Annotated in this window: 37 protein-coding genes; 25 read left to right on the plus strand and 12 right to left on the minus strand. The window is 52.4% G+C overall.

The genetic code is table 11. The features are described 5' to 3' along the window. Window positions 1-116 precede the first annotated feature (116 nt). Together ACO0K9_RS26600 and ACO0K9_RS26605 are read right to left on the minus strand one after the other, a co-directional pair. Window positions 117-257, minus strand: coding sequence for a hypothetical protein (locus tag ACO0K9_RS26600; protein ID WP_422990165.1), 141 nt, complete (start codon window positions 255-257; stop codon window positions 117-119). A 320-nt stretch (window positions 258-577) separates the two neighbouring features. Then, on the minus strand, window positions 578-1,255 hold the full coding sequence (locus ACO0K9_RS26605) for a TetR/AcrR family transcriptional regulator (RefSeq protein WP_422990166.1): 678 nt from the start codon (window positions 1,253-1,255) through the stop codon (window positions 578-580). A 112-nt stretch (window positions 1,256-1,367) separates the two neighbouring features. Between ACO0K9_RS26605 and ACO0K9_RS26610 the strand changes: the two genes are divergently transcribed. Next, window positions 1,368-1,793 (plus strand): DUF6130 family protein, encoded by a 426-nt coding sequence (locus ACO0K9_RS26610; RefSeq protein WP_422990168.1) that lies wholly within the window; start codon window positions 1,368-1,370, stop codon window positions 1,791-1,793. 138 nt (window positions 1,794-1,931) lie between these two features. On the opposite strand, the gene ACO0K9_RS26615 is transcribed toward ACO0K9_RS26610, so the two are convergent. The 4 genes from ACO0K9_RS26615 to ACO0K9_RS26630 form a co-directional block, all read right to left on the minus strand. Then, on the minus strand, window positions 1,932-2,621 hold the full coding sequence (locus ACO0K9_RS26615; protein WP_422990170.1) for a hypothetical protein: 690 nt from the start codon (window positions 2,619-2,621) through the stop codon (window positions 1,932-1,934). A gap of 84 nt (window positions 2,622-2,705) precedes the next feature. After that, window positions 2,706-4,817 (minus strand): alkaline phosphatase family protein, encoded by a 2,112-nt coding sequence (locus ACO0K9_RS26620; RefSeq protein WP_422990172.1) that lies wholly within the window; start codon window positions 4,815-4,817, stop codon window positions 2,706-2,708. 807 nt (window positions 4,818-5,624) lie between these two features. Further along, window positions 5,625-5,999 (minus strand): hypothetical protein, encoded by a 375-nt coding sequence (locus ACO0K9_RS26625; RefSeq protein ID WP_422990174.1) that lies wholly within the window; start codon window positions 5,997-5,999, stop codon window positions 5,625-5,627. Window positions 6,000-6,135: 136 nt separating this feature from the next. Next, window positions 6,136-6,441: a hypothetical protein gene (locus tag ACO0K9_RS26630; protein ID WP_422990176.1), complete on the minus strand. Its 306-nt coding sequence runs from the start codon at window positions 6,439-6,441 to the stop codon at window positions 6,136-6,138. A gap of 219 nt (window positions 6,442-6,660) precedes the next feature. Between ACO0K9_RS26630 and ACO0K9_RS26635 the strand changes: the two genes are divergently transcribed. Together ACO0K9_RS26635 and ACO0K9_RS26640 are read left to right on the plus strand one after the other, a co-directional pair. Beyond that, window positions 6,661-9,087, plus strand: coding sequence for a penicillin acylase family protein (locus ACO0K9_RS26635; RefSeq protein ID WP_422990178.1), 2,427 nt, complete (start codon window positions 6,661-6,663; stop codon window positions 9,085-9,087). Between the two features lie 274 nt (window positions 9,088-9,361). Further along, window positions 9,362-12,805, plus strand: coding sequence for a S8 family serine peptidase (locus ACO0K9_RS26640; protein ID WP_422990180.1), 3,444 nt, complete (start codon window positions 9,362-9,364; stop codon window positions 12,803-12,805). A 50-nt stretch (window positions 12,806-12,855) separates the two neighbouring features. Here the strand turns inward: ACO0K9_RS26640 and ACO0K9_RS26645 are convergent, their stop codons facing one another. Continuing rightward, the gene (locus ACO0K9_RS26645; protein ID WP_422990182.1) at window positions 12,856-13,968 is read right to left on the minus strand and encodes an AI-2E family transporter; all 1,113 of its coding nucleotides are present in this window, start codon (window positions 13,966-13,968) and stop codon (window positions 12,856-12,858) included. Further along, window positions 13,965-14,480: a cyclic nucleotide-binding domain-containing protein gene (locus tag ACO0K9_RS26650; protein ID WP_422990184.1), complete on the minus strand. Its 516-nt coding sequence runs from the start codon at window positions 14,478-14,480 to the stop codon at window positions 13,965-13,967. Before ACO0K9_RS26650 ends, ACO0K9_RS26645 begins: the two co-directional genes overlap by 4 nt. A 405-nt stretch (window positions 14,481-14,885) precedes the next feature. Here ACO0K9_RS26650 and ACO0K9_RS26655 point away from each other — a divergent pair, with 405 nt between their 5' ends. The 18 genes from ACO0K9_RS26655 to prmC all read left to right on the plus strand — a co-directional run bounded on the left by ACO0K9_RS26655 (window position 14,886) and on the right by prmC (window position 34,006). Then, window positions 14,886-16,097 carry an acyl-CoA dehydrogenase family protein gene (locus ACO0K9_RS26655; protein WP_422990186.1) on the plus strand — a complete coding sequence of 404 codons (1,212 nt, stop codon included), beginning with the start codon at window positions 14,886-14,888 and terminating at the stop codon, window positions 16,095-16,097. Beyond that, window positions 16,098-16,907, plus strand: a complete 810-nt coding sequence (locus ACO0K9_RS26660) for a methionine ABC transporter ATP-binding protein (protein ID WP_422990188.1) — start codon at window positions 16,098-16,100, stop codon at window positions 16,905-16,907. Further along, a complete protein-coding gene (locus ACO0K9_RS26665; RefSeq protein WP_422990190.1) occupies window positions 16,900-17,562 on the plus strand; it encodes a methionine ABC transporter permease in 663 nt (220 codons plus the stop codon). Before ACO0K9_RS26660 ends, ACO0K9_RS26665 begins: the two co-directional genes overlap by 8 nt. 27 nt (window positions 17,563-17,589) lie before the next feature. Continuing rightward, window positions 17,590-18,420, plus strand: a complete 831-nt coding sequence (locus ACO0K9_RS26670) for a MetQ/NlpA family ABC transporter substrate-binding protein (RefSeq protein WP_422990192.1) — start codon at window positions 17,590-17,592, stop codon at window positions 18,418-18,420. A gap of 16 nt (window positions 18,421-18,436) precedes the next feature. Next, a complete protein-coding gene (locus ACO0K9_RS26675) occupies window positions 18,437-19,825 on the plus strand; it encodes an LLM class flavin-dependent oxidoreductase (RefSeq protein ID WP_422990194.1) in 1,389 nt (462 codons plus the stop codon). Between the two features lie 49 nt (window positions 19,826-19,874). Beyond that, on the plus strand, window positions 19,875-20,861 hold the full coding sequence (locus ACO0K9_RS26680; RefSeq protein ID WP_422990196.1) for an aliphatic sulfonate ABC transporter substrate-binding protein: 987 nt from the start codon (window positions 19,875-19,877) through the stop codon (window positions 20,859-20,861). A gap of 27 nt (window positions 20,862-20,888) precedes the next feature. Continuing rightward, complete coding sequence (locus ACO0K9_RS26685; RefSeq protein WP_422990198.1) at window positions 20,889-21,737, plus strand: ABC transporter permease; 849 nt, start codon at window positions 20,889-20,891, stop codon at window positions 21,735-21,737. Between the two features lies 1 nt (window position 21,738). Next, a complete protein-coding gene (locus ACO0K9_RS26690) occupies window positions 21,739-22,473 on the plus strand; it encodes an ABC transporter ATP-binding protein (protein ID WP_422990200.1) in 735 nt (244 codons plus the stop codon). Window positions 22,474-22,721: 248 nt separating this feature from the next. Further along, complete coding sequence (minC, locus tag ACO0K9_RS26695; RefSeq protein ID WP_422990202.1) at window positions 22,722-23,501, plus strand: septum site-determining protein MinC; 780 nt, start codon at window positions 22,722-22,724, stop codon at window positions 23,499-23,501. A 69-nt stretch (window positions 23,502-23,570) separates the two neighbouring features. Continuing rightward, the gene (gene minD / locus ACO0K9_RS26700; RefSeq protein ID WP_422990204.1) at window positions 23,571-24,386 is read left to right on the plus strand and encodes a septum site-determining protein MinD; all 816 of its coding nucleotides are present in this window, start codon (window positions 23,571-23,573) and stop codon (window positions 24,384-24,386) included. A 2-nt stretch (window positions 24,387-24,388) separates the two neighbouring features. Next, a complete protein-coding gene (gene minE / locus ACO0K9_RS26705) occupies window positions 24,389-24,652 on the plus strand; it encodes a cell division topological specificity factor MinE (RefSeq protein WP_422990206.1) in 264 nt (87 codons plus the stop codon). Between the two features lie 256 nt (window positions 24,653-24,908). Continuing rightward, window positions 24,909-25,601, plus strand: a complete 693-nt coding sequence (locus tag ACO0K9_RS26710) for a response regulator transcription factor (RefSeq protein ID WP_422990208.1) — start codon at window positions 24,909-24,911, stop codon at window positions 25,599-25,601. A 55-nt stretch (window positions 25,602-25,656) separates the two neighbouring features. Then, the gene (locus tag ACO0K9_RS26715) at window positions 25,657-27,375 is read left to right on the plus strand and encodes a FecR domain-containing protein (protein WP_422990210.1); all 1,719 of its coding nucleotides are present in this window, start codon (window positions 25,657-25,659) and stop codon (window positions 27,373-27,375) included. Window positions 27,376-27,405: 30 nt separating this feature from the next. Next, on the plus strand, window positions 27,406-29,805 hold the full coding sequence (locus tag ACO0K9_RS26720; protein ID WP_422990212.1) for a CHASE2 domain-containing protein: 2,400 nt from the start codon (window positions 27,406-27,408) through the stop codon (window positions 29,803-29,805). Window positions 29,806-29,981: 176 nt separating this feature from the next. Further along, window positions 29,982-31,268 carry a glutamyl-tRNA reductase gene (hemA, locus tag ACO0K9_RS26725; RefSeq protein WP_422990214.1) on the plus strand — a complete coding sequence of 429 codons (1,287 nt, stop codon included), beginning with the start codon at window positions 29,982-29,984 and terminating at the stop codon, window positions 31,266-31,268. A 102-nt stretch (window positions 31,269-31,370) separates the two neighbouring features. After that, a complete protein-coding gene (prfA, locus tag ACO0K9_RS26730) occupies window positions 31,371-32,456 on the plus strand; it encodes a peptide chain release factor 1 (protein WP_422990216.1) in 1,086 nt (361 codons plus the stop codon). A gap of 195 nt (window positions 32,457-32,651) precedes the next feature. After that, a complete protein-coding gene (locus tag ACO0K9_RS26735) occupies window positions 32,652-33,158 on the plus strand; it encodes a disulfide bond formation protein B (RefSeq protein ID WP_422990218.1) in 507 nt (168 codons plus the stop codon). Next, a complete protein-coding gene (gene prmC, locus ACO0K9_RS26740; protein WP_422990220.1) occupies window positions 33,158-34,006 on the plus strand; it encodes a peptide chain release factor N(5)-glutamine methyltransferase in 849 nt (282 codons plus the stop codon). Before ACO0K9_RS26735 ends, prmC begins: the two co-directional genes overlap by 1 nt. A gap of 60 nt (window positions 34,007-34,066) precedes the next feature. On the opposite strand, the gene ACO0K9_RS26745 is transcribed toward prmC, so the two are convergent. The 4 genes from ACO0K9_RS26745 to ACO0K9_RS26760 all read right to left on the minus strand — a co-directional run bounded on the left by ACO0K9_RS26745 (window position 34,067) and on the right by ACO0K9_RS26760 (window position 37,394). Further along, on the minus strand, window positions 34,067-34,744 hold the full coding sequence (locus tag ACO0K9_RS26745; protein ID WP_422990222.1) for a phage tail protein: 678 nt from the start codon (window positions 34,742-34,744) through the stop codon (window positions 34,067-34,069). 352 nt (window positions 34,745-35,096) lie between these two features. After that, complete coding sequence (locus ACO0K9_RS26750) at window positions 35,097-36,143, minus strand: sulfotransferase (RefSeq protein WP_422990224.1); 1,047 nt, start codon at window positions 36,141-36,143, stop codon at window positions 35,097-35,099. Between the two features lie 20 nt (window positions 36,144-36,163). Next, on the minus strand, window positions 36,164-36,871 hold the full coding sequence (locus ACO0K9_RS26755; protein WP_422990226.1) for an aspartyl/asparaginyl beta-hydroxylase domain-containing protein: 708 nt from the start codon (window positions 36,869-36,871) through the stop codon (window positions 36,164-36,166). Further along, window positions 36,858-37,394, minus strand: a complete 537-nt coding sequence (locus ACO0K9_RS26760) for a GNAT family N-acetyltransferase (protein ID WP_422990228.1) — start codon at window positions 37,392-37,394, stop codon at window positions 36,858-36,860. The genes ACO0K9_RS26755 and ACO0K9_RS26760 overlap by 14 nt, the downstream gene beginning before the upstream one ends. Window positions 37,395-37,483: 89 nt before the next feature. Here ACO0K9_RS26760 and ACO0K9_RS26765 point away from each other — a divergent pair, with 89 nt between their 5' ends. The 4 genes from ACO0K9_RS26765 to ACO0K9_RS26780 all read left to right on the plus strand — a co-directional run. Then, window positions 37,484-37,813 carry a DUF6916 family protein gene (locus tag ACO0K9_RS26765; protein ID WP_422990230.1) on the plus strand — a complete coding sequence of 110 codons (330 nt, stop codon included), beginning with the start codon at window positions 37,484-37,486 and terminating at the stop codon, window positions 37,811-37,813. A 276-nt stretch (window positions 37,814-38,089) separates the two neighbouring features. Beyond that, on the plus strand, window positions 38,090-38,692 hold the full coding sequence (cysC, locus tag ACO0K9_RS26770) for an adenylyl-sulfate kinase (RefSeq protein WP_422990232.1): 603 nt from the start codon (window positions 38,090-38,092) through the stop codon (window positions 38,690-38,692). After that, window positions 38,689-39,534, plus strand: a complete 846-nt coding sequence (locus tag ACO0K9_RS26775) for a sulfotransferase (protein WP_422990234.1) — start codon at window positions 38,689-38,691, stop codon at window positions 39,532-39,534. The genes cysC and ACO0K9_RS26775 overlap by 4 nt, the downstream gene beginning before the upstream one ends. Window positions 39,535-39,684: 150 nt before the next feature. After that, window positions 39,685-44,851, plus strand: a 5,167-nt coding sequence (locus tag ACO0K9_RS26780; protein ID WP_422990236.1) for a DUF4347 domain-containing protein, incomplete at its 3' end; no start/stop codon positions are given.

Genomic DNA, 44,851 nt, shown 5'->3' on the forward strand with positions numbered 1-44,851 from the left:
TCGGTTCGTTGTTCATCCGTCAGATTAATTGGCTTGCCCTGATTCATCATTCGATCCACAGAAAGAATACGAATATGACAAACAAAACATTGGCTAGTTCAAACAATTCGCAAGCACTACACTAGTTGCACCTGGCCGGGCAACGGCGTGTCGTCCTGCACTTCGTTTTCATGATATTTGGCGTAGCCGAAGTCCCTGCCAAACTCGATTGAGTGGCCGGTCAGCCAGGGTGCCGTGTATTTACCGCTAGTGCTCATGCCACGGTCGCTTAACTTGAAATCAGCAGGGGCAACGCAGTAGTTGTGTTGCGATTGCACCGGCGATGAGTGCGCGCGGCGTTGTCATAGAATCAGGGACATGATCTTGTGTTCGCCCTGCTCCCGCGAGGGATGTAAACACTGGATAAGCCAAGCGCTACTGGCCGTGCAGTGTTATTTTTACGCCGGGATGATTGAAGCGTTGCGCGGTCATAAAGCTGTAAGCGGCGATGCAAAGAGCTGCGTGGTGATAAAAGCCGTTCTACAATTGACACGAGTGCCAGTCAAGAAAAATTACACCATTTGGCCCCCAAAAATCCTTACGCGCTCCCATCAGGTGCAACTGCCACCGAGATACTGACGATAAACAGGTCCAGGATTTTAATGCTTTCTTCCAGCGCGCCTTCTACCGGCAAACCCCAGCTTGGAAATTGGCCATCAATGTACATACGTGCCAAACCATAGACCAGGGCGCGTGCGGCAATTTGATACCGCTTGATATCGCCAGGGCGAAGCAAGCCCTGCGACGCAGCATCACACATCAGTTCATTCATCCTGACGCGAATTAAATCGTTGCTACCTCTCAACTTAGACCCTTCATAGTCAATCACGGAACGCGAAGATATGACTTGAAAATGTGTGGGGTTAGCAAATGACCACTGTAGAAAGCCGACACCAATAGCGCGGAATTGCATTAATGGATTCTCCTGAGCGGCGGCACGTAATGTGTGTCCTACGGAAGCACCGAGCCGTTCCTGAGCCTCTTCGGCAACTGCGGTGAGTAGTGCCGTGCGTGTAGCAAAGTGACGGAATGGCGCGGCAGGAGAAACACCGACCAGTTTTGCCACTTCGCGCACACTGACAGCTTCCAATCCCTTATCTTCGATCAATTGTACGCAAGCGTCTACGAGCGCTTTCCGTAGATCGCCATGATGATAGGCGCGGGCTGGTGCTTCTTTGCCAGCAGGCTTGCGTGAGTTGTTTTTGGTGGGCTGCATTGTTCATCCGTTACTTTTTTTAAAAATGTAATTGCTGCTTACATTCTAAGCCAGAATCGTTATAATCCATATGTAATCATCGATTACATTAACCAATCTTTTAAGGATACGTATGAAAATTCGAATGAATCCAGTCTGGTTTTACGTCGGTATCATATTTGCAATTTCCGGCGCAAATGCGGCTCTGGCTGCTGATCATACTGAGCATGTAGTGACAGAACAGACTTCCGCATCGGTTGACCTATCGGTAAGTAGCCCGATTGCCCCCTTGCTGGCGAAGGGTGTCGTGGTAATTCCTATCAAGTCGAATGATGTCAAAATCGCGCCGGTCTATGGTGAGGCTGCGGCACAAGTTGTCCCACGTTTGGGACACGTGCATGTCACCTTGGATGGCGCTTCCTGGCATTGGGTACATGCCGATGACGGACCAGTCGTTATACAAGGCTTATCCAGCGGGCGGCATCAACTTACGTTCGAATTAGCTGATGCTGCGCACCGGATTCTTACCAGTCGCAAGCTAGAGTTTGTTGTGCCCTGATGAAGACATGAAGCGGACGGTGACACTTGTCGCTGCCTGCTTCAGCCGCTAGCAGATGGCGACAGCCTCTGCTCAAACTATCCTCGCAAAGGGAAATAAAACGTATCGTAATGCGTTTCACTTATACTGCAGAAAAACTCAGTCTGCGTGGATATCTTCGTTGGCATTGTTGCGCACAAAGTGCTGGTCCTGGATGTCGAAATTCGACGCCGCAATTGCCTTGCTGCTGACGCTGGTCACGCGCCATTGCACGCGCGCTTCGCTGTCGGTGATCAGCAAAGGAAGGCGATATTTCTTACTCCAGCAGACTTTGCTTTCTGCGCCATTGCGTGTCAGGCTGTACCAGTTGCAACTGTCGATGGCTTTTTCTTCAGGCAAGGGCTTGCTCGCCGTGGTCAACTGGTATGCCGCAGTTGGCCTGCTGAGCGCATGCGACATGCTGAACCAGTCGGTGAAATGGCCAATACGGTAAAGGTTGGTACGATCAATGTCGGTGCGTATCTTGCGCTTGAGGTCCAGCACAACCATGCTCCATTCAACTTCCCTGGGCTGCTTGAAGATGAAAGTTTCAAGCGCATCGTCAGTACGGCGCTTGAGGCGCTGGTTACGGTCACGCCACACTTGCACCTCATGTTTGTCAGCGCCCAATTGATAACTGGCCTGGAATTGGACTTGTGCTGGTTCTGCCTTGTCATTAAAGACTTTGTCAAAGTCCAGACTGTTTGCCTGGTTGCTGGCAGCGATGCTGGTGGTGGCACATAGTGTGACGGCCACAAAAAAAATGATGCGTGCAATGCGAGGTATGGAATTAACTGCGATGAAATTCATATTACTTACTTGCCTGGAACGAATTGATCTGGGTAGGCAGCTAGTGCTCCCCCCAGATCATGTGAATCAAAATATCATGTCTGATCAGTTACGCACAGCTTGGGCATAATCGAAATAGCGATAAGTCTTGCCATCAACAGTCAGGTCCTTGACCACCAGGTTAATGGTGTAGCTGCCATTGCTGAGCGCCGCATCCACGGTAGCACCGCTAGGGTCCGTTGGCAGCTTGAACACCAGGCCAGTCGATGGCGCAGTTGGGTTCAACACCGCTGACTTGACCACAGGCGCACTGGTGGTCGCTGGCTTGAGCAAGGCTTCGTTCAGGACGCGACCATCTGCCTGCGGCATGGATTGACCGAGAAGGTAAGCGATGGTCGGTGCCACGTCCACATTGCCAGTCGGGTTACTGATAGTAACGCCACTGCGGAAAGCCGGGCCACTGGCGATCAATGTATTGTGTACATCGATGGGGCTGAAGCTGCCGTGCATGCCGCGGTTGCCGCCTGTGCTTTCAAATTCGATACCCGGCAAGCCATTCACCAGTTGCTGTGAATCCCAGGTAAAACTGACGACGATATCTGGCTGGCCTTTGCCCGAGCGGATGGCGTTTTCCAGGTTGATCATGGACATAGGCAAAGTACCTGGGATGGCACCGTAGCGGCTGTCAACAAAGATCGCGCCATATTCTTCACGTGACTGCAAGAAACGCACTGTGCTGGCAACTGTCGCTGCATCATGGTCTGGCAGATAGAGGTAGTCAGAACCGCCATTGGCAGCGACGACGATGCCGTTGGCTGGCAAACTGGCCGGTACTTTGAAGCTGGCCACTGGCGTTGGCAAGGTGGCGCTGATGGCCTGGTATTTGGTGTTGGCAGCACCGCACAGCGCGCCTGTGGCGTCAGTACCAACGTTTTGGACATTGGTGCCGTCCGCCTTGATGCCATACATGCCACTGGTGCTGCAACCAGCGCCGTCAAATGCCTTGAAGCCGGCAAAGGTCAGCAAGTCTGCTGTACGCACGTCGCCAGAGACAGAGAAACCGCCAACCGCGTCTTTGTCACCCAAAGTGGCATTAGTGATGCCGCTAGTCACCGATGTGCTGGCATTGATAGTGCGCAGCGGGTAAAGGCTGGTTGGGCCAGACACATTGCTGTGCGCATGGTCAGATACGATGATGATATTGGTGGTACTGTCCATGCCAGCCGCTTTCAGGGCAGCTTGCAATTCACCCAGGCGGCCATCTTGCGAAGCCAGTGCCTTGCGGTAATTGGCCGATCCGGGACCATATGCATGTTCAGTATTGTCTGGCGTGCGGAACCAGATCAACGACAGGTCAGGCAATTTTTTTGGCAAGATGAAATCTGTGTAGAGCTTCAACATGTATTTGTTGGCAGCATCTTCTGGCGGCCCCTGGGTGGTGTCGCTGGCATCCCTGACTTGCAGGCCATTCGGCAATGCAAATGTCAAAGCACCGGCACGTGCCGTTGGGTTGCCATTGCTGGCGGCAAGGGTCACGGCACCAGCAGGATAGGCAAATGGCGCGTTCAACGGCAACGCATAATTGGCCGCCTGCAGGTCGGTTGCCAGCGACTGCGGCAAGACTGTGTTTTCGTCGAGGAAAACGCCGCCACGACCCAAATCCTGGATGTAGGCTGCGCCCGATTTACCTATGGTTGCCGTTTTCAAACCGGCATCCTGTGCGGTTTTGAACAAGGTTTTTACCAGCAGCAACTGACCACCGTAATAATCATTAAGCGTGCTGAGGACGGCGTAATCTTCGGTGAATACCGGTGCGACGTAATCCTGGTTAGTGCCAGCAGCAGACTTGCCTACAGGGATAGGAGTAGTCGCATTGGCTTGCGGTGGTGTCCAGAAGGTGTTGCCGTAAAAGCCGCTGGTCTTGGGGAAAGAGCCGGTCGCAAACGAAGAACCATTCATCATCGTGAATGTTGGATACGTCGAATGATGGTCAGCGAAATTGACACCCTGTTGACGCAGGGCGTACAAGTTAGGGGTATCGGTCGCATTGACAGCATCGGGGCGCAAGCCATCCCATACCATGACGATGGTACGTGTCTGGACTGGCGTTGTCGTAACAACTTGGGGTTGCGTAGTCGCGACGGAGCTGGAGCCCCCGCAAGCAGACAAACCGGCAAGTGCCGCGCTTAAAGCGAGAACTAAGGCAGATTGGCGCATAATTAGTCAGTAAAGATGAAGTAAATAAACAACCGGCACTCAGGCTGGCCTCGTTAAAAATTCCTGTGGGAATAGCGGCAGCAACATAAGAATGGTCGACATTCAAGTTTTGCTGCTCGCCAAATGCGCCTATTGCAAATAACGCATGCAAACAGTGGCGAAATCCACTTCAGCACGGATGATAGTCAGGGGAAATGACAAGGCAATGACAGCATCTGGCTAGCGCAGGCAGGCTGAGCACATCGGTGATGCATGCTTGTCCTGGAATGAATGCCCTATAGAGGATAGTCCTGGTGCCAAAGATAAAGCATGCTCGGTTAAGAAAAACAGGACGTTTTTCGAGAATACATGCAAAAATTCAGTAGGACATCGCCATGCGTCCTGGCCTTAATGCCAGACGTGTACTGGTCGCCATCGAATTCAACTCCATTGACTGTTGCAAATGGCCGAATTTCAAATGTGCTGCGTCACGGAGTTACAGGCAAACTGACGCGCCTCAGACACAGGTGTGCCAGTGCCTGTGAACAGTGTCGTAGCAAGCCTTTAAAAGTGAAATGAAGTATTGGTTTGCGAAACCAATACTTCATTTACGTGTAAAGATCTGATCGAATTCCAAAAAAATCTTTAGAAAAACCCAACTCAAACAGAGTCAGCTAATAGGGTCTGTTGAGGTTTCGCATAGGCAACCACAAAAAGACACAGGCCATGGCGACAACAGTTTCATAATTACGTTTTAACTTGTCGAATGATAGCAAACTGTTTCCGAGTGCCCCGGGTGACTGCCACGTCCATCTATTCACCACCAAATCAAGCTGTAAATGTATGAATGACTTCAATGTCACCAACAATATTGTCATTCATCAATTCAAGCTCTTCGGCAGGAATCCACCATTCGGTGTGGATAGCACCGCCCACCGTCTGGATCTGGTAATTATCCATAAAAGTCTTTTTCACCTGGAAGCGTGTCACATAACCTGTGCCACTGGCTTCTACATTCCAGTCCCTTGCGATCTGTATCGCATAATCGACATTCGTCACGGGATAAAAAATAGGTTGTTCCGGCAAGCGAGGCGGCCATTTTTTGTAGCTGCTCTCACGCACAAGCGCCAGTTCATGCGGACCAGTGGGGCGGTAGAGTGTGATGGTTTCTATCGTTGTATTTTTCATTTTTTGAATGCGCATACCTGAATATCTTGTGTTGATTTTTGATGGTATTCTGGCGCTTGCATATCCCGTACAGTGGTAAAGGTAGGGTACTATAGGCAACTTATTTTTAAATTGCAACTAACTTAGTTATAATTTGAGAATAAGATGCGACCTACTGACGAAATATAACAATGCTGGTGAGAGATAACATGGGCAACTGCAACAGCAAGGCCCTCGCCGCTTCATTATCTCGCTCAACTTGCAGCAATTTCCCCAGCAATGATCGCGCCTGCTCATATTGCTCCATTTGCTCATGGCTGGCGGCTATATCGAACAAGGCGCCGGTGTGGCTGTCTTGAGTATCTTGGGTGCTCTCAATATAATGCAGGACGACTACCGCTCTTTGATTGATGCTTGACGATACGACCAGCGTGCTCAATGATACGCTTGCGCCATAAAATTTGCTGACCACCGTCATCCATGACAAAGCCAGCGAAAACTATAAGAACCTGTTTACGATCTGTAGCGAGCGAGCGTCAGCGGGGAGAAGAGCAGCGCAAAAAGCGGAATGTACTCTAAGTACATGAGCATTTTGAGCAGCGCATGAACCCCGCGTGGACTACGATTGCGCACGCGCAGTAAGATAGCAAACAGGTTCTAACGAGACAACTTGTATTTCATCTTCCCGGGAGAATCGATGAACAAGATTTTAAAACGCACTGCGGTCAGCCTGCTGGTGCTGATTGCCTTGGGTGGCACTGCCGCCTATCTTAAAGTACGCAGTTCAGGCCATCCGCAAATCGATGGCGAAATGAAGCTGGCTGGCTTGACAGCACCGGTCAAAGTTCTGCGTGATGAACTGGGTGTCCCGTATATTTTTGCTGCCAATACCCCTGACCTGTTGCGAGCGCAAGGTTTTGTCACGGCGCAAAACCGGCTCATGCAGATGGAATTATTCCGCGCCACCTGGCGTGGCGAACTGTCTGCCAGCCTGGGTGCAGAAGCCCTGCCCAGCGACATACGCATGCGCGTACTAGGCATACGCCGCAATGGCGAACGGCATGCCGAAAAACTGAGTCCGGAATCGAAAGCTTTCTTCCAGTATTACGTCGATGGTATCAACGCTTATATCAAGGCTTATCCGGATGAGCATCCGATAGAGCTGAAAGCCCTTGGCCTGGTGCCGCAGCCCTGGCAGGTGGCTGATCTGATCGCGCTGGTGCACTATGTGCATTACACCCATTCAACCAATTTCAAGGTCGAAGTCATCGCGCAAAAACTGATCGATCACCTGGGCATGCAACGCGCCCGTGAGATTTTTCCGCTCACCATCAATCCTGACTGGAAAAATCCTGCCCCCACTCCACCAACTAGTACTACTACGCCGCTGGCCCAGTCAGTGCAACTGAACCTGGCCTGGAAAGATTTGAACATCGCGCCAGAAACTCTGAACCATCAGGGGCTGGGGTCCAACAACTGGGCGGTCGGGCCTTCGCGTTCGCAATCCGGCAAGGCCATGGTTGCCAATGACCCGCATCTGGACAACCGCATCTTGCCTGGCACTTGGCACCCGATAGGTTTGTTCACGCCGGAGATACAGGCAGTGGGTGCAGCCCTGCCCGGCATGCCGGGGATTTTTGTAGGACGCAACAAGCATGTAGCATTTGGTGTGACCAATGCCTATGGTGATGTGCAGGACTTGTATGTAGAAACCATAGATCCTGCCGACAAAGACCATTATATGGATGGTGGGCGTAGCGTACCTTTCACTGTCATCAATGAAAGCATACGCATCAAGGACAAAAATGCGCCGGGTGGATTTACCGAGCAGGCTTTGAAAATACGCTTTACCAAACGCGGACCTGTCATTACTGATCACCCTGGCCTTGGCCCCAAGGGTGACAAATTGCTGGTCTTGCGCTCTACCGATGCCGAAGTTTTTGCGCCACAAATCGGTATTGAAGGTTTGCTGACTGCTGCCAATGCCAAGGACTTTGACAAGGAAGTGCAGAAGATAGACTTGATGATGTTCAATTTTGTGTTTGGTGATGATCAGGGTAACATTGCCCACAGGGCGACCGGCGCGGTACCGATACGTAGCGGGGCCGATGGCGGATTCCCACGCCTGCCACCAGCTGATGGCAGCGATGACTGGACCGCCTTCATTCCCAAAGACAAAATGCCCGGCATGTTCAACCCGGACCGCGCCTGGGTGGGCACGGCCAATCATGACACGCGTCCCGAAGGTTTTCCCTGGTATTACACCAACTATGTATCACCCAACTATCGCTATACTCGCATAGGACAAGTACTGGGTGCCACACAAAAAATGACAGTGGAAGACCACTGGAAGCTGATGCATGATGACCGCAATTTACAGTCGGATATACTGCGCCCTGCCCTGATCGCCGCACTGGAAAACGACCCGGCCAACAAAGACCTGGCTGTCATCCTGAAAAACTGGGATGGCAGGGACAATGCCGATCTGGCGGCACCACTGGTTTACCAGGCGCTGTATCGTGAAACCGTGATAGGCACTTTCACAGATGAACTGGGGGAAGAGCTGGCAAAAGACATGCTGTCCACCTGGTATTTCTGGCAGCAGCGTTTTGACGCCCTGCTGGCTACCCCTGATTCGATCTGGTTCGACGATGTGCGTACCCCCAACAAGCGCGAAACGCTGGCAGATGTGATACGTGCAGCGGCGCCACGTGCACGTACCAGCCTGGAAGCTCTGCAGGGCAAAGATACTGCCAGCTGGCGCTGGGGCAAGGCCCATACCGTGCGCTTCGTCAGCCCCTTGCGCCGCAACGGTGCCGGGCAGGAATTGCTGGGTGGTTTTACCGTAGAACGTTCAGGCAGCGGTGAAACCGTAAGCCGTGGGGTCTACGATTTCCAGAAACCCTATGAAGCGTTTTTTTTCGCCTCGATGCAGGTCATCGTTGATTTTGGGGACAGCGATAAAATTGAAGCCGCCCTCGCTGGCGGTGTCAGTGAAAGGCATTTCCAGCCACACCAAAATGACATGGCAAAACTATGGGCGAAAAACCAGCGCCGTCCATGGTGGTTTGCCGCCAAACAGGTGGAAGCGCATGCAAGCAATCGACAAACCCTGGTGCCATAATTGTTCATACACTGAAAAGAACGGGCAGCTTGCTGTGAGTTGTCCGTTTTATTTTCTGGCTTAATAAGCCCGAAGCATCGTTTCAACAAATCAAAGTGCATTCCATTCTGTTATTCATTTTCATGAATTGAGAACTGCAACATCTTTGATCATCAATCTGAAAAATTGGAACATCTTCGCTTAAAAGCGCAAAAAGATGTTACGAAAGTGTAACAGCCCAAGCGCAATCGGCTAAAATCAACTCCACTTTAAATTAGAGAAATCAGAGAATCGCATGCCTTGGTACGAACAGAATAAAGATGTCCCTGGTGGAGCAGACACATTTGGGTTCCTGGAAGCCAGTGGTATCGTCAATGGCAAAATCGATCCGGCGGTTGACACGGATTGGTACCGTATGGATATGCAAGCCGGTGTCCGCTACACGATTACACTCAATTCTCTTTCTACCGGTACCAACCTGAATCTGGTCTTGCGCGACAGTGCAGGGAAAATTCTGTACACGGCACTGGCAAATGGCGGCAGCAACAATTCCATCAGCTATACCCCAACTACCAGCGGCGCTTATTTCTGGGATGTTGAAGGTACCGGCACAGCCGGTTTTTATACCATGGCCGCAGCCAGCAATCTCGCTGACGACTATCCAGCACGTGCCAGCACCAGCAGTGTAATAAGCTTGGGCCAGACAAAGTTTGGAACGCTGGAAGGCTGGAGCGACGCTGACTGGCATACGGTGAACCTTCTGGCTGGCCATACCTATACGATATCCAACACCGGTGGCACTCTGTCTAATCCCTTTCTGGAAATCTATGCAAGGGAAGATGACGCATCACTGGCTTTCTCTTCCGGTGGCAGCCTGACTTTTACACCCACGGTCAGCGGCACCTACTATGTTGATATCAGCTCCAATTCGTTAAGAGGTACAGGCACCTATCAATTGCAGGTCAATGAACTGCAAACTACTCAAACGCCAACCATTCAAGTCGGCAATCAGTCTATCAACCGGAATAGCAGCGGCAACAGTGAAATGGTATTCACGCTGACCTTGTCGTATGCGGTGTCTACAGCAGTGACCGTGGTAGCCAAAACACTGGGTGAAACTGCGCAACCTGGTGTTGACTATACGCTGCTGAATCAAACGGTCACATTTCAACCCAATACCACCACTGCCACAGTAAAAGTTCCTATTTTGGGTAGTAGTAATCTGGTTCCCGGACTGGCATTTGAACTCAACTTGAGCAATGCAGTTGGCGCCACCATCAAAGCCAATTATTATGATCCCACTGGCACATTGCAAACGACACGACAGGCAGATGCCTGGGGTGTGATATTTGGTTCAGACTATGGGCCAAGCGGGTATTTGCCAAACGACCCTTACTTTCTGTACCAATGGTATTTGTTCACAACCAGGACAGAACTGACCTGGACTCACGCAACAGGCAAAGGCATCAAGGTTGCGATTTTTGATCAGGGCATCGATGCCAGCAACAGTGATTTGACCAGGAATGACAATGTTACCCTTGGTGTAAGCGCTTATAGTCTGGGATATGGTGGTTCACCTGTTCTCAGCACCGACAATCACGGCACGCTGGTAGCAGGTATCATCGGCGCAGCACGTGACAACAAAGGCATCGTTGGTGTCGCCTACGATGCGCAGTTAATACCTATCTATACGTCGTCTACCTATGGGCAGAAATATTTGACAGAAATCGTCAATGCCTTCACCTATGCGAAGTCGTTTGACATACTGAACAATTCCTGGGGTTACGGCAACCTGCTGGCGCAAAGCACCAACTGGGCGTTTCTCGACAATGCAAACGACCCCAGTTTTGCACCCGCCTTCAAAGCGCTGAAGGATCTGGCAACGGCTGGTCGCAACGGGCTCGGCACTATTGTCGTCCAGTCTGCCGGCAACTCATACAGCGTTGGTGATGACACCAACCTGCATAATTTCCAGAACAGCCGTTACATCATTACCGTTGGCTCAACCGATTACTTCGGCAGCGATTCAAATTTCAGCACCACTGGTGCATCGATACTGGTGTCCGCGCCGGGTGGTGCCGGTTACCGCGACTTCAACAGCATCATTACCACTGACCGTAGTGGTGCAGCCGGTGAAAATCCAAATGATCTTGCATTTTCTGACGGCACTTCATTTTCTGCGCCTATCGTGTCAGGCATTGTGGCATTGATGCTGGAGGTGAATCCCAATCTTGGCTATCGTGATGTGCAACAGATACTTGCCTATACCGCGCGCCAGACCGGTGATCCCAGTGCATGGATCAGCAACGGTGCAAAGGACTGGAATGGCGGCGGCCTGAGATTTGAATCGGTCACGCAATCATCCGGCTTTGGTCAGGTGGATGCACTGGGTGCGGTAAGATTGGCAGAAACCTGGAACACACCCGCACAAACTGTCGCCAACACGAAAGAAGTCATCGCGAGCCAGACTGTTAACCAAGCTATTCCGGACAACAACAGGACCGGCGTCAACAGCACGATAAGTGTTTCCAGCAACCTGACCGTAGAGCGGGTCGATGTCACCGTCAATATTACACATTCTTATATCGGTGATCTGGAAATCGTTCTGTACTCTCCAACAGGTACAGCCAGTTACCTAATGTACCGCCCGTCCAAAGGCAGCCTCAGTGCCTATGGATCAAGCCAGGACAATGTCCACTTCACCTTCGATACCGTGCTCGACATGGGAGAAGCCGCGAGTGGCGCCTGGACCTTGAATGTACGCGACCTGGCAGCCCAATCGGTAGGCACCTTTGATAGCTGGACCATAGACCTGATAGGCCATACCCCCAGCAATAATCACACCTTCGTTTATACCAATGCCTTCCCTGAGCTGGTGAAAGCCGATCCCACGCGCGGTGTACTGAGCGACCCGACCGGCGGTGTTGATACTATCAATGCCAGTGCCCTGAGCCTGGACAACAGGATTGATTTAAGTGGTGCCACGGTGTCCAATTTGAATGGCGGCTTGCTGACTATCGCCAAGGATACCTTCATCCAGAATGCTTACGGTGGCGGCGGTGACGACATACTGATCGCCAATGCCAAAGGCAGCCTGCTGTATGGCATGGATGGTTACGACACCTTGATGGGTGGCGCAGGCAACGATACGCTGGTTGGGGGAGCCGGGAATGACAGTATTGACGGCGGTGCCGGCTTTGATACGGCGCTGTACGGCAGCGCAAGATCCAATTACACCATTACCAAGAACGGTAACGGTTTTACTGTGAAAGATGCTAGCGGTTTGAATGGTACAGACAGTCTGATGAATGTCGAGCGACTGAATTTTTCCGATGCTGCCGTCGCACTCGATATCAATGGCATAGCAGGCCAGGCTTACCGTATCTATCAAGCGGCATTTGCCCGTAAGCCAGATCTTGCCGGTTTGGGGTACTGGATAGCTGACATGGACAAAGGCAGCAGCCTGACTTCAGTCGCGGCAGGCTTCTTCCAGTCGAAAGAATTCCAGGCATTGTATGGCGTCAATCCAGGCACGGACAAGCTGATTACCTTATTGTATGCGAATGTATTGCACAGGACACCAGATCAGGCTGGCCTCGATTATTGGCGCGCCGAACTCTCCAGCGGCCACATTACCGCGGCGGGTGTACTGGCAAGTTTTTCCGAAAGCCAGGAAAACCAGTTGCAAGTCATAGGTGCAATACAAAACGGTATCGATTACCTGACCTATCACGCTTAAGCCTAAGCCCAAGCCTTCACTCTTATGACTGGCAAAGGCACACAGGCCGCTCAGATCAGATCTGCGCTGGCCTGCGTCTGCCGGATTATTTTGGCGTGGCGATGGCGTGCCCGCAAACGCTTGTTGGTGACGACATGACCAACGGTCTCGCCTATCACCATGGCAACGCCCAGCAATGGCAAGACCAGCATCAGGCCCGGCACGCCTGCCAGCTCACCGCCGACAAAAATCATCAGCACCGAAATCAGCGGATGCATATGCAGGCTGCGCCCCAGCGTCAGTGGCATGAAGATGAAATCATCCAGCAAACGCACCATGACAAAGACGGCAATTGCGCCATAAGCCAGCAAGGGTACATCAGGCGCATCAGTGGCGGCCACCAGCACCACCATGATGCAGCCCATCACCGAGCCGACAAATGGCACCCAGGCCAGGATGGCCGATATCAGCGCCAGCAGCAATGGTGAAGACATGCCTATCATCCACAAACCCAGAGCGAGGATGACAGTGTCGATGACCGTCAGCTTCAGCAAACCCTGGAAATAACGACGTGCGGTCTGGTCGACTTCATACATCAGGTATAAAGTCTCTTCAAAAAAAGCATTCGGCACGGCGCGGGCCAGGAAATGCTTGAACTTGCGGCCATCGCGCAAAAAAAAGAAAGTCAGGAAAGGTGTCAGGAAAACAACTGGCAAAAAACTCGCCACAGACATCAGGATGTTCGCTGCATATTGCTGGGCAAAATTATCCGTATTGGCTGCCATCCAGGCATTCACGGTATCGCGGGCATGCGCCTTGCGCAAGATTGATAAATTAGCTTCCAGGGTCTGCATGGTGTTGCGCACAAACTGCAAGCCGCCATCCACATAATGCGTCAACAGTTCTTGCAATGAGCCCATGCGAGTGGCGAAAGTGGTCATCGCATAACCAAGCACCACCCCCATGATGATGAAAAACAATCCACCTACCAGCATGGCAGCCGTTTCACGCGGTATGCCAAACAGGGTAAGGCGCGACACTGCCGGTATCAGGATGTAGTACAGTATCATCGCCAGCAAAAAGGGGACCACCAGCCACAACACCTTCGGCAGTAGAAAAAGCAGCAGGCAGGTTGCCGTCAGCACACCCAGCCAGACTACGGGGCCAGATTCGCGTTGATTCACAGTGCCTCGATACGTGTTGAGTCTGCCATGGAATCGCGCAGGCGACGGCTGATCAAGCGTGCCAGTTCCAGCGATATCTTGTAACCGATCACGGCGTTGGTTTCCAGCAGTGAACTGAAGTCTGCCCGGAAAAACACGGCCACATCACAATTGTCGGCGGCGCGTGCCTGGGCACTGCGCGGTGAATTGTCCAGCAGGGCGACATCACCAAAGAAGTTACCAGCTGCCAATTCAGCAATCACATCGGTGATGACGGCATTGTCCTGCTCGCGGGTACGACAGATGTGTATCCTGCCAGACAGAAGGATATATAAAGCCTGCCCTTCCTCGCCTTCGTCAAAAATCACCTCATTGGCGAGGTAGTGACGGTCGTGCAGCATGCCATCGATAATCTTCAATTCACGCGGGCTAAGGGTAGAAAAGAGCGCCACACCTGACAAACGCCGCAGGCGATCAGATTGTTGCGATGGTTTTATCCAGCCAAGTGCCACTATGCCCCCGATGATGGTCAATGATGTGAATTTGCTGCCTGCTCAGGCGATAATTTGCCCCTAGGCTTGCCAGAAAGGCAGTATCTCGCAGGTTTACGCCCTGATTTGGCAATTTTTATAGCAGTTTTATGCAGATTATGCGGTAAGGCGGATTAATTTCCCATGAAAATTTGATTTTCCTGTCGCCTTAATCGAGGCAGCAAACTGACACGGCAGCGTACTAATACGGTTTGTCCTATGACAATGAAGCCATTCGCCGTCTGACTCCACCGGACTCCATCGCCGGTCTCATACGAATTTCAACTATCCAGATTCCATTTTCAACATAGGCCTTTAACACATAAGCTATCGCAGATTTGTTCGTGTACGTGCTGGGCAGGCAATGTAATACTGGTTTTCCACATTGTCTTCAACATCAGGTTCACCATGTCTTTTGCCTTGCACCGACAAGCCACGCCCACTTCATCCAGCGATCAGCACGACAGCGTGCTTGCCATCGCAACGGCGTTGGCCCATCGCCTGGCAAGCACTGCCGTGGAACGTGATCGCGTCGGCGGCCATGCCCAGCAGGAGCGCGAATGGATACGTGATTCCGGCTTACTGACTTTATCCATACCGCGTGAATTCGGCGGGCAAGGTGCAGACTGGCCGGCGGTCTTTCAGGTCATACGTGTGCTGGCAAAAGCTGATAGTGCGCTGGCCCATGTGTTTGCCTTTCATCACTTGCAGTTGGCCGGTATACAACTGTACGGCAATGCGCAGCAACAGCGCAGCCTGTTGAGCGCAACGGTGGAACAGCAACTGTTCTGGGGTAATGCGCTCAATCCGCTGGACCAAAGAACAACAGCAAAAAAGACTGAGGATGGCTATCTGTTAAATGGCATCAAGAGTTTTTCATCTGGCTCTGTCGGTGCTGACTGGCTGACGATTTCAGCCTGGGATGTCGCCACTGAAAGTGCATTGATCGCAGTGATACCCAGCAAACAGAAAGGTATTGCCATACAGGCTGACTGGGATGCCTTTGGTCAAAAACAAACTGACAGCGGCAATGTGCATTTTGATGATGTCTTGCTTCCAACCGAACTGATATTGCAGCCACCAGGGCAAAACCCCACTCCACAGGCAACATTGCGCTCGCAAGTTGCGCAGCTCATTATGGCGAATCTGTATCTGGGAATTGGCCTGGGGGCATTTGACAGTGCCCGCCAGTACACGCAAGAACAATCGAGAGCATGGTTTGCTGCCGCTGTCGATAAAGCGACTGAAGACCCTTTCATACAGCATCGCTATGGCGAATTATGGTTGCTGTTACGCCCGGCTGTGGTACTGGCAGATCAGGCGGCGTTTGCGCTGGAACAGGCTTTTCGCCAGGGGCCGCTAGTCACTGCCGAAACCCGAGGGGCACTGGCCATCTCGGTAGCGGAAGCAAAATGCCTGGCCCACCATGCCGGTATCGAGGTCAGTTCGCAAATGTTTGAATTGACAGGTGCCCGTTCGACTTCGGCACGTTACGGCTATGACCGTTACTGGCGTAATGTCAGGGTGCATACCCTGCATGACCCTATCGACTACAAATTGCGTGATCTTGGTCGCTTTGTACTGAATGGCAGTTTCCCTGAACCCACGGCCTATTCCTGAATGGTACCGATAGTGAACGCCCCCATCATACAAATCAAATCGGTCAGCAAGGCATTTCCACTGGCGGACGGTACACTTTTCCAGGCGGTCAAATCTGTCAGCCTGGACATTGCCCAGGATGATATCTACGGTTTGATAGGAAAAAGCGGTGCAGGGAAATCGACACTGCTGCGCCTGATCAATTTACTCGAACGCCCGGATAGCGGCGAAGTCATCGTCGCCAACCAGGAACTCACCAGACTAAGCAAGACCGAGCTAAGAATAGCCAGGCAAAACATAGGTATGATTTTCCAGCAATTCAACCTGTTGCAAAACGCCACTGTGTTTGAGAATGTTGCCTTCCCATTGAGGATACATACAAAGCAAAGCAAACAGGCAATTGCACTGCGTGTTGCCGAATGCCTGGACATCGTCGGCCTCGCCAACAAGGCAGACCGTTACCCGGCACAATTATCAGGCGGGCAAAAACAACGCGTGGCGATTGCCCGTGCGCTGGCCAGCAAACCCAATGTGGTCTTGTGCGATGAACCAACCTCTTCCCTGGATGCCGAAACCACCCGTGAAGTGCTGGATACCTTGCGCGATATCAATCAGCGCCTGGGCGTCAGCATCGTCATCGTCAGTCATGAGCTGTCAGTACTCAGTACCATCTGTAACAAGGTGGCCGTAATAGAAGATGGTGGAATTGCCGAGAGTTTTTCGCTGGCAGATACCGGCGTGTTGCGCAAAACGGCACTTGGTCGTGAACTGGCCTTTCATGGCCAGGAAGCGGGCAGCAATGCGCAGTGGAAGGAATTAAACCATGCTTGAAAACCTGATTTCACTGCTGCCTGAATTGGGCACGGCTATCTTGCAGACTTTCACCATGCTGGCCATAGGCCTGACTGCCGCAGTGGTGATAGGTGGCCCTTTGGGTATTCTTCTTTTTCTGGTAGCGGATGGGCAGTCACTACAAAACCGCCCACTGGCCGTCGTCTTGGGGTGGTTGGTGAATACTATACGCTCCTTCCCCTTCATCATTTTGCTGGTGGCACTGGTGCCGTTCACGCGCTTGCTGGTCGGTACATCGATTGGCCCGCTGGCAGCAGCCGTGCCCTTGTCGATTGCTGCCATCCCTTACTTCGCCCGTTTGGTGGAACAGAATTTTCGTGAAGTACCACGCGGCGTGATTGAAGCGGCGCATGCCATGGGCGCGTCAGAGCTACAAATCATTTTTCGCGTCTTGCTGGTGGAAGCGCGCAGTGGCCTGGTATTGGCACTGACCGTACTGGCGATCAGCTTCCTGTCGTATTCCGCAGTTGCCGGAGTGGTAGGCGGCGGTGGTATTGGTGACCTGGCGATTCGCTATGGCTATTACCGCTTCCAGACGGATGTCATGTTTATCACTGTGGCACTGCTGATTGCACTGGTGCAGCTCATACAATTTACCGGGAACCGCGTTGCACGTGCTCTCGACAAACGCTAATTATCTATTTACCAAAAGGACTTCATCATGTACCGTCGCCCATTGTTACTCAGCGCACTTGCTCTTGCACTCGCCACTTCCCTGGCCTCGACTGCCTTTGCCAAAGACCCGAAAGAACTGGTCATCAGTACCAGCGCAGGACCGTATGCGGATCAGGTAAAACTGGGTATCAAACCGATACTGGAAAAACAGGGTTACAAAGTCAAGGTGGTGGAATTCAATGATTATATCCAGCCTAACTTCGCCCTGGCGGAAGGCGCGCTGGATGCAAATGCCTTCCAGCACATCATCTACCTCAAGAAATTCTCGACCGACAATAAACTGGCATTGTCAGAACTGATCAAGGTACCGACTGCACCGATCGCCATCTACAGCAAGAAGCATAAATCATTGAATGAAGTCAAGGAAGGCAGCACGATCGCCCTGCCCAATGACCCAACCAACCAGGCACGGGCGCTGGTATTGCTGGATCAGTTGGGCTGGATCAAATTGCGGGCAAACATAGACCCGATACGTGCATCTGAAAAAGATGTGGCTGACAATCTGAAGAAGATCAAACTGATACCACTGGAAGCGGCGCAACTGCCACGCTCGCTGGAAGATACAGACTTTTCTTTTGTGAATGGCAATTTCGCACTGGCATCGGGCCTGAAACTGAATGATGCACTGGCACGCGAAAAAATCTCGGCCAACTATCAAAACCTGGTCGCCATACGTACCGAAGACAAAAGCAAACCTTGGGTAAAAGACCTGGAAGCCGCCTATCGCTCCAAAGAATTTCTGGAGGTGACCAACAAGCATTTCGCCGGGTTTTCCAAACCTGATTATCAGCAGGCGCTTGAAGTTGCGGCGAAATAAGTACGGCAATACGGCCATGACAAAAAAGCTGATACGTTTCAATGCCTTCCAGATGAACACGGTTGGGCATCAATCGCCCGGTATGTGGCGCCATCCCAGGGACAATAGTCATCAATATACCAGTGCCGAACACTGGACCGAACTGGCGCGCCTGCTGGAATATGGTTTGTTTGATGCAGTCTTCCTGGCGGATGTACTGGGTGTGTATGACGTGTACGCAGGCGATACCGATGCAGCATTGCGCCATGCCATACAGGTACCGCTGAACGACCCCTTGGCGCTGGTACCCATCATGGCCGCTGTCACCAAGCATCTGGGCTTTGGCGTGACCTGTGTATTGACCTATGAACACCCGTACACCTTTGCCCGCCGCATCTCTACCCTAGACCACCTGACGCAGGGGCGCATAGGCTGGAATATCGTGACGGGTTATCTGGACAGTGCTGCCAGAAATCTGGGCCTGCAACAGCAACTCAGCCATGATGAACGCTATGACCTGGCGGATGAATATATGGAAGTGGTCTACAAGTTGTGGGAAAAAAGTTGGGATGAGCAGGCCGTGGTACGCGATAAAGCGCGTGGCATATATACCGACCCGGCGCATGTGCATGCCATCCATCACCATGGCAAATACTATACGGTGCCCGGCATACATTTGTCTGAGCCTTCACCGCAAAGAACACCATTGCTGTTCCAGGCAGGCAATTCTGCACGCGGCACCGCCTTTGCTGCACAACATGCAGAATGCACCTTCGTCAGCGGGCCCAGCAAGCAAGTGGTCAAACGCTATGTCGATGATACCCGCGCTGCATTGAAGGCTGCGGGGCGGCAGGCTGACGATGTGTATATCTATGCGCAAGCCTTGATTATCACGGCAGAAAACAGCGCTGCTGCACACGCCAAATATCAGGATTACCGCCAATACATCGATATCGATGCGTCACTGGCCCTGCTGTCTGGCTGGACTGGCGTTGATTTTTCCAGACTGCCACTGGATGCAAGCATCGACTACATAGAATCTGAAGCGGGTCGCTCTGCGCTGGCTTCATTCAGTTCTGCCGATCCTGGCAAAAAATGGACCGTGCGCGAAGCCGCAGAATTTATCGCCCTCGGTGGTCGCGGACCAGTATTGGTAGGTGATGCAAAAGAAGTGGCAGATCAACTGGAAGCATGGCTGGATGAAACCGGCATCGATGGTTTCAACCTGACTTTCGCGCTGGCACATGAAACCATCAGGGATGTCGTGCACGTCATCGTGCCGGAACTGCAGCGACGCGGGCGTTATAAGACGCGTTACAGCAGCGGCACTTTGCGTCAGCAATTATTCCAGCGCGGGCCACGTCTGCCAGCAAATCACATAGGCAGAAATACACAGATCAATCCCCCGCTGGCTGATGCTGCCTAGCCTGGCATTGCATCACCACTAAAACACAACACGATCTTCGAGGAAAACCATGAAACGTCGCCATTTTTTACAACTGACATCTGTTGCGGCAACCGCCGGCATCACGGCCCTGCCATCTCTTGCCCGTGCCACATCCACACTCAAGGAATTGCGACTGGACTATGCCTACTATTCCCCCACCAGCCTGGTATTGCGCCGCTTTGGCTGGCTGGAAGAAGAATTCAAGGCTGATGGCACGAATATCAAATGGGTGCTGAGCGCTGGCAGTAATCGCGCCCTCGAATACTTGAATGCAAACAGCCTGGACATAGGGTCAACTGCCGGGCTAGCGGCCTTGCTGGCCAAGGCCAATGGCAACCCTATCAAGACGCCGTATATTTTTTCACGCCCTGAATGGACGGCACTGGTGGTACGCAAGGATTCTGCAATCCGCAGCCTGGCAGATTTGAAAGGAAAAAAAGTCGCGGCCACCAAGGGTACCGATCCGTATCTGTTTTTACTGCGTGCCCTGAAAACCGCAGGCCTGAAACGTACCGACATTGAACACGTCAGCCTGCAACATGCCGATGGTCGCGCTGCACTGGAACAAGGCAAGGTGGATGCCTGGGCTGGCCTCGACCCACACATGGCCGCCAGCGAACTGGAAGCCAATTCACGCCTGATTTATCGTAATGTCGCCTTCAATACCTATGGCTTTTTGAACGTGCGCGAAGACTTCCTGAATAATCACGGCGCAGAAGTGAGCCGTGTGCTGCGCGCTTACGAAAGAGCGCGCGCCTGGGTACGCAACAATCCTTCCGATGCAGCAAAAATTTTATCTGAAGAAGCCAAAGTCAGCTTACCCGTCGCCTTGCTGCAAATCAAATTGCGCAGCGATTTCAGCCATGCCCTGCCATCGGCTGAACATATACAGGCTTTGCAGGTGGCTGCACCGATCTTGCAGGACGAAGGCCTGGTGAAGCCGGGGGTTGATCTGAGCCGCACCATACGCGATCTGATTGATACGCGCTTTGCCCAAGATCTGATCTCGGCTTAAATTCACCAACACACTCGCAATTTAATCATGCCATCGCCCAGCGTCACTCTCATTGCGGATACACCTGCTGATACTGCTACCAGCAAACCACGAGCTGTCACGCCAGCCACATCGGCCACGCTAGGTTTTTTGTTGGGACTGATACTACCATTTGCTTTGATAGTGCTGGCAGAAGTCAGTGTCAGTCGTGGATGGATTGCCGCCAATCTATTGCCTGCTCCCAGTGAAATTTTCACGACCATCCTCCATCTGGGGCAACAAGGCTTGCTCACGCATATAGGCGTCAGTACGCTACGGGTGGCGATAGGTTTTGTTGCAGGTGCCGGTCTGGCGGTAGTGACTGGCTCACTGGTGGGTTTAAGTGCACGTATGGAAGCGCTGCTTGATCCCAGCTTTCAGGCCTTGCGCGCCATTCCCTCGCTGGCATGGGTGCCCCTGCTCTTGCTGTGGCTGGGGATTGATGAAGCGCCCAAACTGGTGCTGATAGGGATAGGCGCATTTTTCCCGGTGTACATGGGTGTGGTTTCGGGCATACGCGGGGTGGACCGGCGCCTGATAGAAGTGGGCAAGCTTTATCACTTGTCAACCGCCGCCATGATCAGACGCATACTGTTGCCAGCAGCCTTGCCAGCCATTATCACCGGCTTGCGCAATGGACTTAGCCTGGCCTGGATGTTCATGGTGGCGGCAGAACTGATTGCCGCCAGTCAGGGTCTGGGCTACCTGTTGACGGATGGCCGCGAAACCAGCCGGGCCGACATCGTACTGGCAGCCATCGCCATCCTCGCCGTGCTGGGCAAATGCAGCGACTGGCTGATGCAAAGGCTGGAATCGCATCTGCTGGCCTGGCGCGATACCTATCAGCCGGGGAAATAAGATGCAGCCGCTATTGAAAGTGCGCATTGACAAGAAAAGCTATGGTACGCGCACCGTACTGAAAAATCTTCAGCTTGGTGTCCGGCAGGGTGACATTGTCAGCCTGATCGGTGCCAGTGGTTGCGGCAAGAGTACGCTGCTATCCATCATTGCAGGTCTCGATACCAGTCATGATGGCTATGTGGAACTCGCAGGCAAGCGCAGCACAGGCGTCAACCCGGATATCGGCTTTATCTTTCAGGAGCCACGCTTGTTCCCGTGGCTGACGGTAGAACAAAATATTGCCTTTAACGCCAGCGACGTTGACCGGGCGCGCGCCAGCGTCGCCAGGCTATTGGCCGAAGTGGGCATGCATGGCTATGAACAGGCTCTGCCCAAGCAGTTATCGGGTGGCCAGGCACAACGCGTGGCAATTGCCCGCGGATTATTTTCCAGCCCCAAACTATTGCTGCTGGATGAGCCTTTTTCTGCCGTGGATGCGTTTACCCGCATGAAATTGCAGGATTTGCTGATCAATATCGCTCAGGAGCATGGCCTGACCATCTTGCTGGTTACCCATGACATCGATGAAGCCCTGTATCTGAGCGACCGCATCGTGTTGATGGACCAGGCTGCGGCAAGCCTGCACCAGGAATTTGAGGTAGTGCTGCAAAGGCCACGCGACCGTGCGGAAACGGCCACATCACAATTGAAAGTAGCTATTCTGGATAGCTTGCATGCAGCGCATGTATTCTAAAAAACATTGCCTGTAGCAATAAAATAGCAATAACACAAATGCGATCCGGCAAAAGTATTTTGCTGCTTTGCAAAGAAAAAGTGCATATTTTTGCAATCCTGCCCATCAATTGGTAGGATTAGTCTTTTACGAACGAATTTGCTGTTCGTTCCTGCATGTGAATGATGTCATGAATACATATTAATACTTTCAGGCAACAATACATGGCTTAATGCATTGACAGCTGTATTCACTTTTTCATGGACTTTATGCAAAACAGTACGACGCGCAAGCCAATTGAGATCAAGATTTCTACTGTTGTTGCTGTTGCAATTCTACTCAATGAATCGTCCTTCCCTGCCGTCGAAGCGGCATTGAAGGAAATGACTGCGGGTTCCCCCGATTTTTTTGATGATGAATTTGCCGTTATCGATGTCGAAGCCATCACCGACCAGGAACTGGACTGGAATGCGCTGATCCCCCTGTTCAAGACACATGGCCTGAACCCGGTCGCCGTCAGGCATGCGCGTGAAGAAGATCATGCCACCATTCGCGCCCATGGTTTGAGCATTGATGTCGTCAGCAAACCAAGGGCAGAACCAGAAATACAGGCCAGCCAGGCGCAGAGTCAGGCACCGGTGCCAGTGGTGCAAGTGGTGCCAGACGCAGCACCAGCTGTCGCCGAGCCGCAAGTCATCATCCGCAATATGCCAGCCATGGTGATTGATACCCCGGTCAGAGCCGGGCAGCGCATCTATGCACGCGGCGCCGACCTGATTATTACTGCTTCAGTCAACAACGGTGCCGAAGTAATTGCCGATGGCAGCATCCACATCTATGCGTCCTTGCGAGGGCGTGCCCTGGCGGGTGCCACCGGCAATACCGAAGCCAGGATTTTTGCCCTGACGATGGAGCCGGAACTGGTTTCCATTGCCGGCATTTACCGTACTTTTGAAAATGGTTTCCCTCCCTTGCAGGCACACCACCCGGCGCAAGTTAAGCTGAGTGGGGACAGTATTGAAGTATCATCAGTGAAATCAGCAGGCTAATCTGCAGGTTAAACTGGAGATTAGCAGCCTCAATTTCGAGTATGTTCGGATAGATTAAAGGAGTTTTTTGTGGCAAGAATCATCGTTGTAACATCCGGCAAGGGCGGCGTGGGCAAAACTACCTCCAGCGCGAGTTTTGCTTCTGGCCTGGCCATGCGTGGTCATAAAACAGCTGTGCTGGATTTTGACGTCGGCCTGCGTAATCTTGACCTGATCATGGGTTGTGAGCGTCGGGTTGTGTATGACCTGGTGAACGTCATCAGTGGCGAAGCAACGCTGAACCAGGCCCTGATCAAGGACAAACACTGCGATAACCTGTTCATCCTGCCCGCTTCGCAAACCCGTGACAAGGATGCGCTGACGGAAGAAGGTGTAGAACGCGTGCTCAATGAGCTGATCAAGATGGATTTTGAATTTATCGTCTGCGATTCGCCTGCCGGTATCGAGCGCGGTGCTGTCATGGCACTGACCTTTGCCGATGAAGCCATCGTGGTGACCAATCCCGAAGTCTCTTCGGTCAGGGATTCTGACCGCATCCTGGGCATCATCCAGGCTAAATCCAAACGTGCACAGGCAGGCGGCGAACCGGTCAAGGAACACCTGCTGATCACCCGTTATTCACCAAAACGGGTGGAAGCAGGCGAAATGCTGTCCCATACCGATGTGCAAGAAATCTTGCGTATCCCCCTGATTGGTGTTATTCCTGAATCCGAAGCCGTCCTGCACGCGTCTAATCAAGGTAATCCTGCCATTCATATGAAGGGCAGTGATGTTTCAGAGGCTTATGAAGACGTGGTTTCCCGCTTTTTAGGCACGGACGTCCCTTTACGTTTCATCAATTATGAAAAACCGGGCCTGCTGCAACGCATTTTCGGAGGCAAATAAATATGGCTCTGCTTTCTTTTTTATTTAATACCAAGCCCAAAACGGCCAATGTAGCGAAAGAACGCCTGCAAATCATCATTGCACGCGAACGCACAGGCCGCGATGGCTATGATTTCTTGCCAGCTTTGCGGGAAGAACTGATCGCTGTGATTTCGAAATACACCAAGGTCAAACCGGAAGACATCAAGGTGTCCCTGGACAAACAGGGCAATCTGGAAGTGCTGGACGTCAACGTGGTGTTACCAGAGCTGGAATTGCGTAGTTAAATGTCGGGCATTTGGCTTTATCCCCCGGCAACACGGTGGGGTAAGCTGGCCTTGCCCTGCGCCTGCACCTATTTGTATCGCCAATTTATTTCTCCCCGGCATGAAAATTCCAGGGAAAACGGCCTAATTTAGTGCAGACCCAACACCTGTAATCGTGAAATATTCACATTTCTTCACAATTACTTATTTTTTCACTTGCTTTCGATATAATGGAAGATATTCCACTTTATTTGCCGGCCATCAACGGTAACACTCCATGAGAATCGCTGTACTTGACGACGACAATAATTTGCTCGAACTGGTCTGCACCATTTTAAATGCTGCGGGGCACACAACCCATCCATTCCTGAGCGGGAAAGAGATGCTGCATCAGTTGCGTCGTGAAAGTTACGACATGCTGATCCTGGACTGGCAGGTACCAGACCTGAGTGGAACCGAGATTTTGCATTGGGTGCGAGAGAAGCTTTCGCCTACCCTGCCGGTACTGTTCATGACCAGCCGCTCCGGCGAAGACGATATCGTCGCCGGTCTGGCTGCGGGTGCCGACGATTACATGATCAAACCCATACGCCGCAGTGAAATGGTGGCACGGGTACAGGCACTGTTGCGCCGCGCCTACCCTACCCAGACGACATCAGAACATTTGCAATTTGGCATCTACAAGTTTGAAACCCGTGCAGGCCGTGTCAGCGTCAGTGATGTCCCCGTAGAAATGACGCAAAAAGAATTCGACCTGGCCCTGTTATTGTTCCGCAATCTTGGTCGCCCACTTTCTCGTGCTTACATACTGGAAGCAGTATGGTCGCGCGATGTCGATATCCCCTCACGTACGATGGATACCCATATTTCCCGGGTACGCAGCAAGCTGGAATTGCGTCCTGAAAACGGGTATCGCCTGGCACCGGTCTACAGCTACGGTTATCGCCTGGAACAAATGACACCAGAATAAACCTTCGGGCCAGTGACACGCCGGCCCGGAATGCATCACCCAACGAGGAGTCCGCATGAGACTAACCCGCCCCCTACTCGTGCGACAAATATCCGTATGTTTCGCTTTCAGCCTGGTCCTGGTCTTCCCCATGTTATCCATGGCAGCCCAGACAACAGGAGCCGGCGGCGAACCAGGCAGTTTTATCAGCACGCCACCAGACATGACCTATTTTGCAGTACAGGGCGATACCCTGTCTGCCATTGCCAAGCGCTATACCGATAAAACAAGAAACTGGACTATCCTCGGCAAACGCAACAAGATTGACAACGACAGAACCATACCCATAGGTACCGCTATCCTGATCCCGCTGGAACTGCTGCCTGAGGAAGACAGTGAAGCAAAAGTCATCGCCATGACTGGCATCCCCAGCTACAAAACCAAAGATGGCAGTAGCGGCAACCTGGCCCTGGGCACAGTCATCAAGGAAGGCACGCAAATCACCACCGACAAAAATGGCTTTCTGACTTTGTCACTGATTGATGAATCGCGTCTTTCCATTCCCTCAAACAGCCAGATCAGTCTGACCAAATTACGCAAGACCAAATACACCGGCAGCCCACGTACCGAAGTTAATTTATTGCTAGGCAAGCTTGAATCGCGTGTGACTTCCCTGGTCAGTAACAAGGGGCGCTTTGAAGTCCGCACCAATCTGGCGGTGGCGGGCGTGCGCGGCACCAATTTCCGCGTTGGTGTGAATGAAGACGGCATTGCCAATGAAGTCTTGTCCGGTGGCGTTGCAGTTGCCAATACCACGGGCACAACAGGCAAGAAACCGGATGAATTATTGCTGACTGCCGGTAAAGGCAACATCATCAGCAGCAGCGGTGTCGGCAAGGCTGTCGATCTGTTGCCCGCCCCTGTGATGAGCGAACTGTATGTGTTGCAGGAACGCCCTACCCTGCAATTCCAGGTAGAGACAAATCCCGATGCAACTGGCTACCGTGTACAGATTGCCAAAGATGCCGAGATTCTGAATGTATTGGCAGAAAATCGCTTCAAGGATAACCGTTTCAAGTTTGACGGTTTCGCGGACGCCAATTATTTTGTGCGTATCACGGCAATCGACAAAGCCGGTCTGGAAGGTTTCCCGCTGGTCAAGGCGGTGACGCTGAAAGCCCGGCCTGAGCCACCTTTTACCGTGCAGCCAAAGAATAAAGTCAGAGCCGAGCGCCTGGACTTTGCCTGGACAGAAGCCAGTGATGCCGTTGCCTATCATCTGCAGGTAGCCAAAGATGCTGAATTCAAAAACCTGCTGATCGAAAAAAATGAGATCAAGGAAGTACAGTTCAGCAGCGACCGGCCAGCCGATGGCAATTACTATTGGCGCATCGCCACCATCACCCAAAAAGAGGGCAAAGCTGATCATGGGCCTTTCAGCGACGTACAAAAGTTTGCGGTCTTGCCTGTCACCAGCCTGGCACCGCCGAGTGAAGGCAATGGCAACCAGTTATCGTTCAACTGGGCATCCGAGCCTGGGCAGAAGTTCCTGATACAGATCAGCACGGATGCCCAGTTCTCCAAGCTGTTCCTGTCCCGCGAACTTGACCAGGCAGAGCTGAAAATTGATCGCCCACAGGCCGGCACCTATTTCATCCGGGTCCGTTCAACCGATCCGGATGGGTATGTCGGCGCCTTCTCGGCAACCCAGAAGATCACCATACAGCAGCGCTGGACCAGCGGTGATGGTTCGCCCATCAACAGCGGTGGGGCGGCGGTTGGGACGAATTTTTAATTCCTTGTTGCAGCCCACTGATAGCGGCATATGACAAACGGCCAGTTCAAGGTAGAACGCATCGCCCTCAGAGAATGGCTGGTTCTCAGTGTGCTGATGCTGTTGCTGACTGCGGGCCTGCTGTTTTACAAGACACTGGAACGCGCCGACCTGGTGTTGTACGACAGACTGATGCAGATCAATACCCGGCCAGCCCGGGACGACATCATCATCGTCGGTATAGACAGTTACAGCCTGAGCGAATTGGGTAAATGGCCCTGGTCCAGATCAAGGCATGCAGAACTGATCAAGAAAATTGACGCCGCCCAGCCATTGGCCATAGGCATGGATTTTGTGTTTACCGAAGCCGAAGACAGTAATCCAGAGCAGACTGTCAATGGTGACCAGGCGTTTGCGAATGCCATCACCCAAAGCGATAAAGTGGTATTGCCGCTGATTTCAGAAAACGCCGGCAAGGGTTTGATGACCGTGCGTCCCATACCCATATTGGCCAGCGCCGCCCGCCAGTTAGCCCATATCAACCTGGAGCTGGATAAGGATGGGGTGGTACGCAGCATCTTCCTGCGCGAAGGCATGAATGGTGAATGGTGGCCGCATTTTGCCCTGGCACTGGCGGACCTGGGCAAGAATATCACCCCCGGTACCGAAACCAACCTGCCTGGCAACAGGCTCGCCGCCTCGCTGCGCAACACCCCGCCTGAGCCTGGCACCTGGCAGCGTGATTACCAGATGCATATCCCCTTTGCCGGTAGCAGCGGGCATTTCCGGACGGTGCCGTATGTGGCGGTACTCAGGGGTGAAGTGTTACCAGCCTTTTTCAAGAACAAGTATGTACTGGTAGGCCCGACCGCCAGTGCCATGGCCGATTCGTTCCCAACCCCGGTGTCTGGCAATGAGGGCATGATTTCGGGAGTAGAGATCAATGCCAATGTCCTCGCCGCCTTGCTGGATAAGCGCAGCATAGTGCCAGCCCCTCTGTTCTATGGCCTGATATTCAACCTGCTGGCGGTGGGTCTGGCGATGTCGGCCTATCAGTTACTGTCACCCAGAAAAGCCTTGCTGGCAACGGCAGCCATCGCTACTTTGGCCATGGCTGGCAGTTGGCTGGCGCTGCGCTACCTGGGTTACTGGGTAGCCCCCACCGCCACCCTGCTGGCCCTGATCATTGCCTACCCGCTATGGAGCTGGCGCCGGCTGGAAGCGGCAATTCGCTTTCTGGGTGAAGAATTCCGGGTACTGGATCAGGAACCACATTTGCTGCCAGAATTTGTCGATCAGGATGAAGTCCAGCCCGCACGCGCACTGACCGATACCCTGGAACAAAGCATCAACGCCATGCGCGAAGCGCTGGACAGGGTCAGGGATTTGCGTCAGTTCGTCAGTGACAGCCTGGTCAGCCTGCCAGATGCCACCCTGGTCACCACCACCGATGGCAATGTGCTGCTATCCAACCAGCCAGCCATCGATTATTTTGCCAGCATAGGCATGGCCAAGGTGAACGATGCACTGGTGCCTTACCTGTTTGCCAAGATGGCACCGCCCGAGCATGCGCAAGAAAGCAGCTTTAGCTGGTGGAACATCCTTGATATCCAGCACACCAAGGCCATGTCGCAAGGTATAGAAGTGCGCGACCCGCAGGACAAGGATATGCTGATCAAGAGCGCGCCCTGTTACAACGGTGACAAACAGTTGGTAGGATGGATCGTCAGCCTGATCGATATCACCAGCGTACGGGCGGCAGAACGCAGCCGTGACGAAACCCTGCACTTTATCTCGCATGACATGCGTGCGCCACAAGCATCTATCCTGGCCTTGCTGGAATTGCAAAAAGACAGTGCGACCGCCCTGCCCACTGAAGAATTTATGTCCAGGATAGAAAAGGCTTCGCGCTCGACGTTGGGGCTGGCTGACAATTTCGTCCAACTGGCGCGTGCAGAATCCCAGAACTACCGCTATGAAGAAGCCGATTTCCAGGACATCCTGCTGGTAGCGACTGAAGAAATGTGGTCTTTGGCCAAAAACAAGAATATCCGCATCACTACCCAGATACAGGAAGAAGAATTCCCGGTACTGGTAGATCGCTCGCTGATGACCCGGGTCCTGACCAATTTATTATCGAATGCCATCAAGTACAGTCCCAGGGATACCACCATCACCTGCTCGCTGACCAGTGAACAGCATCTGGCAGACGCCACCATTATCTGCTCCATCGCGGACCAGGGTTATGGCATTACCCGGGCCGACCAGAACAAGCTGTTCCAGCGCTTCCAGCGATTCAAAACCAATGAACAGCCTAAAAACGATGGCGTGGGTCTGGGCATGGTCTTCGTCAAGGCGGTACTTGACCGTCATCAGGCCCACATAGATTTCACCAGCACACCAAATGAAGGCACGACGTTTCATATCAGAATCCCGGCCGATCTGGATTGAAAGCAAAATCTACCGTGCCGATATAACATGGCAAATTCAACAATAAGTAGTGTGTTGTAAAAATGACATAATTTAACTGTTGTTAGTGTCCTTGATGCACATCAAATAGCCCTGCCCGGGAAAATGCCCTGCCGACGCGCTATAATGGAGGCTTATATCCTCCCTCAGCTTATTGCATGCAACTGTCTGCCGTTGGCCTCAACCACACGACCGCGCCGCTGTCCTTGCGCGAAAAGGTCGCCTTCTCTCCTGAGCAAGTTGCCCAGGCGGTGGTGGCTGCACGTGGCTGGTTTGCCCGGCATGACAATGGTAGCAAGCTGGTGCATGGTAACGAAGCAGCGATTTTATCCACCTGTAACCGTACCGAACTGTATGCTGCCAGCAGCGCTGCCAATCCTGTCGATGCTGCGGCCCACTTTCTGGCAGACTTTCATCGCCTGCCGTATGCGGATTTGCGTCCCCATTTGTATACCCTGCCGCAAGACAATGCGGTAAGACATGCCTTCCGCGTCGCATCCGGCCTGGATTCCATGGTCCTGGGTGAACCGCAAATCCTGGGGCAGATGAAAGATGCGGTCCGCCAGGCAGAAGCCGCCGGTGGCCTGGGTACCTATCTGCACCAGATGTTCCAACGGACCTTCGCGGTCGCCAAGGAAGTCCGCAGTACTACGGAAATTGGTGCCCACAGCGTGTCCATGGCGGCTGCTGCCGTGCGTTTGTCCCAGCGTATTTTCGACAAGATAGCCGACCAGCATGTGCTGTTTATCGGTGCTGGCGAAATGATAGAACTGTGCGCGACCCATTTTGCGGCACAAAACCCAAAATCCCTGACGATCGCCAACCGCACGCTGGAACGCGGCGAAACCCTGGCCCATCGTTTCAATGGCAAGGCCATACGACTGGCTGATTTGCCGCAGCAACTGGCGCAATTTGACATCATCGTATCCTGCACTGCCTCGTCATTGCCGATTATCGGTCTGGGCCTGGTTGAGCGTGTGGTCAAGGCGCGCAAGCATCGCCCCATCTTCATGGTTGACCTGGCCGTACCGCGTGACATCGAAGCCGAAGTAGCCAAGCTGGATGACGTTTTTTTGTACACCGTCGATGATCTGGGCACCGTGGTGCAATCCGGGCTGGAAAATCGCCAGGCTGCCGTTGCGCAAGCCGAGGCCATTATTGAAACCCGCGTCCAGTCTTTCATGCACTGGATCGATGGTCGCGCCGTTGTCCCCGTGATACAAGACCTGCACGAAAGCAGCGAGCAATTGCGCCTGCTGGAACTGGAACGTGCACGCAAGATGCTGGCCCGTGGTGAAGATATCGATACCGTACTGGAAGCCCTGTCAAAAGGCATCACTGCCAAATTTCTGCATGGCCCGCAACAGGCCCTGCACCAAGCCAGCGGCGACGAACGTGCCCGCCTCGCTGCTTTGCTGCCACAACTGTTCCGCACCAAGCGTTAGCGACTGCCTGCGCTCTCTGGCGCGCAGCATTGTTGCGCGCAGCTCCCACCTCCCTGATGGGGCCCCGCCCCATCTCTGTCAATAGCCGATTAAAGTCACCGTATGAAACCATCAATGCTTACCAAGCTGGATCAACTGGCAGAACGCCTGGATGAAGTCAGCCACCTGCTGATGCAGGAAGGGGCCACCAATGATATGGATGCCTATCGCAAGCTCAATCGCGAGCATGCCGAACTTGATCCCCTGGTCGCCCTGTACAGCAACTACAAGCAGGCGCAGGCAGATACCGCCGAAGCGCAAGAGATGCTCAACGACCCTGACATGAAGGCTTTCGCCCAGGATGAAATCGAGGCTGCAAAAAGCACCATGCAGACACTGGAAAGTGATCTGCAAAAAATGCTGCTGCCAAAAGACCCGAATGACGAACGCAATATCCTGATGGAAATCCGCGCTGGCACAGGTGGTGATGAAGCCGCCCTGTTTGCCGGTGACTTGCTGCGCATGTATATGCGTTTTGCCGAACGTAACCGCTGGCAAACCGAAATCATGTCGGAATCGGCTTCTGAACTGGGAGGTTACAAAGAAGTGATTGTGCGGCTGGCTGGTTTGGGCGTGTACTCCAAACTGAAATTTGAATCGGGTGGCCACCGTGTACAACGGGTGCCTGCCACCGAAACCCAGGGCCGTATCCATACCTCGGCCTGTACCGTCGCCGTCATGCCGGAAGCCGACGAACTGGCCGACGTAATCATCAACAATGCCGATTTGCGTATCGACACCTTCCGCGCCAGCGGTGCTGGCGGGCAGCATATCAACAAAACCGATTCTGCCGTGCGCCTGACGCATCTTCCTACTGGCATCGTGGTCGAATGCCAGGATGGCCGCAGCCAGCATCAGAACAAGGCACAAGCCATGCGTGTGCTGGCTACCCGCATCATGGATGGCCAGTTGCGCGAGAAACAGGCCAAGGAAGCAGCAACCCGCAAAAGCCTGATCGGTTCCGGTGACCGCAGCGAGCGCATACGCACTTACAACTACCCGCAGGGACGCATGACGGATCACCGCATCAACCTGACCCTGTACAAACTGGACTTCATCATGGACGGCGACCTGAGCGAACTGACCAATGCACTGGTGGCAGAACACCAGGCAGAATTGCTGGCAGAGTTGGGGGAAGACGGTATTTGATCTGCGCTGCCAATCAACCAGTATTTACAGTTTATTCCCTGGCCCTTCACTTTTTTTATTGCCATAGGGCCTGAAACTGTCAGATACTCGCTAGCAGCCAGGCAAGGTACCAGTCAATTTGGGTGCTTTGCATCAGGGATGCCGAACTAAAATCCATAGTCTGCATCCAACACCCATTCTTTCATTGCGCACACCATGAATCTGTCGAAAAAAATCCTGCTGTCGATTGCCGTCATTTGTATCGCCTTGCTGGGCGCAGCCCTGTATCTGCAAATCGTTGAAAAAATGCTACCTTGCCCGTATTGCATTTTCCAGCGTTATGCCTTTGCCCTGGTCGCCGTCTTTTGCATCGTGGCTGTCGGACTTCAAGGTACCGGACACCGTCTGGCAACCGGTATGGCACTGATCTCTGCCATGGTCGGCCTGGCTGCCGCTGGTAAACATGTCTGGATTATGTCCACCCCATCCATGTCCTGCGGTATAGACCCGCTGGAAACCGGTCTGAACAAGATGCTCATGGCACAGGTCTGGCCTGCCATGTTCAGGGCGGATGGACTATGTGAAACGCCTTACCCACCTACCCTGGGCCTGTCGTTGCCGGCATGGGCAGCGATCTTTTTCGGCGTCTTTATCGTTGCCATTCTGTACGTCCTGATCCGCAATCAAAAAACCCAGCGCGGCATGTTTGGCCCATCACGCTAATGCTGGACTGGCTTTACCCCGGCATGACGATTGCCGCCTGCGAACAAGCCAGCCCGCTGGACCGTATTGATACCCGCGTCCTGCTCATGCATGGCCTGGGTTTATCGCGCACACAACTGATCACGCAATCAGACCAGGTATTAAGCGACGAGCATCTGGCACAGATCAGCAATTTATTCCAGCGTCGCCTGGTTGGCGAGCCGGTCGCTTACATCGTGCAGGAGCGGGAATTTTTTGGCCTGCGCTTTCACGTCACACCCGATGTGCTGATCCCACGGCCAGATACAGAACTGCTGGTGGAACTGGCCATCCAGCATGCGCCGGTCAATTCCAGCTTGCTGGATCTGGGTACTGGTTCTGGTGCGATTGCCGTCTGCGTCGCCCATCAAAGACCAGACCTGGCAGTCACCGCACTAGATATCAGCGCAGCAGCACTGGCCGTGGCGAAAAAAAATGCCCGCCGTCATTTAACGCCAGGCAAATTAGAATTATTGCAAAGCGACTGGTATCAGGCGGTAGCAGGCAGGCAATTCCACACCATCGTCAGCAACCCGCCCTACATCGTCGCTGGCGATAGTCATTTGCAACAAGGCGACTTGCGCTTTGAACCGGCAGATGCACTGACGGACCATGCCGATGGCCTGACTGCCTACCGCCAGTTGATCGGTGCGGCACACCTGCATCTGCAAGCAGACGGCTGGATTTTGCTGGAACACGGTTATGACCAGGCAACAGCAGTACGTGCCATGTTGCTGCAGGCAGGTTTTGAACAGGTACAAAGCTGGCAAGACCTGGCAGGAATAGAGCGGGTATCGGGTGGCAGGCTACCTCTCAAACAAGCGAAGTAAAGCGAAAGCAGACATAAAAAATGGCGCATGAAGCGCCATTTTTTTAGGTAAGAGCTTAGCTTAATTCCTGGATGGGAAAATACCTTCCATCGCAATGATGTAGTTCAAACCCAGGTAGGGTTGCATGACAGAGTTGGTCGATGTCGTGGTGACAGGGAATGCAGTAGCCGTGCCTGAGCCTGTATTTGCATTGGTTACAGTACCAGTTCCTACGATTGCAGTTGTAACACCACCCAAGGCTACCGGTGTAGTTGGAGCTGTACCGGCAGGCAAGAAAATGGCTGCGCCAGCCTGCCCACCAGCTGTATTGGTCAAACCACCATTATTTGCTACGGCAGCAAGGCCACCATTGGTACCAGTGCCTACATTGATCGTTGTATTAGCTGACAAGCCCGTCACATTCAGTGTCGCTGTATGCGTGTGCGCAGGCAGGTTCGCTTCTGTCAAAGTTACACTACCGGTGCCGGTGGCATTCGCAGTGACATTATTCACACCAGCTTTTTCACCTTGTGCAACATTTGAAATACCAGGGCCTTGACCTTGTGAACCAACCGCAACACGACCACGCAAATCTGGAATACCAAAGGTGCTCACTCCATCACCGCCATACATGGTGCCTAGCAAGGCAAACATCGCCGAGTTTTGCGCAATAGAAACTACTTGCCCATTACAAAACAGCCAGCCGCGTGGTGGAAAATTAAAACCAACAGCCAAGATAGTGCCCATAAATGCATCCATTACTTACTCCAATTCAAGTTGTGGTTGATACAGGGATTAAATAATCCGGCATACAGAGATGCCCTGATAAAAGTAAGGACTTTCATCAACTGCTTTAATCAGGAACTTTTCCGGAGGCTATGGCGACGTCAACACCTGACCATCTTAACTTTGCAACAGCCTCGTATACTTGCGAAAAGCAATTTCAAAAAAAGCAAACCAATTCTACAATCCTTATTAGAAAAAATACACCTGCTTTTTTTTAATAAATTGCAAAGCGATTGCAAAATACACATGCGTCATCCTATAGGGAACAAGCCACAGTACAGCGATGACAAGACGACGCAATTTTGCAACAGCCCATCACAAAAAATCATGTTTCAGAGCGTAATTTTTCCAGTTCATCATAGATCTTCTTGCATTGCTTTACTGCATCTCTATTCAATTGCTCCAATTGCTCCCATTGCTCCCATTGTGCCAACTGTCTTTCACCAGCAGGCGGATCGCCTTGATAAGGCATGTGCCTGTGCTTGGAATGCAAAGTGCATCTTGCTTTCAGGCTGGACAATTGTGCCTCATCACAATCCAGCCCAAACAGGGCAAACAATTGATCCCATAGAATCGCCGGCAATTGCGAGTAATTCAACAAATGCAGACGCGATGCCTGGACCTGTTCCAGACCGGCAGCAAATAAGGCTGCCAACACCGCAGCCGCATAGCCATCCATGTCTGCAACAGGCAGATGCTGGCAATGCACTTGCAGCCTGGTGGTATCGAGCAGGCCAGGTATCATTTGTGGACCGCGCTGACGCCGGTGAGAAGCCAGCACCGCCTCCGGTTCACGATACAGAAAGATAAACGGCGTATCAGGAAATGCCTCGCGTATGAATGCCAGCCATGGCATATGCCAGCTATCGAATTTGATAAAAAAATGCGTCTCGGCAACATGCCGTTTTTGGCCCAGCACAGCCACCAGTTGCCGCAGCAAATCAAGGGCACCCGGCATGTCAGGCTGATGATGGTAGTGGCGAAAAAATGCATCCAGCACCGGCGGCTCTGACAGCACGACACACTGCTGCAGCGATGCCAGCATCTGTGTCAGCAAGGTTGAACCGCAACGTGACACATGAAAAATAAACGCCGTCGGCACAATACTTTGCATGCCATGAGACAGCGCATCCAGCCTTGCTAGCGGCGTATGACATACCTGCCTTTCCGCATAGGTTTGTGCGGACAGGCTGTCCTGGAAAAAAGATTCCGTGAATCTTTTTTCGCCCAAATAACGCCACCACAAGCTATTCGTTTCCGCAGCAATCGCTACCGGAAACCAGCCCTGCATGCTGTCGACAGTGGAGGCATCAATCTGCTGACCATGCAGCAACGCGCGTTCTTCGGCAGCAAAGCCTTGCTTCATATTCATTTTTTAAACGCTCATCCACATCAGCCAGCCAACCTGATGACATCGAGTGCATCCGCTAAGCTGATGCCAGCCACTTGATTGCCCGCACGCAGTTGCTCAATCACGGCCAACACATTGCCATCATTGATGGAAGGGTCCGGATATTTTGATGTTGGCCTGGCGACCCAGCCTGCATCCAGGAACACCTCTTCCAGCCAGGCATTGCTGACACAATCCAGCATCAGATGCACCCTGGCTTGCGTACCAGGATTACGCACGGCATGCAGGCAACTGGCATTCAGGTACCAGGTGTCACCAGCCGAAAAATGTACTTCTTCCCCGTCAATGCGAAACAGTACATCGGGCGTGGTGTTAATCGGTATATGCAAACGCGTAATACCGTCTTCCAGTGAGGTAGCGTCGTCCCTGTGTTCCTTGATGACGCCACCAGCTTCCAGCGACATCAGGCGTATCGAGGTTTTTTCGCATTGGAAGACATCAATCACTTCCCGCATATAGGGGCAGCCCAGCAATAACGCGGTGTCCTGAAAGCGCCCTTCGTTGACCGGCATGATGTGATCGATACGGCCATCCACTGCGCGCAAAGGCAGGCACAGCCAATTGTTTTCGTATGCATTGGTATTGAAATGGCTGATCCATTGCGATGCTTGCAACTGATTTAACTCTGCGCGCAAGCGCGTCAGATCAAAAGAAAATGGTAACTTCAAATAACGACTAGGCTGCGACATCAGGCTGCTCCATTTGTCTGCCAGTCGCAGCACCTATGCCAATACCACCACGCCAATGCATTTGCTCGAACAAACCATCACTGCTCTGTACCAAAAAGCCCATTTGCAGATACAACGCCCTTGCCCCTGGGTTGCGCAATTCCACCGCAAGACTGATGCCCAGGTTTTTTTCCAGTGCCTGTTCTTGCATGGCCAACAATACCGATCTGGCGATACCATTGCGCTGCACTTCTGGCGCAATGGCTATATCCACCAGATGCAAGTCGTTTGCACCGACATCAATGATCACGCGCCCCACTGACTTGCCAGCTTGCTCAACAATGTAATGTTGTGCTTCTGGATAATGTTGCCGCACACCAACCATCTGCAAATGTTGTTGCATCTTGATCATTTGTGCAACGACAACGGCATCCATAGGCAATTGTTGCAAATCTTGACGGCGGCTCGCATACAGCACATCCAGGAAAGCCTGATCGTCCTCTCTTTGCAATCGCAATTGACGCTCGCCAGTTAATTTGTACACAAGTACTCCCAAGATGATTAAAATCACATGATTATCATCCTGCCTATGCTTGTGTGTTCTTGCAAGTGAAACTTTAACCACGTAAAACCATGACACTTTCCAAAGAGCAACTCAACGCCTATATTGGTAATATCTTTCGTATAGAAACCTCCATAGGTGACATCGAACTTAAACTGGAAGAAGTCGATGAGCGTTCACGTCGTGGCTTGCCAGACCACTTCCCTACACCTTTATTGCTGATATTTTCCGGTACTGGTACCAAGCTGCTGTCACAAGATAACTACATCGTCCATCACCCCGAGATGGGACAGAATGTATGGTTGATGGCACCCGTGATGCCCGATTACGACAAGGGGCAAGACAAGCAGAAACATGAAGACGGAAGTACATGCTTCTTTTACCAGGCATTTTTCAATTAATTAAAATTTCCACAAGGGAATTAATGCTCAAGTAAATGGCAAGAAACACGTCTTTCTTGCCATTTTCAATTGCTTCAATGTTAGTATTGCAGTTAATCTTTTGATACTTTAACTACGCAAATGTAGTGATAACAGCGAAATCGCTGATATCAAGTTGTTTCAGGCTGATCAAAAAAAAGCAGTTTGCAAATATCACTGACTGAAGTTTCGAAGCAAGTGTTTGAAGTACCAGGCAATCAGATTGCAGTATCTCGGATCGGGCATCAATGACTCCCGATGTTATTCAGGCTTATCGTTGGTGGTCGGATGCGTGATCAGGAACAAATAAAGACTCTCTCCAATACATGCGAAGGTGAAGCAAAAACCTGGTGGTTAAGTGGCCTGCCTGGCGCGGGTAAAACCACCCTGGCCCAAAACCTGGCAGATCGCCTGCGTGCGCATGCCCTGCCGGTTTGTGTTCTGGATGGCGATGAATTGCGCAAGGGTCTGTCACGTGATCTGGGGTTTAGCCCTGCTGATCGCGAAGAGCAAGGTCGCCGTACGGCAGAAATGGCCAGACTGCTCAACAGCAATGGCATTCATGCGATAGTTGCACTGGTATCCCCTACCATCAGCGGCAGGGCATTGGCCAGAGACATCGTGGGCACACAGCGCTTCATTGAAACCTATGTCGCTACGCCTTTGCACATCTGCCAGCAACGCGATCCCAAAGGCTGGTATGCCAGGGCAAAAAACGACCCAGCATTGCAATTGACTGGCGTTTCTGCACCTTACGAAGCACCTGTTTCGCCAGACTGCGTCATTGATACCAGTCAGACAGCGTTGTCTGATGCGATCGATCAACTTTTCTCTTACGCTAAAGAATTCAGTACTTTATGACAGCTGCAAAATACCATTTCATTTCTGGCTTGCCACGCTCGGGCTCGACCTTGCTGGCAGCACTGTTGCTACAAAATCCACGCTTCCATGCTGGTATGACCAGCCCGGTTGGCAGCCTGTTTCGTGGCATGTTGAATCAATTGGGTGCTGGCAGTGAATTTGGAACCGTGGTCAGCAAAGAACAAAGACGTCGGCTGACGCGCGGCATCTTTGATTCCTATTATGCAGACCAGACGGGCAAGGAAGTCATCTTCGACACCAATCGCATGTGGAGTGCCCATATGCCGGTATTGATGGATCAGTTTCCTGACTCCAAGGTGATTGCCTGTGTGCGTAATGTGGCCTGGATCATGGATAGTCTGGAGCGTCGTTACCGCGCCAATCCCTATGAAATTACCCGCCTGTTTAATGACGACGTGGAACGCAATACCGTGTACAGTCGGGTAGAAACCCTGGCCCAGGCAAACCGCCTGGTCGGCTATCCATGGACTGCACTCAAGGAGGCGTTTTACGGTGAACATGCGAACTCTTTGCTTATCGTTGACTATGACTTCCTGGCGCAGGTGCCGGCAAAGGTGATGCCTCTGATTTATCAATTCCTGGGTGAACCTGAATTTGAGCATGACTACCGCAATGTCAGCTATGACGCGCCGGAATTTGATGCGCCACTTGGTATGCATGGACTGCACAAGGTACGTCAATACGTCAGTTTTGAAAAACGCAAAACCATTTTGCCGCCGGATCTGTTTGAAAAATTTGCCTCCTTGTCGTTTTGGAATGACACCAGCAATAGCCGCAGCAATGTCATCACGGAAAAAACACCGGCCAATGTGGAGACATAAATCCATGAACACAGCATGTCGTCCCTGTCAGCAAATCAGAACGCGCTCTTACGATCTGCTTACACTGTAGAAATATACTGTTTTACTTTTTTGCATTTCGTCCGTAATTTGTACATGAAGTTAACGTCCACACTTTAGCCAGGCCCGATGATGATAAATACGCCCAATTCCCTTCGCCCACAAGACAATCTGTCTGAACACGATAATGCACCTGTTCAGGCCCATGACATTCAGGTAGAGGCGGCCCCCTTGGCACCGCCAGCCCTGACTGCGCCTGCGCCGGCAACTATGACGGCCACCATGATGGCAACACCAGCGGCACCTGCCCCGGTTGCCAGTGCAAGCAATCCCATTGCCCATGATGTCGTATTTGTTGATAGCCGGGTAACGGATAGCGCAAGTTTGCTGAAGGGCCTGGCTCCGAACGCAGAAGTCGTTTTCCTGGATAAAACTGCTGATGGTCTGCAACAAATGGCCGACTACCTGGCTGGACACCAGGTCAATTCTGTGCAAATCGTCGCGCATGGCTTTGAGGGCCAGCTCTGGTTAGGCAAAACTTTCCTTGATAACACTACCCTCAATACCCATAGCGAGGCCTTGGCCAACATTGGTAAGGCGCTGGTACCTGGTGGCGACATCCTGGTGTATTCATGCAACCTGGCAGCGGGCGATGACGGCGCAAGTTTCGTCTCCAGTCTGGCGACATTGACCGGTGCGGATGTGGCGGCTTCCAGCAACCGTACTGGCGCAGGTGGTGACTGGGATTTGGAAGTTACTACCGGCAAGATTGAAGCAACATCGGCTTTATCCAAGGATGCAGAAAATCACTACGACCATTCGTTGGCGACAGTGACGTTTACCAATGGCAATGACACGGGCGCCGGTTCCCTGCGCAATGCCATTGCTGCTGCCGGTGCTGGCGATACCGTCACCTCGAATGCCAGCCGGACAGTCACACTGACTTCTGGTCAGTTAACTATCAGTCAAAACCTGACTATAAATGGTGATTTGGACAGTAACGGAACGCCCGATGTTATTGTTGATGCAAATTACAACAGCCGCGTCCTCACTATTACAACCGGAAATGTAACCCTGAATGGTCTTGTGTTAGAACATGGCCTGGTTTCCGGTAATGGCGGTGCATACAACAGCCTGAATGGTCAAGATGCTCTGGGTGCCGGTTTGAATATCACCGGCGGCACAGTCACGATCAAAAATTCCACTATTACTGCCAACGTTGCTGCAGGCGGTGGGGGTAATGGCGGCGGCATCGGCTATGGCTATGGTGGTGGTGGTGGTGGTGGTTTCAGTAGCAAAGGCGGAGGCAATGGCGGCGCATACAACGGTGGTACACCTGGCACTGCGGGCAGTGCAGGTACAGGGGGTACTGGAGGCAGCGGCGGTGCAGTTAATCAAGCAGGTAAAGGCGGAAGTACCACTGCTGGTGCAGGTGGAACGGCGACAGGTGGACTCGCTGCTGGTGGGAACGGTGGACGTGCCGGTAGTGTAGCCACTGGCTACATTGGTGGTGGTGGTGCAGGGGCTGGTGCTTCGCAAGCAGGTACAGTGGGTCTGGGTGGTAATGCTGCGGGTGGCATCTATATTGCCAACGGTGCGACAGTTTATATGTCATCAAGCTCTGTCACAAATAATCTGGGTGCAGGCGGTGGCGGCGCAGGCAGCAGTAACACTGTCCCCGGAGCTAACGGCGGTATAGGTATTGGCGGCATTTTGAACAAAGGTGCGCTCCACTATACCAATGCTTCAGTAACTACTTCGAACAACTACGGATCAGGCGGCGCCGGAGGCGGCACCCAAAATGGTCAAAGTGCAGGTACTAGCGGTAGTGGTGGCAATGCCGGCACTGAAAGTTTTATCACTACGGGAACTGGCACCGCCGACCCCGCGTGGGGTCCAACAGTAACGAGTGCCACTTATGACGCCAGTACAGGTATCTTGCTAGTGACTGGTGCCAACATGACCAATGGCGGCACGATTGATGTCACCAAACTCACATTAACAGGACAGGGGGGCTCCTATACACTGACTGGGGCGACCAGTAATCCCACTACCAGCGGTGCCACGTCTTTCTCGGTGACGCTGGATGCTGCTACCGACAGGATCGCTGTTAACGGGATACTGAACAAAAACGGAACTTCCGCGTTTGATACGACAACGTTTAATCTCGCAGCGGCAACGAACTGGGATGTGACAGCAGCCGCATCTGCCGATTTGACAGGCAATGCCGTCACTGTCTCGAACGTCACAGCGCCAACGATCACCTCAGCGACCTATAATGTCACCAGCCACGTACTGACCGTCACTGGTACCAATCTGGTCCGGACTATCGGTGCCACCAACGATATCACTGTCAGCAAGCTGACAATTACTGGTGAAGGTGGCGCAACACAAACTCTTTCAGTTGCGCAGACTGGCAATGTAGAAATCAACAGCGCCACCAGTTTCAGCATCACCATAGGCGGTACGGATGTTGCCCTTGTTGAAGCCCTGTTCAACAAGAACGGCACGACTTCCACCGGTGGCACGACTTACAACCTGGCCGCAGCCGATACCTGGGATAGTCCTGTCACTGGCAGTAATAACCAGGATTTGACCGGTAACGGTATTACTGTCAGCAATGTCCCCGTACCTACGATTACTTCAGCAACTTACAACTCCACCTCTGGCGTACTGGTTGTCACTGGCACCGGATTGAGTGCACTGACTGGTGCCACCAATGATATCGTCGCCAATAAATTTACCCTGACAGGTGAAGGTGGTGCGACCTATACACTGACAAACACCGCGAATGTTGAGATAGCGTCCAGTACCAGCTTCACCCTGACCTTAAGCGCAACAGACAAATCCGGCATCAATCAGATCATCAACAAGAACGGTACCAGTTCCACCAGTGGCACTACTTATAACCTCGCCGCTGCAGAAGACTGGGCCGCCGGTGCTGATGCCGCCGTCGTCATTGCCGACCTGACTGGCAACGGCATCACCGCATCCAATGTTGCGGTGCCTGCGATTACTTCGGCCACCTATGATGCTGCCACAGGCAATCTGGTTATCACTGGTACAGGATTTACGCATCTGACAGGTGCGACCAATGACATTGTCGCCAACAAGTTCACCATCAAAGGCCAGGCCAACGGTACTTATACCCTGACTGATACCGCGAACGTAGAAATTACGTCGGACACCAGCTTCACCCTGATCCTGTCAACAACTGACAAAGCCGGTGTCAGGACGCTACTCAATAATAATGGCACCTCTTCTGGCGACAGCACCACCTATAACCTGGCTGCCGCTGAGGACTGGACTGCTGGCGCAGACGCTGCTGTCGTCGTTGCCGACCTGACAGGTAACGGGATTACTGCTTCAAATGTTGTGATACCAACGATTACCTCGGCCACGTATGATGCCAGTGCCGGAACCTTGCTGGTGACTGGCACAGGCATGGTCACTGGCGACGCCATCGTTGCAGCCAATTTGACACTAACGGGTCAAAGCGGCGGCACCTATGCACTCACCAGCGGCAATACCACCGCCACCAGTGCTACCAGCTTTACAATCACTTTGAGTGCGGCTGACAAACTGGTGATCAATGGTTTGTTGAATAATAATGGAACCAATGCGGTCAGTGGCACTACATTCAATCTGGCTGGTGCCCTGAACTGGGATAGCGCGGCTAGTGCAGCAGCAGACGCTACCAATGGTGTGACCGTTTCCAACGTCACAGCACCAACGATTACCTCGGCTGCCTATGACGCTGCAACAGGTATCTTGACTGTCACAGGCACAGGCCTGGTCAGTGTCATAGGCGCGACCAATGATATTACAGTGAATAAATTGCGCATCGTTGGCGAAGGGGGAACAGGACGCACACTTGTCATTTCCAGCAATGTTGAGATTACAGATGGCACCACTTTTTCCGTTCAGTTAAGTGGCAATGACAGGATTATTGTTGATAGTTTTCTCAATAAAAACGGCGCAACGTCGACCAGCGGATCAACATATAATGTGGTCGCATTTGACGACTGGAACAGCACAATTACGAATGGCGATATTTCTGACGCCACCAACCCGCTGACTGTGTCAAATGTACCTGTACCAACCATTACTTCTGCCACCTATGATGCCACTACCGGAACTCTGCTTGTCACCGGTACAGGTTTCCTGCAGCTTACTGGTGCAAACAACGATATTGTCGCTAATAAATTCACGCTGACTGGTGAGGGTGGCAGCACTTATACCCTGACCAACACCAGCAATGTCGATATCGCCACCACCAGTAATACACAATTTACCCTCGTCCTGAGTGCCACCGACAAATCCGGCATCAATCAGATCATCAACAAGAACGGTACCAGTTCCACCAGTGGCACTACTTATAACCTCGCCGCTGCAGAAGACTGGACAGCAGGTGCTGATGCTGCTGTCGTCGTTGCTGATCTGGCTGGCAACGGTATCACCGCATCCAATGTTGCGGTGCCTGCGATTACTTCGGCCACCTATGATGCTGCTACGGGCAATCTGGTTATCACTGGTACAGGATTTACGCATCTGACAGGTACGACCAATGACATCGTCGCCAACAAGTTCACCATCAAAGGCCAGGCCAACGGTACTTATACCCTGACTGATACCGCGAACGTAGAAATTACGTCGGACACCAGCTTCACCCTGGTCTTGTCCACCACCGACAAGGCAGGTGTGAGAACCCTGCTCAATGCCAATGGCACCTCTTCTGGCGACAGCACCACCTATAACCTGGCTGCCGCTGAGGACTGGACTGCTGGCGCAGACGCTGCTGTCGTCGTTGCCGACCTGACAGGTAACGGGATTACTGTTTCAAATGTTGTGATACCAACGATTACCTCGGCCACTTATGATGCCAGTGCCGGAACCTTGCTGGTGACTGGCACAGGCATGGTCACCGGCGACGCCATCGTTGCAGCCAATTTGACACTGACGGGTGACAGCGGCGGCACCTATGCACTCACCAGCGGCAACACCACCGCCACCAGCGCTACCAGCTTTACAATCACTTTGAGTGCGGCTGACAAACTGGTGATCAATGGTTTATTGAATAATAATGGAACCAATGCGGTCAGTGGCACTACATTCAATCTGGCTGGTGCCCTGAACTGGGATAGCACGGTTGGTGCAGCAGCAGACGCTACCAATGCTGTGACAGTCTCCAACGTCACAGCACCAACGATTACATCTGCGACTTACGACGGTACAACCCACATCTTCGCCGTCACTGGCACCAATCTGGTTAAAACTATCGGTGCGACAAACGATGTCA

The organism is Undibacterium sp. Ji50W (assembly GCF_049340445.1).
GTDB lineage: Bacteria > Pseudomonadota > Gammaproteobacteria > Burkholderiales > Burkholderiaceae_D > Undibacterium.

Excerpts from the sequence above, each read along its gene's own strand:
- ACO0K9_RS26600 (WP_422990165.1), bottom strand. The coding sequence starts at position 257 with ATGAGCACTAGCGGTAAATACACGGCACCCTGGCTGACCGGCCACTCA.
- ACO0K9_RS26605 (WP_422990166.1), bottom strand. The coding sequence starts at position 1,255 with ATGCAGCCCACCAAAAACAACTCACGCAAGCCTGCTGGCAAAGAAGCA.
- ACO0K9_RS26610 (WP_422990168.1), top strand. The coding sequence starts at position 1,368 with ATGAAAATTCGAATGAATCCAGTCTGGTTTTACGTCGGTATCATATTT.
- ACO0K9_RS26615 (WP_422990170.1), bottom strand. The coding sequence starts at position 2,621 with ATGAATTTCATCGCAGTTAATTCCATACCTCGCATTGCACGCATCATT.
- ACO0K9_RS26620 (WP_422990172.1), bottom strand. The coding sequence starts at position 4,817 with ATGCGCCAATCTGCCTTAGTTCTCGCTTTAAGCGCGGCACTTGCCGGT.
- ACO0K9_RS26625 (WP_422990174.1), bottom strand. The coding sequence starts at position 5,999 with ATGCGCATTCAAAAAATGAAAAATACAACGATAGAAACCATCACACTC.
- ACO0K9_RS26630 (WP_422990176.1), bottom strand. The coding sequence starts at position 6,441 with ATGACGGTGGTCAGCAAATTTTATGGCGCAAGCGTATCATTGAGCACG.
- ACO0K9_RS26635 (WP_422990178.1), top strand. The coding sequence starts at position 6,661 with ATGAACAAGATTTTAAAACGCACTGCGGTCAGCCTGCTGGTGCTGATT.
- ACO0K9_RS26640 (WP_422990180.1), top strand. The coding sequence starts at position 9,362 with ATGCCTTGGTACGAACAGAATAAAGATGTCCCTGGTGGAGCAGACACA.
- ACO0K9_RS26655 (WP_422990186.1), top strand. The coding sequence starts at position 14,886 with ATGTCTTTTGCCTTGCACCGACAAGCCACGCCCACTTCATCCAGCGAT.
- ACO0K9_RS26660 (WP_422990188.1), top strand. The coding sequence starts at position 16,098 with ATGGTACCGATAGTGAACGCCCCCATCATACAAATCAAATCGGTCAGC.
- ACO0K9_RS26665 (WP_422990190.1), top strand. The coding sequence starts at position 16,900 with ATGCTTGAAAACCTGATTTCACTGCTGCCTGAATTGGGCACGGCTATC.
- ACO0K9_RS26670 (WP_422990192.1), top strand. The coding sequence starts at position 17,590 with ATGTACCGTCGCCCATTGTTACTCAGCGCACTTGCTCTTGCACTCGCC.
- ACO0K9_RS26675 (WP_422990194.1), top strand. The coding sequence starts at position 18,437 with ATGACAAAAAAGCTGATACGTTTCAATGCCTTCCAGATGAACACGGTT.
- ACO0K9_RS26680 (WP_422990196.1), top strand. The coding sequence starts at position 19,875 with ATGAAACGTCGCCATTTTTTACAACTGACATCTGTTGCGGCAACCGCC.
- ACO0K9_RS26685 (WP_422990198.1), top strand. The coding sequence starts at position 20,889 with ATGCCATCGCCCAGCGTCACTCTCATTGCGGATACACCTGCTGATACT.
- ACO0K9_RS26690 (WP_422990200.1), top strand. The coding sequence starts at position 21,739 with ATGCAGCCGCTATTGAAAGTGCGCATTGACAAGAAAAGCTATGGTACG.
- minC (WP_422990202.1), top strand. The coding sequence starts at position 22,722 with ATGCAAAACAGTACGACGCGCAAGCCAATTGAGATCAAGATTTCTACT.
- minE (WP_422990206.1), top strand. The coding sequence starts at position 24,389 with ATGGCTCTGCTTTCTTTTTTATTTAATACCAAGCCCAAAACGGCCAAT.
- ACO0K9_RS26710 (WP_422990208.1), top strand. The coding sequence starts at position 24,909 with ATGAGAATCGCTGTACTTGACGACGACAATAATTTGCTCGAACTGGTC.
- ACO0K9_RS26715 (WP_422990210.1), top strand. The coding sequence starts at position 25,657 with ATGAGACTAACCCGCCCCCTACTCGTGCGACAAATATCCGTATGTTTC.
- ACO0K9_RS26720 (WP_422990212.1), top strand. The coding sequence starts at position 27,406 with ATGACAAACGGCCAGTTCAAGGTAGAACGCATCGCCCTCAGAGAATGG.
- hemA (WP_422990214.1), top strand. The coding sequence starts at position 29,982 with ATGCAACTGTCTGCCGTTGGCCTCAACCACACGACCGCGCCGCTGTCC.
- prfA (WP_422990216.1), top strand. The coding sequence starts at position 31,371 with ATGAAACCATCAATGCTTACCAAGCTGGATCAACTGGCAGAACGCCTG.
- ACO0K9_RS26735 (WP_422990218.1), top strand. The coding sequence starts at position 32,652 with ATGAATCTGTCGAAAAAAATCCTGCTGTCGATTGCCGTCATTTGTATC.
- prmC (WP_422990220.1), top strand. The coding sequence starts at position 33,158 with ATGCTGGACTGGCTTTACCCCGGCATGACGATTGCCGCCTGCGAACAA.
- ACO0K9_RS26745 (WP_422990222.1), bottom strand. The coding sequence starts at position 34,744 with ATGGATGCATTTATGGGCACTATCTTGGCTGTTGGTTTTAATTTTCCA.
- ACO0K9_RS26750 (WP_422990224.1), bottom strand. The coding sequence starts at position 36,143 with ATGAATATGAAGCAAGGCTTTGCTGCCGAAGAACGCGCGTTGCTGCAT.
- ACO0K9_RS26755 (WP_422990226.1), bottom strand. The coding sequence starts at position 36,871 with ATGTCGCAGCCTAGTCGTTATTTGAAGTTACCATTTTCTTTTGATCTG.
- ACO0K9_RS26765 (WP_422990230.1), top strand. The coding sequence starts at position 37,484 with ATGACACTTTCCAAAGAGCAACTCAACGCCTATATTGGTAATATCTTT.
- cysC (WP_422990232.1), top strand. The coding sequence starts at position 38,090 with ATGTTATTCAGGCTTATCGTTGGTGGTCGGATGCGTGATCAGGAACAA.
- ACO0K9_RS26775 (WP_422990234.1), top strand. The coding sequence starts at position 38,689 with ATGACAGCTGCAAAATACCATTTCATTTCTGGCTTGCCACGCTCGGGC.